The organism is Sporocytophaga myxococcoides DSM 11118, from assembly GCF_000426725.1.
GTDB lineage: Bacteria > Bacteroidota > Bacteroidia > Cytophagales > Cytophagaceae > Sporocytophaga > Sporocytophaga myxococcoides.
Window position 1 is genome coordinate 1 of sequence record NZ_AUFX01000019.1, and the last position, 57,671, is coordinate 57,671.

Annotated in this window: 40 protein-coding genes and 2 tRNA genes; 18 read left to right on the top strand and 24 right to left on the bottom strand. The window is 35.2% G+C overall.

Translation table 11 applies throughout. The features are described from left to right. The first annotated feature begins 84 nt into the window (after positions 1–84). Both K350_RS0117980 and K350_RS0117985 read left to right on the top strand, forming a co-directional pair. Positions 85–155, top strand: a tRNA-His gene (locus K350_RS0117980). 31 nt (positions 156–186) lie between these two features. After that, positions 187–262 (top strand) — tRNA-Pro (locus tag K350_RS0117985). A 111-nt stretch (positions 263–373) separates the two neighbouring features. On the opposite strand, the gene K350_RS29430 is transcribed toward K350_RS0117985, so the two are convergent. Next, complete coding sequence (locus K350_RS29430) at positions 374–3,208, bottom strand: DUF6055 domain-containing protein (protein ID WP_081671058.1); 2,835 nt, start codon at positions 3,206–3,208, stop codon at positions 374–376. Between the two features lie 322 nt (positions 3,209–3,530). Between K350_RS29430 and K350_RS0117995 the strand changes: the two genes are divergently transcribed. From K350_RS0117995 to K350_RS0118015, 5 genes are all read left to right on the top strand, one after another. Continuing rightward, positions 3,531–3,986 (top strand): SMI1/KNR4 family protein, encoded by a 456-nt coding sequence (locus tag K350_RS0117995; protein WP_028981091.1) that lies wholly within the window; start codon positions 3,531–3,533, stop codon positions 3,984–3,986. Between the two features lie 237 nt (positions 3,987–4,223). Then, positions 4,224–4,796 (top strand): Crp/Fnr family transcriptional regulator, encoded by a 573-nt coding sequence (locus K350_RS0118000; protein ID WP_028981092.1) that lies wholly within the window; start codon positions 4,224–4,226, stop codon positions 4,794–4,796. Between the two features lie 97 nt (positions 4,797–4,893). Next, a complete protein-coding gene (locus tag K350_RS0118005; protein ID WP_028981093.1) occupies positions 4,894–5,418 on the top strand; it encodes a YceI family protein in 525 nt (174 codons plus the stop codon). A 112-nt stretch (positions 5,419–5,530) separates the two neighbouring features. Further along, on the top strand, positions 5,531–6,601 hold the full coding sequence (locus K350_RS0118010) for an NAD(P)H-dependent flavin oxidoreductase (protein ID WP_028981094.1): 1,071 nt from the start codon (positions 5,531–5,533) through the stop codon (positions 6,599–6,601). A gap of 320 nt (positions 6,602–6,921) precedes the next feature. Beyond that, positions 6,922–7,128: a tautomerase family protein gene (locus K350_RS0118015; protein WP_028981095.1), complete on the top strand. Its 207-nt coding sequence runs from the start codon at positions 6,922–6,924 to the stop codon at positions 7,126–7,128. A gap of 128 nt (positions 7,129–7,256) precedes the next feature. Here the strand turns inward: K350_RS0118015 and rsgA are convergent, their stop codons facing one another. The 4 genes from rsgA to K350_RS0118035 all read right to left on the bottom strand — a co-directional run bounded on the left by rsgA (position 7,257) and on the right by K350_RS0118035 (position 14,768). Further along, positions 7,257–8,321: a ribosome small subunit-dependent GTPase A gene (rsgA, locus tag K350_RS0118020; RefSeq protein ID WP_028981096.1), complete on the bottom strand. Its 1,065-nt coding sequence runs from the start codon at positions 8,319–8,321 to the stop codon at positions 7,257–7,259. Between the two features lie 558 nt (positions 8,322–8,879). Then, positions 8,880–10,865, bottom strand: a complete 1,986-nt coding sequence (locus K350_RS31460) for a PAS domain-containing sensor histidine kinase (RefSeq protein WP_051313301.1) — start codon at positions 10,863–10,865, stop codon at positions 8,880–8,882. Continuing rightward, complete coding sequence (locus tag K350_RS0118030) at positions 10,838–12,142, bottom strand: PAS domain-containing protein (RefSeq protein WP_028981097.1); 1,305 nt, start codon at positions 12,140–12,142, stop codon at positions 10,838–10,840. The genes K350_RS31460 and K350_RS0118030 overlap by 28 nt, the downstream gene beginning before the upstream one ends. Before the next feature lie 754 nt (positions 12,143–12,896). Continuing rightward, the gene (locus tag K350_RS0118035) at positions 12,897–14,768 is read right to left on the bottom strand and encodes a T9SS type A sorting domain-containing protein (RefSeq protein ID WP_028981098.1); all 1,872 of its coding nucleotides are present in this window, start codon (positions 14,766–14,768) and stop codon (positions 12,897–12,899) included. Positions 14,769–15,502: 734 nt separating this feature from the next. On the opposite strand from K350_RS0118035, the gene K350_RS0118040 reads away from it, so the two are divergent. From K350_RS0118040 to K350_RS31465, 3 genes are all read left to right on the top strand, one after another. Next, positions 15,503–16,150 carry a hypothetical protein gene (locus K350_RS0118040; protein WP_028981099.1) on the top strand — a complete coding sequence of 216 codons (648 nt, stop codon included), beginning with the start codon at positions 15,503–15,505 and terminating at the stop codon, positions 16,148–16,150. 18 nt (positions 16,151–16,168) lie between these two features. Then, positions 16,169–16,789, top strand: a complete 621-nt coding sequence (locus K350_RS0118045; RefSeq protein ID WP_156027091.1) for a hypothetical protein — start codon at positions 16,169–16,171, stop codon at positions 16,787–16,789. Between the two features lie 416 nt (positions 16,790–17,205). Further along, positions 17,206–17,691 carry a hypothetical protein gene (locus K350_RS31465; protein ID WP_028981101.1) on the top strand — a complete coding sequence of 162 codons (486 nt, stop codon included), beginning with the start codon at positions 17,206–17,208 and terminating at the stop codon, positions 17,689–17,691. Positions 17,692–17,785: 94 nt separating this feature from the next. Here K350_RS31465 and K350_RS0118060 read toward each other — a convergent pair whose 3' ends face one another. From K350_RS0118060 to K350_RS0118070, 3 genes are read right to left on the bottom strand one after another with little or no spacing between them, the layout of a single operon-like run. Continuing rightward, positions 17,786–19,411: a gliding motility-associated C-terminal domain-containing protein gene (locus tag K350_RS0118060; protein ID WP_028981102.1), complete on the bottom strand. Its 1,626-nt coding sequence runs from the start codon at positions 19,409–19,411 to the stop codon at positions 17,786–17,788. Next, positions 19,408–20,523, bottom strand: a complete 1,116-nt coding sequence (locus K350_RS0118065) for a hypothetical protein (RefSeq protein ID WP_028981103.1) — start codon at positions 20,521–20,523, stop codon at positions 19,408–19,410. The genes K350_RS0118060 and K350_RS0118065 overlap by 4 nt, the downstream gene beginning before the upstream one ends. Continuing rightward, entirely contained in the window at positions 20,510–21,103 is a 594-nt protein-coding gene (locus K350_RS0118070; protein ID WP_028981104.1) for an RNA polymerase sigma factor, read from the bottom strand. Before K350_RS0118070 ends, K350_RS0118065 begins: the two co-directional genes overlap by 14 nt. A gap of 83 nt (positions 21,104–21,186) precedes the next feature. Here K350_RS0118070 and K350_RS0118075 point away from each other — a divergent pair, with 83 nt between their 5' ends. Next, on the top strand, positions 21,187–22,092 hold the full coding sequence (locus K350_RS0118075) for a type IX secretion system membrane protein PorP/SprF (protein ID WP_028981105.1): 906 nt from the start codon (positions 21,187–21,189) through the stop codon (positions 22,090–22,092). A gap of 355 nt (positions 22,093–22,447) precedes the next feature. Here K350_RS0118075 and K350_RS0118085 read toward each other — a convergent pair whose 3' ends face one another. The 11 genes from K350_RS0118085 to K350_RS0118145 form a co-directional block, all read right to left on the bottom strand. Next, positions 22,448–22,876 (bottom strand): VOC family protein, encoded by a 429-nt coding sequence (locus K350_RS0118085; protein WP_028981107.1) that lies wholly within the window; start codon positions 22,874–22,876, stop codon positions 22,448–22,450. A gap of 208 nt (positions 22,877–23,084) precedes the next feature. Then, entirely contained in the window at positions 23,085–23,609 is a 525-nt protein-coding gene (locus K350_RS0118090) for a hypothetical protein (RefSeq protein WP_028981108.1), read from the bottom strand. 390 nt (positions 23,610–23,999) lie between these two features. After that, positions 24,000–25,346, bottom strand: a complete 1,347-nt coding sequence (locus tag K350_RS31470) for a sensor histidine kinase (protein WP_051313303.1) — start codon at positions 25,344–25,346, stop codon at positions 24,000–24,002. Positions 25,347–25,496: 150 nt separating this feature from the next. Continuing rightward, positions 25,497–25,757, bottom strand: coding sequence for a hypothetical protein (locus K350_RS32560; RefSeq protein ID WP_162144192.1), 261 nt, complete (start codon positions 25,755–25,757; stop codon positions 25,497–25,499). A gap of 465 nt (positions 25,758–26,222) precedes the next feature. After that, positions 26,223–28,058: a CARDB domain-containing protein gene (locus K350_RS0118105; protein ID WP_028981110.1), complete on the bottom strand. Its 1,836-nt coding sequence runs from the start codon at positions 28,056–28,058 to the stop codon at positions 26,223–26,225. Between the two features lie 1,095 nt (positions 28,059–29,153). Then, positions 29,154–30,197 (bottom strand): hypothetical protein, encoded by a 1,044-nt coding sequence (locus K350_RS0118115; protein ID WP_028981111.1) that lies wholly within the window; start codon positions 30,195–30,197, stop codon positions 29,154–29,156. Positions 30,198–30,588: 391 nt separating this feature from the next. Then, positions 30,589–31,497 (bottom strand): NAD(P)-dependent alcohol dehydrogenase, encoded by a 909-nt coding sequence (locus tag K350_RS0118120; RefSeq protein WP_028981112.1) that lies wholly within the window; start codon positions 31,495–31,497, stop codon positions 30,589–30,591. A gap of 116 nt (positions 31,498–31,613) precedes the next feature. After that, on the bottom strand, positions 31,614–32,291 hold the full coding sequence (locus K350_RS0118125; RefSeq protein ID WP_037576361.1) for a DUF4386 domain-containing protein: 678 nt from the start codon (positions 32,289–32,291) through the stop codon (positions 31,614–31,616). Positions 32,292–32,417: 126 nt separating this feature from the next. Next, a complete protein-coding gene (locus K350_RS29450; RefSeq protein ID WP_081671062.1) occupies positions 32,418–33,110 on the bottom strand; it encodes a porin family protein in 693 nt (230 codons plus the stop codon). A gap of 118 nt (positions 33,111–33,228) precedes the next feature. After that, entirely contained in the window at positions 33,229–33,924 is a 696-nt protein-coding gene (locus K350_RS0118140; RefSeq protein WP_028981114.1) for a LytR/AlgR family response regulator transcription factor, read from the bottom strand. Then, the gene (locus K350_RS0118145; protein WP_028981115.1) at positions 33,917–34,969 is read right to left on the bottom strand and encodes a sensor histidine kinase; all 1,053 of its coding nucleotides are present in this window, start codon (positions 34,967–34,969) and stop codon (positions 33,917–33,919) included. Before K350_RS0118145 ends, K350_RS0118140 begins: the two co-directional genes overlap by 8 nt. Before the next feature lie 446 nt (positions 34,970–35,415). Here K350_RS0118145 and K350_RS0118150 point away from each other — a divergent pair, with 446 nt between their 5' ends. From K350_RS0118150 to K350_RS0118160, 3 genes are all read left to right on the top strand, one after another. Then, on the top strand, positions 35,416–36,684 hold the full coding sequence (locus K350_RS0118150; RefSeq protein WP_028981116.1) for a hypothetical protein: 1,269 nt from the start codon (positions 35,416–35,418) through the stop codon (positions 36,682–36,684). Then, positions 36,638–37,819 carry a DUF4407 domain-containing protein gene (locus K350_RS0118155; RefSeq protein WP_051313307.1) on the top strand — a complete coding sequence of 394 codons (1,182 nt, stop codon included), beginning with the start codon at positions 36,638–36,640 and terminating at the stop codon, positions 37,817–37,819. The genes K350_RS0118150 and K350_RS0118155 overlap by 47 nt, the downstream gene beginning before the upstream one ends. A 376-nt stretch (positions 37,820–38,195) precedes the next feature. Beyond that, the gene (locus tag K350_RS0118160) at positions 38,196–38,696 is read left to right on the top strand and encodes a VOC family protein (RefSeq protein ID WP_028981118.1); all 501 of its coding nucleotides are present in this window, start codon (positions 38,196–38,198) and stop codon (positions 38,694–38,696) included. A gap of 38 nt (positions 38,697–38,734) precedes the next feature. On the opposite strand, the gene K350_RS29455 is transcribed toward K350_RS0118160, so the two are convergent. The 4 genes from K350_RS29455 to K350_RS0118185 all read right to left on the bottom strand — a co-directional run bounded on the left by K350_RS29455 (position 38,735) and on the right by K350_RS0118185 (position 49,535). Further along, a complete protein-coding gene (locus K350_RS29455; protein ID WP_081671060.1) occupies positions 38,735–39,445 on the bottom strand; it encodes an alpha/beta hydrolase family protein in 711 nt (236 codons plus the stop codon). Positions 39,446–39,941: 496 nt separating this feature from the next. Further along, positions 39,942–42,944 (bottom strand): PAS domain-containing protein, encoded by a 3,003-nt coding sequence (locus tag K350_RS0118175; RefSeq protein WP_028981120.1) that lies wholly within the window; start codon positions 42,942–42,944, stop codon positions 39,942–39,944. 394 nt (positions 42,945–43,338) lie between these two features. After that, the gene (locus K350_RS0118180) at positions 43,339–46,626 is read right to left on the bottom strand and encodes an Ig-like domain-containing protein (RefSeq protein WP_081671061.1); all 3,288 of its coding nucleotides are present in this window, start codon (positions 46,624–46,626) and stop codon (positions 43,339–43,341) included. A 1,439-nt stretch (positions 46,627–48,065) separates the two neighbouring features. Continuing rightward, the gene (locus tag K350_RS0118185) at positions 48,066–49,535 is read right to left on the bottom strand and encodes a T9SS type A sorting domain-containing protein (protein WP_028981122.1); all 1,470 of its coding nucleotides are present in this window, start codon (positions 49,533–49,535) and stop codon (positions 48,066–48,068) included. A gap of 635 nt (positions 49,536–50,170) precedes the next feature. Here K350_RS0118185 and K350_RS0118190 point away from each other — a divergent pair. The 4 genes from K350_RS0118190 to K350_RS0118205 all read left to right on the top strand — a co-directional run bounded on the left by K350_RS0118190 (position 50,171) and on the right by K350_RS0118205 (position 55,828). Further along, entirely contained in the window at positions 50,171–52,519 is a 2,349-nt protein-coding gene (locus K350_RS0118190) for a TonB-dependent receptor (RefSeq protein ID WP_028981123.1), read from the top strand. Positions 52,520–52,596: 77 nt separating this feature from the next. Then, positions 52,597–53,805 carry a DUF4374 domain-containing protein gene (locus tag K350_RS0118195; protein WP_028980907.1) on the top strand — a complete coding sequence of 403 codons (1,209 nt, stop codon included), beginning with the start codon at positions 52,597–52,599 and terminating at the stop codon, positions 53,803–53,805. After that, positions 53,805–54,968 carry a PepSY-associated TM helix domain-containing protein gene (locus tag K350_RS0118200; protein ID WP_028980908.1) on the top strand — a complete coding sequence of 388 codons (1,164 nt, stop codon included), beginning with the start codon at positions 53,805–53,807 and terminating at the stop codon, positions 54,966–54,968. Before K350_RS0118195 ends, K350_RS0118200 begins: the two co-directional genes overlap by 1 nt. Positions 54,969–55,357: 389 nt before the next feature. Beyond that, on the top strand, positions 55,358–55,828 hold the full coding sequence (locus tag K350_RS0118205; RefSeq protein ID WP_028980909.1) for a hypothetical protein: 471 nt from the start codon (positions 55,358–55,360) through the stop codon (positions 55,826–55,828). A 197-nt stretch (positions 55,829–56,025) separates the two neighbouring features. Here the strand turns inward: K350_RS0118205 and K350_RS0118210 are convergent, their stop codons facing one another. After that, positions 56,026–57,405: a T9SS type A sorting domain-containing protein gene (locus K350_RS0118210; protein ID WP_162144187.1), complete on the bottom strand. Its 1,380-nt coding sequence runs from the start codon at positions 57,403–57,405 to the stop codon at positions 56,026–56,028. Positions 57,406–57,671: the final 266 nt, after the last annotated feature.

Here is a 57,671-nt window from a genome sequence, read left to right on the forward strand (position 1 = left end):
CTGACTTTCCCTTCGTCTAACTGGCAGGACATCTCCCTTTGAAGGAGAGCGTTGTGGTTCGAATCCATGAGGGAAAACAATATGGTGGTTTTAGTTTAACAGGTAAAATGCTACACTGTGAATGTAGAGAACAGGGTTCGAGTCCCGAAATCACCCAAGAGTATTAGTAATACATATACATTATATCAGTAGGTATAGGAGTCAGGTTTATCTAGACTCCCTTGGAAGGAGGAGCACGCAGGTTCGAATCCTGCCCTACTGACTTTCCTTTCATCCAAGATTCCTGTGATGTCGGATCGAAATACCAGACACGCAGGAATGCTTTTACTTAAAGTGTTCAGTATCTTCAACAGGATTTCAATAACTAATCCAACTATTCTTTTACAATCTTGTAAAACTTATTTCCAGTCTTCACAAGATAGGTCCCTGCTTTTAATTGATCGCCAAAAACTACTGACCTAACATTTTTATACTCCACAAGCTTTTGTCCATCCAAAGAGTAGACTGAAATGTCTGAAGGTCTAGAAAGCTCAACTTTGAAACTTTCGCTACTTGGATTTGGATAGATAGTACCTCTAACCTCGTCATTGGCTTCATCTAGGCCAGTAATCACAGAGGTAATAGAGATATTGAAGACAAGAGTAATCTGCTTTATATCCGTAGCACTTTTGGTATACACAAGGGCTTGTTTGAATGTATAAGATTCGCCATCCATAACTTTACCAGGATATTGCCCCACATTTGCAACCAGTTTGCTCATGTCCAGTTCAGAATAGATATAGGCATTGGTTCCGTAAGTTGTGATTGCTCCCGTTTTATTATACCAATGACCAGGTGCGTTGGCGGTAGAAACAGAGTCGAGCGTTCCATCAGTATTGACACCAAAATATTTAATAGTTTTATTCGCAAATTCACTGGTGATTTGTGCAGCCGTTAAACCGAATATCTGTCTGATCTGAGATGAGTTCAGAGAAATAACTGTTGGCGTATAATCAGACATAGGCTGCATCTCAGCAGTATAGGTAATGGTTTGAATCGGTATTGCGGTGAAAGTTGCTGTAATGGTTTTATTGGCATCCATTATTACCGAAAGCGGGTTGGTTGTTCCGGAAGCATTACCACTCCAGCCAGTGAACAAATATCCGGAAGCAGGCTTTGCTGACAGTATTACTGTTGTACCTTCATCATATGTGCCGGAAGTTGGAGTGACAGTACCCGAACCAACAACAGAAACTGAAAGCGTATAGGTTTTTAGTGCTACTGTCGTACAAGCCGGAGTTGCAGTAAATGCCATTTGGTTAGCAGTAAAATTTGTAAAGCCTGAATTGATATCAACATTGGAAGCATCTGTTGCTCCTTTGCCATCACACTCGGTACGTCCATTTCTCCAATAAGTCGGTTGTAAATAAACTCCATTAGTAGAACAAGATCCAACCTCTGCATCGCCTCCCACAATCACATTGTTGCCATAAGTAGCAGACCAAACCATTGCATTGCCCTTTACCTGAGCAGTATTCGTCACAGTTCCGCCTTCCATCCATGCGTTACCTGAAATGACTGCGTCTCCTGAGATGGTAGCATTGTAAATAGCTGCGTTATCTTTCACTACTGCATTCCCACTTACATTTCCACCTTCAACAGTAGCAAAGCCTTCTATTCTTGCATTACCTGAAACTGTACTACCTAAAACCATCGCATAAGGGCCAACATATGCTGTAGAGGCTACATTTGCATTGTTTGAGATCCAACCTCCTCCATTTGAGTGAAGCTTCCCATTTGTTTTTCTCCATTTTCTAAAATCTGCTGAAGCCTGATAACCTTCAGGTACAGCATTGGCAATTTTAAGCTCATAAGGATATCTTCTGTATTTTGGATAACCAACATCCATGTTATAGTTGGAATGTATTTTAGGAGCTGAAAATACAACCAGGTAAATGTTTGTTTCACTCGCAGTGTTTAGATTAAATGAAGCCTCACCATCTGCGCTGGAATACATAGGACTATAGCGTGAAACTGTTCCATCTGTCTTAGTGGTCACAAATCCATATCTCCAGCCTGCATATGTTGGATTCACTTCTGTATGTCCTTTGAATTTAACAGAGACTGTTTTATCCGTTCCGGTACATGTAGGATAAAGAGGAATGATATTCATGCCATAATCCTGAGGCGCCCAATTCTCATTCACAAAAAAATGATCTGTTGTTCCTTGTACCTTATCTAACAAGGTGTATTGACGACTGGTATATCTCGGAAGACTATTTTTGATTCCCTGATAGGTTTGTCTCATTACCTTACCAAAGTTACTATTCTGATTTACTGTGCTATTCCACTGAATAGGATAATCAAAGGTCACATCTCTTGATGCATAGCCATACAAATAGTCATTGAGTTGTTCTTGTGTAAATCCCTTCAGGCGTTTTAAGGTTTCCAATGGATGTTCCTGATTTTTAGATTCAGCCCAAAGCCTTCTGGTCATTTCAAAACCATCTGTTTGCTGAACGTAAAACAAAAGATTGTAATTGGTATAATGATGTCTATTGGAAGACCACATAAAGTGTCTGGTCTGTATCCAGCGAGTCAGAGTACCATCAATGTTAGCCCACTTTTGATATACTTGTGCTCGCATATAATTTGCATGACCTTCAAAAAACGGACCTGCCCAATCATATCCTGAAAAGGCGTTTCCATTTCCCGGGTTTTCCTGAATCCTCATCATCATTTGCAAAGCATGAGCATATTCATGACTGATAGCTCCCCCATCTTTAACCGCAGAAGGATGTACGAACATTGCACCTAAGGTATTGCTATAACTGCTGGCATGAGCAAAACCAGTAGTGCGGTCATCGCCACCGGAAAAAGTTCCTAATATAATGACAGGTGTTTTGTATTTGCCAAAATTTGTGGTCGGTGCGTTATTGATGAATTTTAAGTCTGTAATAAATCGATTAAAGATAAATTCAAACGTATCAGCAACGGCAACCGGATTAAACCTCAAGTTCGCATCGGAAGCACTTTGTGGATTGGTACCCACTAAATCACCCCAATAGAGTACAAAGTTCTTAGATTCATACATCCTGCTGGAAGCCATCCTGCCATAGTATTCGTGACCAGGATTGCTCCATTCGGTAGGAGTAAAAACTGTTTTTTGAGCATATAGCAGCTGAAGATTGATGTAAATGAAAAATATACAGAGTAGCGTTTTTTTCATATAAATGAATATTGTTAAAGAAATTTGATTTATCTATTAATTAAAATCATTGGAGCTTTAGAAGAGCAATTTGATTCAAGCAATACTAAATCAGATCATTAATTGCTCATGATTTTTTTACTTAGCAATTGGGAAAAGTTATAAGTAACGAAATTTTGAAAAAAATATAGAAGATGGGTCAAATTCACCTTTTGTCGATTTTGAAATTACTGGTAAATTGTAGTAAGAAATGAAATATAGATACACCCGATGTGCGCATATCCTTCCAAATTGAAGAGATTGTAGTACTTGAGTGCATATTTGAAGAAGTTAGTGGCAATTTATGATACCAACAATCGAACATATTATTTTAAGAATTGAAAGGGATAAAAAAACTTTAGGAATAACCCTTTATAATAAAGCTACCTTGGAAGAGATAGTTTCATTTGAACGAGTGATGAATATTAAACTTCCTGATGATATAAAAACGTTCTATAAATATTGTAACGGATTTGAATCTGAGGAGGACATGTTTAGGATAATACCATTAGATGAAATAATTGACAGAAGAGAAGACGTTGATAGTTATTTAATTAACCCCAAGGATTTTCATATAGCAGAATACATGATTTATTGTGACATGTGGACATTGACTGTTGATGAGATTAACAATAACAAGTATTCAATCTACAATAATGCGGAAACAGCTGTTGATCTAACTAATAATTTTTCAGAATTCATGGATAGATTTTTAAATGGTGGAGTATTTGATGGGCTCTATGATTGGAGAAAGAATTAGAAAATAAAAAATAAAAAACATGCCACTAACAATGTGTACAAAATATGCCGGTAGATGTGCAGAAGTTGAGAGCAGTGCAGCTAAGTTCCGCACATTTTATTAATTTTAAAGGCGTGCGGGTTTCGGTGCTGATAGATAGTGAAGTGGTTCTAAATCCGGCACATTTTATACACTAGACATTAGTGGCAAGTGTAACGGACACCCTACACAATAACAACAAACTAAAATCAAGAGTGAATGAGCGATATTTTACGAAAACAAATAGAAAAAATAACTCTGCTAACAGACACGGAGTTTGACTATATTTTGTCACACTTCACGACAAAGAAATTCAAAAAACATCAATTTGTAATTCAGGAAGGAGAAAATGTGCCAAACGATTTTTTCATTTTGAATGGTTGCTTAAAATCATACTTTACAGACAAAAATGGTAAAGAACATATTTTGCAATTTGGGATGCAAGACTGGTGGATTACTGATTATCAAGGATATTACAACCAATCAAAAGCTACTGTAAATATTTCCTGCATTGAAGACAGCGAATTACTTTGCTTATCATTTGAGAATAGGGAAAAACTTTGTGCAGAAATCCATAAAATAGAACACTTTTTTAGAAAGAAAACTAATAAACGTAACGTTGCATTACAACAACGAATACTTTCTTTATTGAGCAATAACGCCAAAGAAAAATACGACCAATTACTACAATTATATCCACAGCTTTTCCAAAAAGTTCCCAAACAACTTATTGCTTCTTATTTAGGTGTTACAAGAGAAACACTTAGCAGACTTAACTCTTCTTCAAAATAATGTGAGGTATATCACCCAAAAGTTGTGATGTATGTCCTATTGCTTCCATTGTTTTCAATAGAAATTTGTGCCATAAATTTTAAACAAAAAAAATAAAATGGCAAAATTTCAAATTCAACAAGCAAGTAGCACCGTAAACTGGACTGGCAAGAAAGTTTTAGGGTTACATACAGGAAGTATCAATATCGCTAATGGCTTTATTGAAATTACAGACAACATTATTGTAGGCGGAGAAATCCAAATAGATATGACCTCAATTGTGATTACCGACATTGAAGACCAAAAAACTAACCAAGATTTTTTAGCACACTTATTAAACGATGATTTTTTCTCAGTTGATAAATTCAAAATTGCTAAACTAACCATAAATGGTTCAAGTAAAACTGAAACCAATAAATTTAAAATTGATGGAAATCTCAATATCAAAGACATTTCACACCCAATCAGTTTTATATCTTCTATTGAAATATTTACGGACACCTTGCATTCACTTGGCGAAATGGTAATTGACAGAACATTGTACAATATTCGTTATGGTTCGGGTAAATTTATTGACAACTTGGGCGACAAACTAATTTATGATGATTTTGTGTTGCAATTCAAACTTGTAGGTCAAGCATAGACCAAACTAATACGAAAAGGCGAAGTGCGGAAAAGCAATTGTTTTAGCAGGTCTTTCAAGCACTTCGCTTTCATCATTTGCAAATCAGTCAACATTTAATAGTGAAAAGACAATGTGGAATAACACAAAATTTACTAAACTCTTGGAAATAGATTACCCAATAGTGCAAGGTCCATTTGGTGGTGGGCTATCATCTGTAAAACTTACAAGCACCGTTTCAAACGCAGGTGGATTAGGTTCTTTTGGAGGACAACCCTTTTCTTCAGAAGAAATTATTAAAACCTGTAATGAAATAAGAAAATTTACCAATAAGCCTTTTAATATCAATTTGTGGGTGAACGACAGAGATGCCCGTTTAGCAATTTTTGGCGAAAATGATTACAAAAAACTCACAGAATTATTTAAGCCATATTTTAATGAATTAGGTTTGCCAATGCCAGAAAGACCTACTAATCTTGGGGCTAAATTTGAAGAACAAATCGAAGCAATTTATGAAGCAAAACCAGCAATATTTAGCTTTGTTTATGGCATACCTTCATCAAACATTTTAGAAAATTGTAGAAGACTTGGTATAAAAACAGTTGGTGCGGCAACAACTTTAGATGAAGCTATTGCATTGGAAAATGCAGGAGTTGATGCAATAGTTGCCACAGGTTTTGAAGCAGGTGGGCACAGGGTTTCGTTTTTGAGGTCGGCAGAAGATTCTTTGACAGGAACATTTTCACTGATTCCACAAGTTGCAGACAACGTGAAAATTCCCATTATAGCGGCAGGAGGAATTGCAGATTCAAGAGGAATAAAAGCGGCATTTGCATTAGGTGCTGATGCCGTACAAATGGGTACTGCTTTTTTGGCAACTTCACAATCCAATGCTTCACAAGACCATAAAGACAAGTTGTTTACATCAGATGCGAAATACACAACACTTACAAAAGTATTTACTGGCAGGTTATCAAGAGGAATAAAAAACAGGCTTACAGAGGAATTAAAAAATCACGAAGACTTATTTGCACCATATCCTTTACAAAGTAAGTTTATGGGCTTATTAAAAGCATATCCAGCAACCGAAAACTCAAATCCAGACTTTAAATCTTACTGGACTGGACAATCAGCTTCTTTATTAAAACATCGGGACGCTAAAATATTTATAGAAACATTGGTAAAAGAAATGAATAGAAAGTAAAATGTAGACTGAAAAAACGACAGCTGCATCCAATAGTCCTCGATTGCAACAAGGATTTCCGGGAATAGCGATTGTATCGCTATTCTGCACCTTGCCCTGTCTCCTGAAAAACCACAACTCTCCTTCCACTAACCTTTCCATATAATGAGTTAATATTCCAATATATCTATGCTATTTTCGAAAAAGTTAGCTGACGACCATTTATGATCTTCTGATTTTTTTACCAGATTCCATATATACGGAGTGGTTTGTCATGGGGCAGGCCACGGATGAGACTTTATAAGTATATTTAAACTAATATTAAAATAACTTTCTGACATATGCCAATAATCGAATTTACAGCAGGAAAACTATCAAGAGAAGTAAAAGATAAACTTATAACACAACTTACAGACATATCTGTTGAAATTACAGGAATACCAAGACATTTGTTTTTTATAACAATTAATGAAAAACCTGACGAAGATATTGCTGTTGGAGGTGTTAGTGTGCAAAAACTAAAAGAAGAATTAAACAAACAGAAATAACAAGGAACTTCTACACTGTGACCTAGATTTTATATACAAGATACAAGAAGTGGTTATAATTATATCAAAAAAAGTTTTACTTAAAATAGCCGCTCTTCGCGGCTATTTTTATAATTTAATTCAGAAGGTCACGACTTATATTTTTTCCGAAAATTATTAGCCTCCCGTACTATTTTTCCCATCTGCTTATCCATACGCTTTTTATCTGCGGCGCTGACTTCAAAACGGTTCTGTTCTTTCAACAGTTTTAGATAACTTTCATAAACATGTTTATCAAGCGTTCCGTTTACGATAGCAGCTGTAACCGCACATCCCTTTTCATGGATGTGTTTGCAATCAGCGTAAAGACATTGAGATGCAAGTTTATGAATTACCGGAAATAACTCTGATTCATCTTTCCCTTCTTTAGAAGTAACCCCAAACTCACGCATTCCTGGTGTATCAATTACCAGGCTATCGTTAGATAACCGATACAAACTACGAGCAGTGGTTGTATGTTTGCCTTTTTGAGTTGATTGGCTGGTTTCCTGAGTAATTTGTATAGATCTATCAGAAAATGAATTCAACAAGGAGCTTTTACCCGTTCCGGATGATCCTATCAGAATATACGTTTTGAAAGGTTTCAGCACTTCATGCTTAATTACTTCCAGTCCGTATCCGGTATAGGTGCTGCAGAGATAAACCGGAGAATCTCTTTGAAGCTTCTCTGTTTCTGCCATAAACTCTTCAGGACGATCAACCAGATCCGTTTTGTTGAGAATCACAACTGCTTTGATTCCACACGCTGTAATCTGAACCAGATACCTTTCCAGCCGCATCATATTAAAGTCCCGGTCAAGCCCTTGCACGATCAATGCATAATCGATATTGCTTGCAAGGATCTGTTTTTCAGTTTTTGTTCCTGGAGTTTTTCTGAATAAAGCATTGACTCTCTTAAAAACTTCTATAATATATCCTGTGGGATCATAATCCATATAAAATACCCAGTCACCTACTTTGGGTAACTCATCCTGGGTGTTCGAGTATAACAGTTTTCCGGATAGTTCAGCCTCAGTTTCACCTTTTTCTGTTATAAGATAGTATTTGAATCCCTGAATGGAAATAACACGCCCTACGGACAAATCTTTTTTATTATGCTGATCAACATATTGTTGTTGAAAATTAGTCCAGCCATATTTTTTTAGCATTGCCATAATAATAATGAGTTTCAGGTGTGGAATAAATCATACCACACGACTTTGATAAGAATTTGGAATTTGATAGAAACGATTATTTACAGACCCAGGCAGGAAATTAAATTCAGTGGGTCTGCAATCAGGCAATTGCTACGGCTGATGAAGGACGATATGTAACTTGTAAAGTTGTCATATTGATTGAGTCAAAATTAGAAAAAAAATCACTAGCCAACAATATGAAAACATTTTATTTTTAGATGCAGATATTAAAACTGGATAGAATCTCCTCTCCAGCCATTGCCTCAGCGGCTTTCCAAATGTTCTGCATTAAATGATACTGGGTTACTTTTTTTATTTGTCATTCTTCCTACACAGTGGCCTCTCCCCTGCCAGCCCACAGTTTTCCGTCCATTAAAACCTTTCCATATAATGAGTTAAGATTCCAAGTTCATCTATTCCATTTTGGGAAAAGTTAGCTGACGTCCATTGGTGATCTGCAAAGAGGCCTGTGAGAGGGCGGGTCACGGGGTAAAGGTACGCTCGAATTTGGTGCTGATGTTTAATGTCATTTTTGAATCATGATTTAAAGTAAACCTTAAATGACGATCCTTTTCCCTTTTCACTTTCTAATTCAATTTTTCCACCCGCATTGTTTATTATCTTCTTTACAATAAACAATCCAACACCAGATCCTTCAATATCTTTATGATATCTCTTGAACTCCGAAAATACGTTGGCTACTTGATTTTTATCAAATCCTAAACCATTATCTTGAATGGTTAAGAGTATGTAAGATTGATTCAATCTTTTGGTAGTAATATTTATAACAGGTTTTCTATCAGGAGAACGGTATTTAATTGCATTATTAATAAGATTATAAATAATACTACGAAGTGAACTGACTGGGAATTTTATTATAGGCACTTCGCTAAAGTCTGAAATAATTTTTGCATCTGTGTTCTTAATCTGTGCTGCTAATACTCCTTCAGTAAATTCAAGAATTTCTATCATTCTATTATTAATAAATTCCTCTTCACTGCTTTTTTGAGCTTTTGTAATTTCAATTAAGTCATATAAGGTACTTTTAAATTTTTCAATCGAACTATTCATCATCTCCAAAATTTCTTTCGTTTCCTTATCCTTTTTACAATCTTCACTCATATTATCTTTCAGGTTACCTAATAAGCCCTCGATATTTAAAACAGGAGCTTTTAAGTCATGTGAAACAGTGTAAGTAAAATTATCCAAATCTTCGTTTCTTCTTTTCAATTGTTCAGACAACTTCTTTTGCTCATCGATATCAATAAGGATTCCAAGCCAATATAAAATTTTGCCCGTTTTATCTTTATAAGAGATTCCTCTTGCCATATGCCAAAGATAAGCTCCATCAAATCTTCTCAATCTATATTCTGCTTCATATCTTTTTCCGGTTTTGAGATGTTCTTCCCATATTTTTAAAATTCTTTCTTGATCATCTGGATGAACTAAATTTTTCCAGTTCCAATCACTGTTCATTTCTTTTGTAGTACCAGTATAATCGTAATATTTCTGATTAAAATAAGTTACATTACCATTTGGTAGGGTTGTCCATACTATATTAGGTATTTCTTCAGTCAGCATTTTGTAACGTTCTTCACTCTCTTTTAAAGCTGCCTGTGCTTCTCGCTTTAAAGTAATATCCTGCACTATTCCCCATCCTCTTAAAACTTTGTGATTTTCTATAATACCGACTAAGTTAATTCTAAAATGTCTTTTCTTTCCCAAAAAATCATTTTCGCATATCTCTAAATCAGATAACTTATAGCCATTTTCAATAAATTTTTGCAATAACTCTCTTACTCTTTCATCTGAAAAATTTATTAAATCTTTTAACCGTTTCCCTACTAATTCATCGCTAGAAGAATATCCAAACATGTATGACATATAATTGCTGGCTTCTGCCATTTGTATATATTCTATAATTAAATCAATCTGGAAATTGATAGGTAAATTTGTATCTATGAAGGGAATTTTTTTAAATTCAAAACGAATCACTCCTATGTGTATTTGATTAATAAAAGAAGTATAACGTTCCTGACTCAAAATTAACTCTTTTGATCTTCTTTCAATTACTTCTTCCAGTTTCAAATTATTTTTTATTAGTTCACTTTGAGCTTTTTCTAAGTTCTCTTTAATTCTCAAGTTCTCCTCATTCATTTGCAATAAATCATGTTCGAAATTTTTAAAATTTGTTATATCTATTGCTGTACCAATATGTTTTATTGGCTTTCCTTCCTGATTAAGGAATGTTTTTCCTCTCTTAAGAATATACCTTACTTTATTATTTTTAAGTATTAATTTAATTTCTGCTTCAAAAGTTGAATTGTCGGAAAATGAGTTAAACCAGGGAATAGAATATTTTTTAATATCATTTTCATCCCAGGAATTAATTAGATTGGGTATTTTCAACTCCTTTTCTGGATCCAGATCAAAAATCTTATAGAATTCATCAGTAGCGCGAACCTTATCATTTGTGAGATCCCATTCGTAGCTACCTATATTGGCGATTTCCTGAGCTTGCAATATTGAGCTTCTTTAAGAAAAATAATCTCTTGTAATTTCTTAAATGAGGTTATCTCAGTTGCATTGATTAAAATCTGCTTTACATTATTATTTATACTATTGAAGACTATTGTCTTCGAATGAAACCAATGCACCTCTTTATTTGAGTCAATTACTCTGAATTCAATAGACTCAACCTCATTCATACTTATATCAGAATAGCTTTTAATTCTTTTTTTTACCAAGACAATATCATCCTCATGAATGAAAGTACTTATAGAATCCTTTATATTTAGATCCAATATACTTTTAACAGAATAACCCAAAAGTTGATGAACTACTTCATTTACAAATACAATTTTACCTTCTTCAATATCATAAATAAGAATTAAGGTAGGAGAATATTGTATAATTCTATCTATTAAGTTGTCCTTGGCTTTTAATTCACTATCAATCTCCTTTAAATCTGTAATATCCTGAATGATGATTTTTGAACCGACAATGTTGCCGCTATCGTCAACAACTGGGAATTCATTGGACATACATTGAATATCTGGTTGATCCGGTCTTTTTATTTTAAATTCATGAATACTTGTCTTATCTTCTTTATAGGAGGGAATACTTTCTTTAAGGAAAGGATCAAAATCATTTTCATTATTGATCAAATTTTTAAGAAACGGTATTTCCAGCTTAAAATCCAGATTAACTCCTAAAATTTTATAAAATTCTTCAGAACATTTAACTTTTCCACTTACATAGTCTAATTCACAATGACCAATGTGAGAGCTGGATTCTGCCTGGTTTAATAAATTTTCTGTAGATGTTATTTTTACCTTCAATTCTTGTAAGTTTCTCTTTTGAAGGTCCTCAATAATTTTGATAAGCGCATTCACTTGACCCGAAAAAAAATGATCCATTTCATTGTTCAATTCTATAGCATCTGCCACTTGGGTTACATAAGTAGATAAAAAAAAATTCAAACTTTTTTTTCTGTTATTGAAAATTGAGATAACCTGAGAGACTTCCCATTCTGTATATTCTGGAAAATATAATCCTTCTGTTTTAAAAGAATTATTCCATTCGTTAAGTCCATTGATTATCTTATTGTCTTTTAGTAGAGCAATAAAATTCTGTATTTCAAATTTTACTAATTTTTCACGGTCTTCCTTATTGATGTTATAAATTGGAATTATATTTAAACTTTCACTTTCTATCTCCGACAAATAGAAATTATAAATATCATCACTATAATTCTTATTAAGGAAGTCCGCATAATCCTTTAATGATTTTTCACCCATTTTATATGAATTTTATCAGTTAAAAATCTTTAAAAATCACTTATAACTTTTGAAGATTTTATAAGTTAAATCTTTAATACAGGGTATTTGTTTAAAATCACTATTAGTGGATTTTTACTTAAGTTATGTCAAGTACTTGTTAGTTGTATCGGAGGAACTTTCCTTCTTGGTGGCCTCCCCTGACAGGATACAATTCTTTTTCATTAAAACCTTTCCATAGAATAAGTTAATATTCCAAATTCATCTATACCATTTTCGGAAAAGTTAACTGACGCCCCATTTATGATCTTCTGGATTTTTTACAAGATTCCATCTATTCAGAGTGGCTTGTCAGGAACAGGCCATGGACTAGGACTAAAGTATCTCCAATATCTTTAAAATGAATGTGCAATGTCAAAATAAAATGTGTAGATACTTTAAGTCAGGAGACAGGCCACGGATGAAGATGAATTATCCTTTGTTATTAAATCTTACTACACATTGTAAAAAATCGGGAGACTTTCTGACAAATAGCCTAGGCAAAGGACTGAAGCATCTTATAAAAGATGAACACGTTAACAGGTATTGAAAAATAACGCTGACAGGGTTTCAAACCTGTCAGCGTTAAACTATATAATGCAAGTCTAATACTTCACAAAAGTTCTGACTTTATATTTAGGATTTTGCTTGTATCAAAGTTAATAGTCAAAAACCCTTATCGTACTGGTTTTAGGTAAAAAAAGCTGAAGTTGACCAACTATAATAAGCCCCATTATCAATCTTTAATGAACTTGGTATTACTCTCACCAATTCTTAAGATATACTGTCCTACTGGCAATTTATCTACACTTAAGTGATTGTCATTAATGAAGCCTTTTTGCACGATGATCCCCATCATATTCAGGATAACATACGATCCATTGTCAGATACGTTTAGGCTGGATGAAGTGGGAACTGGTGCAATAGTAAGAGTTTTAGTTGCATTCACCTTCTTTTCTATAGATGATACAATGATGGATTCATTTCTGAATTCGTAGAATGTACCGTCTGATCTTCCCACTATCAAATCCTGATCTCCATCCTTGTCTAAATCAACAAAGGCAGGGGCTGCTCCATAATCGTGGTTGCTTTGGTTATAAAACTCAAAAGGGTTATCTATGCCTGACAAGAGCGTAAACCCGGTTTGGTCATTTCTATAGTAGTATAATTTGCCAAAAAAATCTCCCATAAGAATATCCATATCACCGTCCTTGTCAAGATCGGAGACCGCGACTGCACTTGAGTGGCTCCCTACTTTAAGCCCGTTAAAAGGATTGTCTACTCCGGTTTTCTTTGTGAAAGTCATATTATCATTTTCCAGATAAATGATATCTCCCTGTAAGTTACCACAGAGTACGTCCATGTCATTATCGTTGTCCCAATCGATAAACAAAGGTTTTGTTGCTTTGTCTAAAAATATACCATCAAAAGGGTTAGCATTGTCGGCTTGTTCTATAAACACACCATTTTCATTTTTAAAATACCTTGAAGTATAATCGTCATCTCCAGTCATCATATCTAAATCATCATCTCCATCCAAGTCGGCAAATGTTGCAGAACCGTTATTCGCCACAGTTATAGTACCAAAGGGATTGTTTTTACCTAGCATTTCGTAGTATACTCCGTCAATATTTTGGTAGTATTTAAAAGCTCCGTTCAGACTACCACTGATCATGTCTAAATCATTATCACCATCAATATCCGCAAAAGTCGGGGTTGACGTATTTATTGCATCAAAACCGTACAGTGGGTTTTCTCGAATGACGTGAACAAAGGTGCCGTTATCATTACGGAATAGTTCAAAATGGTTTGTTCCATTACCACTTATCAAGTCCATGTCTGAATCTCCATCGATGTCAAAAAAGAAAGGCGTAGAGAATGAGTTTACACTAAGATTAGAGAAAGGGTTTGCAGCATTCTCTGCTTTCTCGTAGGTTCCATTATTATTTAAAAATACATTAAACTTACCATCTTTATCACCACTGACTAAATCAAGATCTTTATCTCCGTCTACATCGTAAAATTCAGGAGAAGAGTATCCACTTACATAAATGTTTTCGAGAGGATTCTGTCCACTAATTGCTTTTTGAAAAAATACTCCATCTTCATTTTCAGCATATTCAAAGGAACCTGACGGCTCACCTGTGACCATATCCAGATCACCATCTCCATCCAAATCTACGAATTCGGGATGATACATTGAACCAAAGAAAAAAGGCCTTTCATCACCTGTTCTATAGTAGTAAGCATTACCTATTCGTTCGTAATATTTTAGAGTATTTGAACTCGAAGATCCAAAGCCAAGAACCATATCCATGTCGTTATCATTGTCTGCATCAACGAAAGCCGGGGATGTAAATATGCCGGCATCGATTGTATCCAGTATATTTTCTTCGCCAATAACTTCAGTAAAATAACCTTCAGTATTTTTAAAAAAGTGTAGATTACCTTCGACGTCACCGCTGACAAAGTCTGTGTCTCCGTCTTCGTCTAAATCTACAGCCACCAATCTTCCTATTCTATCCACTGCAATTGGTAATGGTATTATTCTGTCTTTGCGTGACACTTCTTTGAATAGGATCTGACCGAAAGAACTATTGGAGGCCATAAGCCATAAAAAAATTAATATCGGTGTTTTAAAAAGGCTAATTTTTTTCGACGTATTAGTGTTTTGAAATATATTCATATTGGTTTTAGGTGTTATAGTACTATAAAAACTATCTTACAAAAGTTGCTTACAAAAGTTGCTATCAAAAGTAGCAAAATACTATTATCATTGCAAACACCCGTCAGTGGAGAAAATTTACTAAACGAATTACCCAAAATACCTGCTGAAATTTAAATTAAGTTTTGGGTCACCAGAATTCCGCAGGAATTTGGTGGACTTTGCTAGAGATTAATTCCTGCCGAACAATCCACTCGCTAAAAATTTATATGCCATCCTGCACTATACCACTAGCGCAGTAGAGGTTCCTATAAACTAATTAATGTCTGCCTAAAAACTCAGACTACACCGTGGCCAATCCCTTACAAGCCACAATTTTCTTTCCACTAAAACCTTTTCATATATGAGTTAATATTCCAATTCATATATTCCATTTTCATAAAAGTCAGCTGAAGACCATTTATATTTTTCTGGATTATTCACAAGATTCCATCTATCACAGAATAGTATGTCAGGAAATGCAATGGATGAGTAATTGGAAAAAGTTAGAAGTAACAAATTTTTTAAAAAAACTCTGTGTTGGGCAAATTCGATTTTGAAATTACTTGTAATTTGTTTTGAGGAATGAAATTATACATTCCATTGGGTATATGTATTGACTAATTAGCTGCAATATTATGAAAACATCTCTTGTTATATTTTTCACCATATTTATATCGCAATCCGTATCGGGACAATTCTGTGATTGCAAAAAGAAGGAAGTACTGAAACAAATAATCAGCTGTGAACCTAAGGTATTAGATAACAATTCTTTTAATTGCGATTCTTCTTGGTTGACATTTGAAAATTCAAAACTGACGACAAGAATTGGACAAGTTTATTTTAAGGAATTCAAGAACACTTACCTTTATACCAATAAAGTAAATTCCGGATGTTGTGACCCTGTGGATTATTACTTATATGACAAGACAACTGGAAATCTAATCAAATATTTAGGAGGAGCCCTCTATGTAAGTGACAGTATAAGTTCACCATTTATAGTTACTATAACAAACAGCAATTATGATAAATACTCAATGCTGGACTTTAATTCATTGACAATTTACAACCTTGATACTAGAAAAGAGTATAAAATTGAATTTGATAAAGGTCAAATCGAGAAAGGAATAGATAACAACAACTATATGTTTCCTGAGTATATATTTGATGAAACAGAAATTATTAATGACACATTAATTCTAAAATATCATATTGACAAGTATATTAAGGGGAAAGAAATTAAGGAGATGGTATTTAAAATTGACTTAAAAAAATACAGCAGCTAATAGTAATTTAGAATGAACATGAAATACAAAATAATTTTAGGAATAGTAATTTTTACCATATCAGGATTCATGTACTTTAAAAAGAACTTTTACATTGATGCAGTCGATAATGAATGGCTAATATTAAATCCATTGGCACCTAAACAATCAGATTATGATTATTATTGCTTGAATGCTGATATCTATTTTAAAAGAGGTGATTCAAGAAATTATAAGTATTTCTCAAGTAAAATATTGGAGTTTAAAGATACCCACAATGAAGTTCAGTATGAAAGGCTTTTTTCTTGCGGAAATGGTTATTGGGAATACAAGCAAAAAAAACTTTTAAATTATTCTAGGTCATATGAGGCAATTGGTAATATTGATAGTGCCATAAGTTGCTTAAAAGATGGACTATTCCATTTTGAAAAATATAAAAATGAAATAGATCGCAGATTTTTTCAACTTCAGATTAAAAAACAAGGAAAGGATAGGGTAATAGAGGAAATTAGCAGAGGAGTGAATAATATTGACAAGCTAGACTGTTTTATGTGCAACAACTATTATTTCAAATTTGAAGATTATAAAATAGGAATTGATCTTAATAACAATGACAATGATAAATTACTATCGGATTTGCTTATGCAATATGGAATATAAACATGGTTTAAAGTACATGCACATCTAGACAAGTCGCACCATGACCTGCCTGTGGACATGCCACGGACGAGGCCGAACACACCTCTTATTCCTTCAATTTGAGATTTTTTTCAATCCCAAACAAGCACACTACATCTTAGCTTGTCGCCTGACAGGCCACAACGCCAATAGTCCTCGTTTCCAAAGAGGATTTCCGAGAATAGCGATTATATCTCTATTCTCAATCAACATCACCCTTACCAAATCCTTTCCTACTGCCATAATCCCACACACTACTATATAAATTATATTCAGGGCAATCTACCAACCATCTTTTGTCGATTTTGAAATTACTGGTAAATTGTAGTTAGAAATGAAATTATACATACAATTGGGTGTATGTATTAACTATTAGGCATAGGCACAATATAACCAAAATGACTATTAAAGAAATCGAAGACAATTTTTCAATTTCATCTGATATTGATGATGATCAGGTCACTCAAATGTTGAATAATGAAAGTCTGAGAAAAGAAGCAATTGAATATTTTATAACAAACCCGAATAGAGAATTCGCCAGAACACTTTTGGATAAAATAATAAGCAAAAGAAAAATAGCTGACACTAAAATTGGAGCCGAAGAAAATATTATGTATGCCTGTTATCTGCTTGGACTAAACGAAAAGATTGAAGATTCCCTTTTAATTTGGAAGGCTAAAAACATAGACTTTGATACTTATTGCGGAATTGATGTTCAACTTATGGTATTTGCAGGTGTTGACAAAACTTTAAATTATCTTAACTTATTGAATACAGAAGAATCATTGAAAGCAGTAAGTTACCTAAAAGAATGTAACGAGGCTGGAGATTTTGATAATATTGAAAAATATTATTCAAGAGAACACCTTCCTTGGTGGATATGAAGAAGATTGTGATGTGCTATAAATTGTAATGAATTAGCTTAACAATGATTTTGCATGAGGAAAGTATTTCCTGAAAATTCTATCTAACAACAATTCAATAAACCACCGACAAATGAAATTTCTCTTCCCCATTATTGATTTCGATGGTATAATAACCTGTTTGAATAATTGAATTATCCTTTAATCGACCATCCCATTCGACAGGAACTGATAGTTCCTGAATAACCTGACCCCATTTATTAAATACCTTTGCCTTGCCTTGTTGGGTGAAGAAATAAATATCACTGATACCGTCATTATTGGGAGAAAAAAAGGCTTCCTTACAGGCTTCTATTGGAAGTATAATCTTATCGTCTATCAGCTTTATGCATCGATCACCGGCTTTGGCATATAAGCGGTATTCAGGATTATTGAGATTATTAAAATTCCCATCCTTTGAGGTTACTTGTATTTTGGTTGATTTACTTTCAAGTATATAAGACAGATTATTCTTAGGCTGCAGGCCCGGAGATACTTTTATAGAACCAGGTTTTACACAAGTAGCACCGGTGACTTCCTTGCTTATGTGAGAAGGAATGAGACACTCAGATATAGTTACATTCTTTACCGCAGAAGTGATGGGCAGATCCGGAAAATCGGGATGATTAAGGGTGAAATAATAATCTCCACTTTGGCTTATGCTTGAATTGGGAAAGGATAATGTATCTGCATTTCCAGTCCAGATTCGGTTATTGTTGTAATACCAGGAGTAATTGACGCCTGCTATCTGATTGGCTATTCCTGTTTTTAGATTGATGGTATCGTATTCCAGATAATTGGAAAATAAAGGATTTGGGAAAGTTTTTTGAGGTGCGATTTTATAGATGTCTCTAAATGTTGGAATATTCAACAAAGGTATGAAATCTTCATAACTCAGATAATTATTTAACAATCCTACCTTTTCAAGATTCGGCAGACTATTCATACTTGCAAATGATTCAAGCATGTTATCATTGGCAAATATGCTTTTCAATTGTTGGTTTGCACTAAAGTCCGGTAATGTTTTGAGATAATTAAAGCCTAAGTTTAAAATTTTCAGATTAGAGAGATTGCTTATTACTGGTGCCTCATTTAATCCGCAGTAATAAAGATGTAACTCTTCCAGTTTTATTAATACAGGTAGTTTTGGAACAACCTTAATATTGATATTACCTGCCAGATTTAAATAAGTTAAATTCAGTTGATTGCTCAGATCAGGGAAAGAAGGAAGATTGTTCTGACTCAGGTTCAAATACATTAAAGAGCTTGGTACTGGCAGGTTTGGAGCATTAGACAAAGCATTATTACTTGCATCTATTGATTTCAGATTATTGAAATTACTCAGGTTTGGAAGTTGAGTGATTGTATTTTCATTGATAGTGATCTCCTCCAGTTTGGTTAATCCTGATATTTCTTCCAGCGATGAGAGTTGGTTATGAGTAAGACTCAGACGTTTTGTATTGATGAAATATTGTATTCCGTCTACATTGCTCATTTTATAATTGATACAAATAATATCATGTGTAAAATTTGCTGCCGCATTAATATCTAACTCCTTCTGGCTGTTTACCAAAGTCGGCTCCAGATCAGTGAGACATTGTCTGAACCCATCATCTTTGATATAGTAGGTCTGAGCTAAGCCTGTTAGGGGAGCTATCAGTATCAATAAACAATAAGCAATATGTTTTTTTATAGAACTCATAATGTAATTGTCACACTTCCTTTTAAAACTTCTCCATCTTCGTACTCGATCACAAATATAAAATATCCTGCTTCCAATCGCTCATATTTATCTATTCCATTCCAGGTAGCAACTGTATTACGTTTCAAATCCATTTGATAAATGGGTGTTCCTGACTTTGTATAGATAGTCAATTTTCCTGCTTTATCAGTCACCGGAATATTCCAGACTTCACCAAAAGACGGATTAAAATAATCATTGATCGGGCAGCTTATTTCGCTTACCTGCGCAGTAAAACGCTGTTGACAGTTTTTGCTATCTGTTATCAGCAACTCATAATTTCCAGCTTTAAGTCCTGAATTGCTATAAACCTCTCTCCCATTTAAAAACAGATTCTGAGTATATGGCACAGTGCCTCCTGAAATGTTTATAGCTTCAATTTTACCATTTGTCTTACCAATACATGCAGGTGTGGTATTGATTTGGGCCTTCCACTGTATCAGGTCACATGGTTGGATATTTTCATCTTTGGCCTTTGTGCCAGATATGCTTATATATTTTGTATCCTCGTATTTAGAAACCTCTGGTTTGATATCGGCATTGTCAGCAGGTGTTTTAGGCAGTATCGTATCTACTATAACACTATAACTTTCGGATGGTGGAATCCCGGCATTATTGCTTTTTAGCATTTTATTATTTTCGGAATGAACAATCGGTGATTCCAGATTGGGTTTCTTTTCTACATATGATTTCTCAATAGCACTGCTCCCTCCTACTTTCTGCTCATTCCCAGAATTTTCTATAGATTGTTTTGCAGCTGTGTCTTCTTTTTTATTGTATTGTAGTATGCCTATTGTCACTAAGATCAAAGTAAGGAGCGCACCTCCAACCATACCCTTTTTAATGTACTTATTTTTATTTCCTAACTTTACTTCTTCCTGTTTAGCTAAATCTTTGATAGTAAGCAATCTATTCTTAAAAACCAGTTTTTGAAGAAAGCGCGCATTTTCAACCTTCTCTGCGAGTTCAGGATCATGCAGCAATGCCGCTTCAAATTCCTGAAGTTCTGCACCTTGCAGATTTCCTTTCAGAAAAGCATCAAGATTATTATATATGTCTTTAGGATAACTCATTAAGCAATCGGCTTTTTATTTCCGGTTTTTGTTCCAACTCAAGATCCAATTTGTCTTTACATCGTTTCAACTGCATTTTCGCTGCACTTACAGTTGAAAATCCCATTCTCAGGGCTATATCTTCCATCAGCATATTGTAGAATATGTCGTAGGTCAGCAGTTCTATGCATTTTTCGCCTAATCCTGAAAAGATAGATCTGATCAGACTTTCGCCTTTATTAATCTCATCAACAATCTGAAAATCCGGATCAGAAATGGATTCAGCAAGCGTTTCATCGTGGTTTTCTACAGATGTAAATCGTTTGTTTCTCTTTAATTTATTCAACCATCTGTTTTTTGAAAGGGTGAATAAATATCCGTTTATGGTGTACTTTTCTTCATCGTACTTCCCGCTCATAATCTGGGAATAGAGGTACATAATGGAGTCCTGAAAGACATCTGAAGCATCATCACCAATTCCACCGTGCGACACCACATATTTTTTTACTTTCGGGAAAATTGTTTTATATAGCAGGGAAATTACCTGTTGATCCTGACCGGCCCTAATCAAATGAGGTATCTCTTTTTCTGTTATTTTCATCTGCAATATTGAAACATCTCAGGCTTTGAATTAGTAACGAAAGTCAGAAAAAATAATGTGTAATTTAATTTTTGCATCAGTAAATGGCTCGTAGTCTATGGGTTTGGGGGATTTTATTTGTGAAATTTGTAACATGCAAAGCACAGATAGCTCCTTTATATCCTGATATCCCAGCTACTTACTCTTTTAACATGCCTTTGGTTACACCTGCTTATATACCTCTCGAAGGTAAATATATACTGGGTAGCATTTATAAATTTAAACTTAAAGAATCCAACCTAGCCATATTTGACATGAATGCCGCCATAGTCTTTGACGGTAAAGGTCAGAACAAACAATTGGTTCGGTTAAATTTTTCCAACGAAAAAGAAGGCCCATATATCAGTACCTCCCGGGCTTCTGCAAACTATGCCTATAAATTGGCGCTTACCCATGATCTCAATATGTCTGCCGGATTGTCTCTAGGGTTTGTGAACAGGATCTATATGACACCTTCTTCATCAAATCAGGGCAGTTTTTTTCTTCCCGATGGAAATATTGGATTAACTATAAACTATAAAGAATTGGAAATTGGAAGTGCATTGATGCAGTTTCCCAATTCTAAAGAAACTCCATTACAGTCGACGCAACAGGCGAAACGTTTCTATCATATGTATGGTATGTACAAACATGATATCAGCCCTTACTGGTCACTCAAAGAATATATGTTGGTAAGGGTATTGCCAGAAATAACCACTCAGCTTATTGGCGGCTTCAACATCATATATCAGGATATGTATGAGGCAGGCTTTGTATATTATCAAAGACGAGGCATCACGTTTCAATTGGTCTATGGGCTTCCCGGTGAAAAATATCCTCTTGCACTCAGTATGGCTTATAACTCTTCTTTATTGACTCAAAGTCCACTCTGGGTAGATTCTTTTGAACTTGGTTTGAAGGTACGAATCAATAAGAAGAAGGAAAGTGGATTGACAATTGGGAAATTGTAAAGGTTTTATTCTTATATACGATTATGATTTTAAAATACAACATAATCATAGCCCATCATTTAATCACAAAAATCAAAGTTCAGACAATTTTTACTCTTCGGTTGGTGTTTGAAAATAATCAGCTTAAGGGTTCTATACTTTGTCATACTGAGCCTGCGAAATATCTGAGCTTTCAAAAAAATCAAAACTTACCTATCTGGCAGATTGTAATTGTTCTTGCTAGTTATTTTGTTATTATAAGATTCTTCGCAGGCTCAGTATGACAGTATAAATGCTTGAGATTATGGTGTCTGCACCGGCCGAATCTATTGCGTCAAGCCTATGTTAGGCATTTATTATCCTCCATACTTTTTCATTAATTTTTTGGCTCAAACTCCACCATCCATTCAATGCCATATTTGTCTCTGAACATACCAAAATATGAACCTCCAGGGTTTTCGGTAAAAGGTACTTCTATTGCTCCACCTGCCGAAAGACCATTGAATAATTTATCAGCTTCGTCTTTGCTTTCTGTACTTATCGAAATTTTACTTCTATTCTCATTCTCATTTACTTTCCCCATAAATTCAGGGACATCATTACCCAATAACTTATTGATTTTACCGATTGGCAAAGCAATATGCATAAGTTTATTTTCTTCTTTTTCCGGTATGGGAAATTCGGTGCTTGCTATATCTTTGAATCGAATAATCTTTGTAAATTCTCCTCCAAATACAGATTTATAAAATGTAAATGCTTCTTCTGCATTTCCGTTGAAGTTAATGTGTGGATTGATAACTGCCATGATTTTTATTTTTTACTTTTAAATGTATCACTTAACTACAAAATGAATAGGGTATAAAAACGACAAAAAAGAGGTCTTCTGCGTCAAAACATTCCTTTACAATGATGCCTGACAATCTCTTACACTTCCACTCCTCGCTCTGTATCTGCACTGGACGAAAATCTTTGATAATTATCTACCTTCTACAACCCAATGTTAGATGCTGAATTCATTTATACTCTTTTACATCATCAATAAGAAGTTTATTCTCTTTAATGACCACAGTAATGTCCATCACATAATCAGTTTTCCAACGAAGGTCTCGAACTACTGTATGGAAAGTTTTCGCAGTGTCTCCCAAAGACTTTAAGTGCTTGCAAATAGAGACCTCTACATATCCATTATCCTTAACTGAAGTAAAGAAACCGCCACTGCCTACATACCTCGTATCATACTTTGCTTTCCACTTCTGATAAAATTCTTCTTCAGTCATTTCACTATATTCTAAAGTAATTGCCTCTTGCTTATAATTATAGTAGTCTTCAGTCAACGCTGTCCGCAAATTCTCATGAGCCAGATTTAAGTCATCAGTGTTAACATAGCCAGTAATAACTTTTGTAAGCCATTTTTTTATATATACAGTATCCTGGATGACACTAGTATTGATGTTAGTTTCAGGAGGCTTTCTTGAGAAATCAGTTCTGCAGCTAATCAATGACAACACAACTGTCGCAATACTTGAAAATTTTATCATAATGTTAGAGGATCTCCTACATTTAAATTGATATAAAGTTAAGCAAAAATGTTTAACCTAAAGAAACAGGTCAAAATCCAGACTGAGCATTAGTGAAGGGCATGTAATGCTGTATGTATGAGCTTGAATCGTTCTTGATTTCGTAACACATATAATTTTTATGGATAAAAATACTTGTCTCTTCACAAAACTTCCTTACCTTTACAGTTCACCATAGCTGGTTGATAATAAAAACATCCCATGTTTTTGAGCCTTTTCAGATGGATAAGGCTTTTTTCATTTTAAGCCAGTAGCAGTTAAAAGAAAAAAATAATTCCCTCCTTTATCCCAACCTAATTAATAATACAGGTAAAAATTAAAGTAAACAAAACAATCAAGAAAGCCTTACCACTATTTTCTTGATGGCAATGTAAAACAAAATGAACTACCATTGCCTACAACACTGGTTGCCCAAATTTTGCCTCCCTGTTTCTCAACAAACTCCTTACAAATGATCAGGCCTAAACCCGAACCGGATTCCTGCTTTGTCCCTTTTGTTGTTTGTCTTACATCTAACCGGAACAATTTGTTTCTTGCATCTTCATTCATCCCGATCCCCTCATCAGTAACCTTAACTTCCAGAAGGCCATTTTCCAAAAGCTGGCCAGAAACATGTATGCTTTTATTTTCCATTGAAAACTTTATTGCATTTGTTAGTAAGTTCCGGATTATGGTTGAAGTCATATAATGATCTCCATAAGCCTTACAATTATTTATTTTATTAGTAATAATAATTCCTTTATCCTTTATCATACCATTAAGGCTTTCTATAACTTCGTCAACGATTTCACATAGATCGATCACTTGCGGATTAAAATCGATTTTATTCATTTGAAGCCTCGCCCACTCCAGGAGCTCATCCAGTAAAGTAGCCACTTTTTTAATCGAATGCCGGAGCATCTCAGCCATTTTTACCCTATCGATCTCATTGGTGTCACCATTTAAAAACTCAGCTAATTTATGTGCAGAATTTATCGGCCCTCTCAGATCATGACTTATAATAGAAAAAAAAAGATTTTTATTTCTATCTAAACTCCTCAATCCTTCCTGAATTTTTCTCTTTTGCCTTAAGTCCCTCCTTACTTCAAAAAGAAAAATCAACCCAATAACAAATGTACCAATAGCAATTGCAATAAATAGATATTGTATCTGAGTTACTTTTACGGTCGCTTTGGCTTCTCTTTCAGTTAACAGAGAGCCCTCCAACCCTTTCATATGTTTTAGAAGGTTAATAATGGCCACATTAGTGCTATCTGACCTTATTTTTTCTGCTTCTTTTTCTATTGTCTCCTTATTAATCCCGTGGTGCTTCCGATATTGAATAAAAGTAACCAGTTCACTGATCCTTTGAGCTAATAAAGAATCTAACTGATCTAAGTTGCCTTGCTGAGTGGGATTATCCTTTGTAATGGTGTGAATTTTTGATACTGTATTGTATATAGCAATTGTATCTTGAATAAAGGAATTGTGGAACGGTGGAGAGTTTGTCTGATAGAAAGCCAATGTGTTTGTTTCCATATCGGAAATGCGGCTCTCAGTAAGCTCCAGACTGTTAAGAACAGTATAGGTGTGAGATACCCACTTGAAATTGCCCAATAACTCTTTAGATTCCTTATAAAACTTGGAAATAACCAGAATGAAAATGATAAAGACTATTACATGAACGAAAGTAAAAGTATTTAAATAAGATATTCTCATGCCGAAGAATACATTTTACTTAACATTAAGTTATTATTCAGAAAAATGTTTTCCCTTACTAAACAAATGGCAAGACTTTGGGATTTTCATAAAAAAATATTGTCTGAACTAGGATTTATGGGATTATGAGATAAACAGGATTATCTCTGATTACTTATATAATTTCTCTGAAATAATAATACCATCTAAAATTTCTTTCTTAGCAGTTATTCTTTTAAAATGAAGATTGATATTAAATTCCTTACCCTTATCCATTCTGCTGATAAATAAATTTAATATAACTTCTTTCTCACTTTCTCTTACAACATCTATCATATGAAATAATGCTTTAGTTCGCATTTCAAAGTAAATGGACCTCATCCCTAACCCTTCTCCTGAAGGGAGAAGGGAACAGATCATCGAAAAAGTCATATGATTTTAAAACAGGTAGAGCTAATAACATACACATTATAGTCCCCCCTCTGGCTGAAGTCTTCTGACTTCTTCCAACAAATGAGAGCAAGTTTATAACTTTCGGATTGTAACGCAGACATACGGAATAAAGAGTACAAAACTATTTCAAATCCTCCTTCTGTTGTAGGCACCGGCCGGGAGTAGTTACAAAATATATTCCTTTAAGATCATTGATGGTATATTTGGAGGACATAGCTGATTATTTTATTATTCTCCAAATAATATAAAAATAGCCCCAATAAATATCGGCGCTATTTTTGAAAACTACCTTGAATTTTTAATTTGTCTGTCTTTATAACCACAAGTCAATAGACTTGCTCTCATTTGTTGGCTTAAGTTATAAAACCTAAGCCAGAGATAACCAGACTTCGTCCAGAGGGGGTATTTACCAGACAGCCTTTCTCAAATCATTGAAACAATCATCTATTCTTTATATACTTTTATTGTTTGAGCAGAATCTCCATAGCTTACTTTTAATAAATAAATGCCCTGAGAAAGGTCATATGCAGGTATGGTAAATTTACCACCATTAACAGCTGATTCAGCTGATTTGAATTTGCTGCCATAGCTATCATATATTTCATAACTTACCAAATCCAGAGAAGCTGTTGCATTGATCTCAACATTTATATATTCTCCTGCAGGATTTGGTACTACTGCAATTTCTCCAGTGTTTACAGGGAAAATCAGTGATGTTGCAATATTAGGAGCAGTTGTTACGAAATTCTTAATTTTCACAAATGCATCATTATTGTTTTCATTGGTCTCATCATTGGTCTTATATCCGTCTGCACGAGCGATGATGTAGTTGTCGTCTGACCAGGATTGAGGTAAATTCAAAGTCGCTTGATTGCTTTTGTTCTGACCTGGAAGTATTTCCTCATCTTGTGTATAGCCCAGATATTGATCATCTGCACTGTATGTACTGTCTTTAGAGATGTAAAAGTAAGTAAAGGTATATTTTGACGAAATTGTGTTTCCGGAATTGTAAACATTGTATTCAATTTTAATTTTGTTGCCATTATACAATGAGACTATTTTAATATTGCTGATGCGCAGATCCATATATAAACGTTTACCTTTGATATATACATAGGTAATGTTGTTAGCCTCATTTGTTTCATGATTCTGGTTTTTAGAATCAGTTTGTATAATTAGATAGTATGAATCCTCAGATATAGGAAAATTAAATTTAAATGGAAGTTTTCCCTGGGGTTGAATTCTACCCAGATAGTCCATACCTAAAAGTTTATCTGAAGAATCAAGCACAGTGTCATTCGAGATATAAAAATTCAAATCAGTACCGTAAGAAATATTTTCTCCAATATTGATAGTATGCCCTTCAATCGTATAAAACCCATTTTCTGCAATGATAGTATCATGAAGAGAGACAGGAATCAGGTCTACTATAAAATCAGAAATATGGACACGCTGTATATTAACATTATTATCTTCATTGGATTCTGTAACAATGGAGTCACCGTCCACTTTCGAAATGAGGTAATAATAACCTGAATCAACCTGAGGAAGTTTGAATTGATCAATAGATGAAATAGTATCTCCAGGATTTAATTGATATATTGGGGATTTATGCAGAAGAACATCTTTTGAATCAATTACATTATCCTTGGAAAGGTAATAGTTAATGTAATTACCTCCTGCAATAGATATCCCATTGTTTTTGACTTTTGCCGTAGCTTCAATATCTGCACCTGGAGTATATTCTGCAGTCTGATATGATGTATTTTCAAACAATAAATCTGAATCTTTGCCATAAATTTCAATGGCAGTTAATGTGATATTATTATTCTCATTGTATTCATCTATCACATTATTAAAGTCTGACACTATGAGGATATGATATACTCCTTCTTCCAGTTTTAATTTTTGAAGATTAAAATTCTTTGAAATATATCTTTCCTTTGTTGGGGCTTGAGCCTGAGCAAAAGCGGTATCTAAAAATATATCCTTCGTCAGATCAAGAACAGAGTCTTTAGATAAATAGTAAGCTATAGTGTAATTCTTAGTATTCACATCTCCCGCATTAGATTCAGTATGAGCGACAAATAAATTAGGATAGGCAAATGAACTTGCACCTGTTGGAAATATATCTATTGTTGATTGCTTTTCGGAAGTAAGACTAGATATATGTGAAAGATTGTTAATCTTATCAGCCTTAGCATAATCAGTCATGGAGGCTCCTACGTGGATAAATCCCAGAAACAGAAATTTCAGTAATAATGATCTATTTTTTTTCATTTTGTTACTTGTTTTGTTGGATTATTAATTAGTCATTTGAACCCGTCTACAATCACAAAAAGCATATGTAACCCAATATGACATTCACTGTTTCTTGTTGAAGTCTGGTTATGTATAGAAGTATTAATGTTCTGATATTATTCATTTTTCTTTCAGTAATTTGCTATTACATCAAGAGAATCAGGCTTCTAGGACCTGCGTAATCGTTTAGAAATTTAATCGACAAGAAAAGTAAATTAACTAACAGGTGTCCAAGTACAGGACTAATTTTAAAGCTTATTAAAATTTACTTCTTTAATTGAAAACTATCATTCAAGTCTGTTTATCGTACGATTGTAAATCAAAAGGCTTCTTTTGTTAATTTATCCTCTGTTATAAAGGATACAGTATATTTAATAATATTGAAGGTAATTCTCTTTTGAGCAGTTGTAATATGAATACAGGGCTAGATTGAAAAATATAATAAGCCTCTTCATCAATTGAAGACCATCATTCAAGCCTGTTAATCATACGATTGTAAATTAAAAGACTTGTTTTAATGATTTGTCTTCTGTCATAAAAGTATACTGTATAATTTATAATACTGAAGCTAATTCTGCTCCGTGGCCTGTCAGGGGACAGGCCACGGTGGAGGCATCTGCATCATTTTACATGGAATGTGATAAAAGATATTCTTTTATCACAGATTACAGAGAATACTTTGGTTAAGCTGTGATTGAAAGATTCCGTCCAATGCAGACACCAGCCGGGGACTATCAAGAATTTTAATTTTGGCTGCCTCTATGGGCTTGAGTTAAAAACTTAAGCCAGATAAACGGTTAACCAGACTTATCCCAGAGGGGCACGATAAACAGAGTGGCCTATTGGGGGACAGGCCACGGTAGGGATTTCCTTTGTTTTTTTGATTGAAATATTTTTTTAGCTTCAATCACTATTTATTTGCCCCCCTTCTCAATTTTTGACGAGCGTTCTATGGTTTCTTGTATATCATTCAAAATATTTAATGTATAAGTGATTTTATACTTGCAGCTAACGCTCTTTTGCTAAATCTTACATACAGAGTATCTTCCTGTTATTTCTGATACTCTATACACTTCATACAATAGATTCTATTACCGATTTTTCAATGTATTTTAAATAAGGTTGTGACGAATAATTGAGAATAGAATAATAAAAGCAACTATATTTTTTTACTAAATCCATTCGTGCTTCTGGAAATATAATTTCAATAGAACCATCATCTTGCTTTTTTTTCAATATCTGATAAATGAATTGTTTTTGGTTAGAAGTTATTTTATCCAAATTATCAAAATCAATATTATATGATTTGATAAAAAAACGTTCTATAGGCATTGAACATGAATAAAAAAATGGATTTCCCAAAATACCTAAATTATATATGCTATCTTTTTCTAGCTTCTTACTTAAAGGATCCATTTTAGCAACAAATAAGTTTAAATAGGTAGGCAAGTAAAATTCTCCATGTTTCATTACTTTGATGGCTTTTTTAAAATCCAATTCAAATCCAAATAAAACATTTTCCTTTACCTGTCTCGTATATCTCTTACAATGTTTGGTAGAATTTTTAGAATCAAAAGTAAATTCAACAAAAATATCTTTAACCAATTTCTCATAAAAGACGATTATGTTTTCAATATTAAATGCAGATCCTATTGTAAGAAATTTATCAGCTTCAGAGACATTTATCTTCTCGTAAAAATTTAAATGAGGCGCTGTATTGAATGCATGTTTATCAAAGAATTTTTGAATGCATTTTGCCAACAATATATTTTCATCATGATTGTATTTATTAAGAACAGCCGCAGGATAATAAGGTAGTTTTCCAAATAAGCTATTAATAAAACAGATTTCATTTTGAAAAAAAACATTTAAATCATCTACACGTAATCCTAAAGTGCCACTCTTAGGATTACGCAACATATCTTCCATCACTTCAATGCACTGGCTTTTATCAAAAAGAGTAACATTATTAAAATCGGGATTTATATAAAGCAACATAATTTCAAAATATGTATCCAAACATTCTTCAAGTAATTTTATGGAATCTTCATATAATTCTTTCTTATTCTTAGTAAGAGCTACTTCTATTGCTTTGATATCTAAATAATCCGGATTCATTTTTTTAAATAGTTTTTGCAAGTTACATATTTAAGCCGTTGAGAAATAATAAAATCTTCTTGAACTTTTGATCACCTTTGTTTTTATGCCTGAAGGATTTGGTAACTTGAAGAATTGATTGACCCGCTATAAATAAAATGTAACATTATCATAGCCATCATTTAATCACAAAAATCACAGTTCAGACAAAAAGATAGTCGGGAGCAATAGTTGATAAGGCAACTTGCTGCTCCATTGCCAGTCCCCCCCGACAGGTCACAATTTCCCTTCTGCTACCTTTCTATATATTGAGTTAAATTTTCTTCATCATATCTTTTATCCTATTTGTCAGTGATAAGATTAATTGCTACAGAAAGAGTGTCCTGTCAGGGGACAGGCCACGATGGAGCTGCTACAGCTCCTGACCAGGTATAATATTGATAACAACATTTCCCTTTTTACGGAATGATTCTACATAAGCATGTGCTTCTCTGATTTGCTCGAGTGTATATCTTCTGTCAATTACCGTGATAAGATTTCCGGTTTCAATCATTTCTTTTAAGGTCGACAGATCATCAGGCCTTGATTTCGGAGAATCCATGACAGTAGTAAACCTACCTCCCGGTTTTAATAAATGTCTGCATTCAGATTTAGAGGTTTTTCCTACCGCATCAAAAACAATATCGAAACGCGTTTCTGTTTTTAAAAAATCAGTTTGGGTATAATCAATAATGTGATGTGCACCAAGCTGCGAAACCAGACGGGTGTTTGCATTACTACATACTGCAGTAACCTCAGCCTTAAACGATTTTGCGATCTGCACAGCAAAAGTTCCCACACTTCCGGATGCGCCATATATCAGCACCTTATCATTGGCCTTGACATTGTTCTGTCGCAAGAAACGCAATGCAGTAAGTCCGCCAATCGGAACCGTAGCGGCCTCTTCAAATCTCATATTCGAAGGCATTAATGAAATCAATTCATTGGCCGGAAGGCATGCATACTCTGCATAGCCCCCAAATCTTAAACCACACGATGCAAAAACAGCATCGCCTCGCTTAAGCGATTGAACTTTTTTTCCGACCTCCTCCACAACTCCTGCCAATTCAAACCCGAGCACTTTCACTCTTCTGGGTTTGAACAATCCATTAAATACTCTTGCAAGAAACGGATCTGCCTTTCGCAAGCGCCAATCGCCTGCTGATACTGAAGTAGCATAAACTCTTATTAATACTTCATTTCCTTTAGGAATAGGTTTGTTAATGTCTTTTAACTCGAGAACATCAGGCGCTCCGTATTTTTCGTAAACAACCGCTTTCATTGTTAAAGTCTTATTAGTTTTTTATCAGTATTTTGAAGGAAAGAAGCATATAGAGCAATATATACACACTTCTAATCCTAATGTTGCCTCCCGTAAGTCATATAGAGGAGTTTCTATTATTTGCTTTGAGTGTCGGGTGTGGGTTTAAAGCCCTTTACAATGAGATATACGCCCAGTGAGAGCTCAAATACTGCTACAGGAACAGCAGTGAGCGCAATCAATGGGGCACGCTGTCCGATAAAATCAAACAATATAAGGAAGTCACCTGCTAAAAGTACCGGTCCTCCGATTATTCCGATAAGCGAAAGACTGCGCGGTACCAACCTCGACTGATATAGCAAGATGCCAAGCAATATGTCGTTTATGGCTGGCATGAGACTCTGCCCGATAAGAAAAATACGGTCATACATAATAACCAGTGTGCGGCTGGTGACCAATGCTTCAGTACCTGCTGACCTTTGGTGCAACGTCACCACCGTCAGAAGGAACATTACTCCAATGAAGATGGTCGTTGCTTCCAGTATGCGGAAGCTTACCAGACACAGTGCCATTCCTTCATTTTTCTTTCTGAGCACAGGGTAAAGTGCAACGGCAGAGCCGATACATGTGAACCCGACAATTAGTTCAAGGATGTTTCCAATAATCACAGCAGTGTCAGAACCAGAACTAAGTATATAGTTCTGAGCATGAATCTGATCGTAAAGAGCAAGCGTCGGAATCGAAACAAAAGTGAGCAGATAAAGGATGCCTGCAGTAAGTGAAGTTTTTCGAAGAGAACTTACCGGGGCTGGCATTGTCTGTTTAATCATGACTCCTGCTGCATTTAAATTCGCATTCATTTTTTTGTGGTTAAGATTTATTGAATTTCTTAATGTATTATGGTTGATAAAACCTTCACTGCTGTGAGGAGCCGAGACTTTTTAGTTTATTGCGAGCGGGTTTCTTTTCCACGGTTTTAAACCATACAGACTAAGGGTGAGGTATCTGTTATACATCTCTTTGTCGTGGGAGATATTAGTTAATCCGTAAGAATATCTCACATCCACGACATACTGCTTTTGTTTTATACGAAATGTATATCCTCCACCTACCTGAACACCTGCATCCAGGCGTTTAAAACCTCCATTTGAATTGCTAAAAGATAGTTTTTCGGCCGAATCATCTCTTTTTATTTTACCCGCAACATTGTAGGCAATAGAAGGGCCTGCATTCACATGGAATTTTCCAAAGTGAATTCGCGCCAGTACCGGGGATTCAATGGTGTATAATCTCAGGGTTTGTTCCTCGGTGGTCAAAGGATTATTGGATTTCAGTTTGCCGCCTTTCATTACAAAGTAAACTTCCGACACGACCGACAAGCGCGGAGTGATACCTGCCTGAAATGACGCACCTACCTGTGCCCCTGAAACAGATTTCTTGTAATCTGCTATAGCTCTGTTTGACTTACCATAGTTGAAGTTTGAACCGACGATATTTAATATAAAGTGGAAAGACGTTTGGGGACTCTTTGCCTCCTGGGCTTTTTCAGGTGTTACTTCAGTTGTCTGACTAAATAATTTTCCGGATAAGAAAATCAGACCTAGTACTATTCCCTTTGTTGCATTTTTATTCATATTTCCCTGTTTTTTGAACAAAGAAATAGAAATGGTTCTGGCCCAGAAATTTAATTATGCAAAAGCTGGAAGGATGTCTGCATGTTGCCGTTTTTGTTCTGCGAAATAAATGGCCAGATTATGCTCCGGTTTGGATGTGCTGATAGAAAGTTTCTTTATAGGTGTCAGAAATGGGTATCAATTGGTCGGCAACTTTAATCCGGCCACGTTCTATAGACTCTATTTTATTGAGGGCAACCATATATGATTTATGCACCCGACAAATCAGGCTTGAAGGAATCAGCTTTTCGAATTCACTGAAGTTTTGAAGAGTCATAATTTTCTTGTTGAGCGTATGAATTCTCCGATAATCTCTCATCCCTTCAATATATACGATTTCATTCAGCATAATCTTTTCCAAACGATTTTCGGTTTTCACAAAAATGAATTCCAGAGGAGGTTCTGAGCTACGAAAAGTCAGGTTCTCCTGAGCTTTGTTCACCGCCTGTAAAAAGCGATTGAATGTAAATGGCTTTAAAAGATAGTCGGTTATTTTCAATTCGTATCCTTTCAAAGCATATTCCTGGTAAGCAGTTGTAATAATAACCTGGCTGTTGATTTTTGTACTTTCAAGGAGCTCTATCCCGGAAAGCTCGTCCATATTAATATCAAGAAACAATACATCTGTCTTGTTGTTGTTCAGATAGGCTAGTCCCGTGAGCGCATTGTCGAAGGTGGCACTCAGCTGCAAAAAAGGTACTTTTTCTACAAAGCTTTTTACCTTCTCCAGAGCCAAGGGCTCATCTTCAATTATTACACAGGTATACTTATCCATTTTGAATAATCAGGTTTACTCGGTACAACTCATTGTCATTATTAACCTCTAACGTATGCTTATCCGGATATATAAGACTTAGTCTTTTCTTAATAAGTTCATTACCCAATCCTCCTGATATTTGCAGAACCGATTTTGAATCATATTTATTTTCGCAGGTGAGACGAATAGATTCATCATCAATATTAATCTTAATCGTAATGGCATTTTCCATTTTCTTATTTGTAGTATGCTTGAAGGCATTCTCAATGAATGGAATAAAGATCATGGGGGCTATTAATCTGTCACCAATATTACCTGTTACCGAAAAATAAACATAGGTCTCATTGGCAGTCCTTATCTTTTGAAGTGCGATATATTTTTCCAGATATTCAATTTCCTTCAAAAGCAGGATTTCATTTGCCCGTGTTTCGTAAAGTACGAATCGAATGATATCCGATAGCTTATTTAAATAATCAGAAGCCAAAACGGCATCTCTTAAAATTAATGAGTCAATATTATTAATTGTATTAAACAAGAGATGAGGGTCAAATTGCTTCTTTATCAGCATCATCTCCATTTCGTGGTTCTTTTCCCTCAAAATTTCCTTGAGCTTTATTTCATTATACCAGGTGATGAATCCCTTCATGACGAGTGCAACCCCTCCGCTTAACAAGCCGATAGTGGTCATCACCAATATTGCCTGAGGTGCAGTAGATCTGCCATTTTTACCTCCCTCATCCATATCAATTATTCGGCCTGATTCTATAAAAAAGCGCAGTAAAATATATGCCAGGATGGCTACTACTAGTGAAATAAGTATTCCTATGAATATGGATTGAAATATCTTTTTCTTTTGAAGATATTTTGCAAACAAAAGAAAATAATAAGAATAAAAGGATCCGACAGAAGGAATAAATGCAAATAGCAAAATGGTGTTTAAAGCATTCATCACACGGGATATATCATGGTTGCTTCTATAGTATAAAGCCAAAGCGATAAATACCAGCAGGAAATAGCAAGCCCAGAAGCCTACATGAAGCAAAAAGACGAATGTTTTTTTCACAACTAAATATACCAATTAAAAAGCCCAAAGACAACAAAGTAATTGCGAACATTGGTAATCCTCCTATCTTGTAGAACCTAACTAAAAAAGTGTTTAAAAGACAGATTTTAAATACTTTACCAGTAATACTAATCCTAATCCGTGGCCTGTCCCCTGACAGGCCACAATTTTCCTTCTGCTTAACCTTTCTATATATTGAGTTAATTTTTCTTCATCATATCTTTTATCCTATTTGTCAGAGATAAGATTAATTGCTACAGAAAGAGTGGCCTGTCAGGGGACAGGCCACGGTGTAGATAGACGGGGAATATTTTTGTTTACCACTGCAACACCTATCCAAATTCATCGATTCAACTTTTATTAATGCATATTGAAATGTCAGAAGTTAAGAAGATTTTCGTTACTCTTTTTGTATATTAACAGGGTTTTAGTTTTTGTTTAGGCAAATGAAAGATAAAAATCAGACACTGATAGCGGAGATAAATAAGGCTGAACATGCCTTGATGATTCACCTGGAAAATCTCAACAGCGATATATTAATTTCCTGCATCAACCTGGTTGAAAAACGAATAGCACTGGAGCTGTTCCTGGATATGGAGAATAAATTATTTTTAGAAGAAAATCCCTTCCTATTTAACAAATGCTGCGAACTGATTAATAAGGGTGGAAGCGTATTTTTAATAAAAAACAATACAACTACAAAAAACTGGAAGTGCCTGATCGATTTTAGAGAATTTATTTATTATGCTACTGAAGATGGTCAAACCATTCATGAAACAGATCAAGATACTCTTGTTTTTCAAAATGCTCTAATTGATTTTCAAAGAAAAAGACAAGAAGGAAAACCTTATTTAATAGGAAAAGGAGATATAAAAATAAGGATTAACATATCTGAACCCTTAATCTTGAAAGGTGATACTGTAGAAGTGAATTGGGAAGTTGATGGTGCCTTCAAGGTTATTGTCCAGGGACTTGGAGAGGTAGAAGCTTATGGTAGAAAAAAAATCAAACTTGAACAAGATACTATCATTAAAATTGGCGCTTCCAATAAATATCAATTTCAATTTAAAGCAATACAGGTAAAAGTATCGGAAGCTGATCCGGAAATTACTTATGATATAGGGTACATCAGTGAAGGCACGAGGCAATACAACAGTCTGGTCAATTCGGATCTTCATCCACATGTATATGGCGTATCTAAAGGGAATCAGGTAAAACTGACATGGAATTTACCTAAGGCTTCTCAAGTGAAAATTCTCCCTTTTGATAAATCAGAAACTGTAGGAGAATTTACTTTTATTCCATCCTCCTCGCTTCAAATAGAAATAAAAGCGGTGATCTTTAACAAGACCTTTAACAGGAAAATTCAAATCCTGGTATTTCCCATCCCTCTGCTTAAAGAAAATTTAATATCAGTTACCTCTCTGGAAACAAAAAAATATGCAGTTTCTATTCCGCTTCTGCTTAATGAAAAAACAGAACATTTTCCTGCATTCAAAAAACAAGAGTACCTTAATCTTAGAAAAAAAATATTTAAGGAACATTCCTACTTCAGTGATGAAAAAATCAACTTAAAAACTTTAAAGGAAGGTCTATTTAATTTTTTAAAAGAGAAATATTCTCCTAGAATGGGGATAATTAAAGCTATTCAATCAATACAATCTTATTATGAGCAACCTAAATCAAACAGAAGAAACACCAAAGATTCTCTTTAGTCCATTGCAAAATTTTTTTATATTTTGTTCGGCTGCAGACAAAAACATTCTTCAGCGTTGTCCTGCATCAGAGCATAATAAATATGCAAGCATCGGTGCAACTGTTTTTTTTACCGGAGTGCTGGCTTCTTTATCAGGTGGATATGCCTTGTATACGGTATTTGATAATATTGTTCTCGCTATTGTATTGGGTTTGTTCTGGGGTAGTCTTGTTTTTAACCTCGATAGATTTATTGTTTCTACCATTAAAAAAAGCGAGGGCAAATACGGGCAACTAAAACAAGTTACTCCCAGATTATTGCTGGCTATATTCCTGGCCATTGTCATTTCAAAACCGTTGGAGCTTAAAATTTTTGAGCAGGAGATAAATGAACAAATGCATTATACAGGAATGAAGAAAACCGAAGAAATGGATCTTTTGTATGAGCAAAAAATAAAAGTAAAGTCAGAAGCCATAGAATTATTGAATGCTAAGACGGAGGAACGTTTTCAACAAAGAGAAAAATATTATGCAGATTATAAGTGCGAATGCGAAGGATCTTGCGGTACCGGCGCTAAAGGCGTAGGTTCCGAATGCAAGCGCAAACAGGATAAATACATAAAATCTGACAAAGAATACCAGGAACTGAAAGCTCAGAATGATAGTCGTATCAGTTTAATTAATCAGGAAGTTCAGGCACTGAAAAATGACAAGGTAAAATTCAAGGAAGAACTGAAAACTAATTTTGCAAAAGGATTAATGGCGCGTCTGAATGCGCTGAATGAGCTGCCTTTAGGTCCGTCGCTGGCCATTGTTCTATTGTTAATTGCCATAGAAATTGCACCTATTTTTGCCAAATTATTGTCTCCCTTCGGACCATATGATCATCTCCTGAAAACCATTGAATATGATTATGAAATTGATGAAATTTCTTCTATTAGCTTAAGAAATCAAAAGCTCAACAACCACCTTACTCTGATTGCTAGTATGGAGCAGGAAAAGGTAGGCCAGGAAATTTTAAATAATAAAGAGACGCTTCATCTGATTGAGCTGGCGCACCAGGAATTGATAAAGGAACAACTGGATATATGGGTAGAGCAGGAAAAAATAAAGCTGAGACAAAACGCTTTAAATGATTATAAGGTTAATTTATAAAAGAATAAATAACTGATTTTCATTATTTGCAGTGGTTGATATTCTTTTCATTTTCATGAATTGCCGTGGTTGTACCTTTTCGGCCAACCACCTACCAGTTAACTGATATAATTTATTTGAGTCATTTAAAGTATTTAATTTAAACAAAAATGTAATCTATAGGTTAGGCTGGCACAATTTGGTTTCATTGTTATGTTAACTTTTACTGATAAAGGATTCAATGCGGCCATAATTATCGATAATTTTTAAACCTTTTTAAAAGACTATCAATTCCAATAAAGAAGGTTGAAAATGGTACAACGTTTACTAACATTCTTTAAACAATAATAAGATTATAATATAAGTTAAGTTTAATTAAGGAAAGTAAATCATAATTATGGAAAGCACCTACATCGTTCCGGCGCAGACACGAATAGGACATGTGCATTTAAAAGTTTCAGATTTGCGCCGATCACTTGAGTTTTATTGTGACCTATTAGGATTTCAGGTGACAACAATGTACGGAAAAGAAGCTGCATTCATCTCCGCCGGAGGTTATCATCATCATATAGGATTGAATACATGGTATAGCGAAGGTGCTCCACCTGCACCAATAAATTCTGCAGGGTTATTTCATATTGCAATAATTTATCCATCAAGAAATGACCTTGCTATTATATTCGAGAGACTTCTAAAAGCCGATTACCCTTTAACTGGCGCGAGTGATCATGGCGTATCAGAAGCCTTATATCTCAATGATCCTGATCGCAATGGCCTGGAACTATATTGGGATAGACCGAAAGAGCTATGGCCTCAAAAAGCAGATGGTTCGCTGGATATGTATACAAGGCATCTTGATCTGAATGATTTATTATCTGAAATTATAAAGGCAGGTTAAAAAGACAGTTAAAATCAATGCCATGCATAACCGATTTACTACCTGCTACACCATCTCTTAGATTTACATTTCTTTCTTGTCCAATACATTCTAACTATTATTTGCTTATCAACCCAGGATGTAGTTGAATCTGTAAGTATGGGCATGAGATCTTGTTTTCCTGCCTTGAATGCATGATTTGCTCCTTCAATTGTTATGAGGGTTGCTAAATGAAGGGAAGCGCACACTTTCTCTATCAGTTCATTGGATGCCAATGTATCTTTAGTACCCTGCAAAAAAAGCATTGGTACTACTATACTCTTTAGATGTTCTGCTCTTTCTACAGAAGGCTTTCCAGGTTGATGAAGCGGAAATCCCAAAAAAATAATTCCTTTTACATCAGCTGCCGGCTGCGTTGCCAAATATTGTGAACTCATTCTTCCTCCAAAAGATTTGCCCGAAACAAACACCGGAAGAGATGGGAATAATTCATGGGCTTTTTTTATCGCCACTTCAATCGTTTTGTGAGCTAAAGCAGGAGAATCAGGTCTTCTTTTTTGATTTTCCATAAATGGAAAATTGAATCGAAGTGTCGCAATTTTTTTTTCGGCAAGTGATTTTGAAATCGACACCATGAATTCATGATTCATTCCAGCACCTGCTCCATGCGCCAATGTCATTATACAGATTGGATTATCAGGAGTAATCAGCTCCGCAGAAACTTTTCCAATTTCTGGAGAAACAGCCAATGATAGCGATCTCGTTTTCATAATTAAAATAAAAGTGCAAGTTAGAGATAATTTAACTTCCTAAAAGCACAATTTAAATCAGTCCCGATATTAATTTAAGTTATCGAACAACTGAGATTGTCCACCTACCCAACCTATGCCATTATAGCCGTCAACTCAACAGAATCTTTCCTTTGTCAATCTGAGCCCTCGAAGAAGGCTGACCTTTCAAGATGAATAGAATTAAGCTATCTAAAAGAATGGTGGTTTAAATAACAAATTATTCTGTAATTATCAGATTCTTCGCAGGGCTCAGGATGAACAAAATGGTGTCTGCACCTGCATGGGAATGTCCCAAAGCAAAAAGCCTCCAGAGCCCCAAAGCCAGACAGTCACCCAAAAAAGCCTTAAAGAGCAAAAGCCGGGTCAGTCCCTGCTTCATAAAAACAATCATATAGGCGAATGCTCGATCATATACATCATAGTCTATCATTTAATCAAAAAAATCACAGTTCAGACAATAAATCCTCCCCGGCTCCTATTTGGGTATAGTAAAATAAAAACTACTACCTTTTCCCAATTCGCTTTCTACCCATACTCTTCCCCCATTAGACTCTACAATCTCTTTTACAATAGAAAGCCCGATACCATGACTCTCTATTTTTTCTTTTTTATGAGCAACCTCAAACGGTTCAAATATTTTTAGCAATTTATCTTCTGAGATACCTGAACCATTATCACGGACACTTATCTGATAATAGTTATCCTTTTCAACCGACCCTATTTTAATATCCGGGTTTTCTTTGTCCATATATTTGATCGCATTCCCTATAAGATTCTGAATAATCTGCTTCAGAGATGTCCTGTTATAATTAACTATAGGCAAAGTATATGAAATATGAATATGAAAATAAGAAGGGGGATTTAAGGTAGTTAGGACATCCTGGCAGAGGTTCAAAAGATTGATAGGTTCTTTGATCTGCTTTTGCTTTTTTGCCGTCTTCAAAACATCTTCAATGATGTTTTTCATATCTTTTACCTTTCTGACAACCATATCCAGCATTTTTATTCCTTCCTCACTCAAAGGTCCGGATTGACAATCTTCCTTAATAAAAGGGACTAATCCTTCAATGACAGAAAGGGGTGCTTTAAGATCATGAGAAATGATATAGGCATATTTATCCAGAGAATCATTCAACTTTTTCAGATTATCAATGCTAATTGACAATTCTTTAGTCCTTTCATTTACACGGCTTTCAAGTTTTGCATTGAGATTCTTTAATTGTTCGAGCATCTTTACTCTTTCTGTGATGTCCTGAACAAACCCGGTGACTTTTACGACTCGATTATTTTCATTCTTAATTACCCTGGCTTTTCCATAACTAACTCCAACTGTGGAATCTTTTCTGATAAACTTAAACTGATATTCAAATGCATCCTCCTTAAAGATCCGTTCGTTAAATAATCTTTTAGCATATTCTTTATCATCAGGATGAATTATCTTCAACTGATTCTCCACTGTAAGCTCGAATTCATCGGGTTCGTAACCATAGATCCTGTATAAATTTTCTGACCAGGTGTTTTTTCCATTTTCAATATTGAATTCATAGCTCCCAAGATTAGCCATTTCAGCTGCTATGCTCAAAAGAATTTCTCTTTTCTCGATTTCAAGTTTGCTTCTTTTCCATTCGGAAATATCAAGGATTGTTCCTATCATTTTAATTGGTTCTCCCTTATTGCCATAAAATACCTTTCCTCTCGACCAGACATATTTAATGATATTCTTAGGACATAAAATGGCATATTCTATATTGTAAGGCTTCCGATCAAAAATTGCATTCCTGATAGCTTGGTTAGCCTTATCTCTATCATCCGGATGAATATATTCCTCAAGGGGGTGTCTTTCCAATGCCAAATTTTCTGTGTTTTTGATGGGAATGGAACAAAGTACTTCCGAGATTTCAGGAGTTAAGGTCAATGTCTTGTTCAGAAAATTCCATTCATAACTGCCAATTTTACCCAGGGTCTCCGATTGAAGAAATATTGACTGAAGATTTTCCATTTGAATATTAGACTCCTTTTGTTGAGTAATGTCATCAAATGTAGCGAGCAGTTCATTATCGTTTATTTTTACAACTTTGTTCTTATACCATACATTGAGGCCTTGGAATCCATAATATAAATCAGTGTTAAATGACTCTCCGGTTTCGACTACTTTTACTTGTAAATCGAATAGCCCTACATCTTTTACATAGGGATATTCTTCCGCCCATCTTTTTCCTATAAGATCTGTTCTTGACTTGCCAAGTAAACTTTCAGCCCATCGATTTACAAGGACAAATTCAAAATCTTTAATTTGCTCAGAAGAATCTCTTATTACTTTTAATAATATAATTCCTTGCTCCACCGACTCAAATACTGTAGAAAACATCGTGTCTGATTTTGCGATTTTCTCTTGAAGACTTTTAGCCATCACATTGATCGAATGTGCCAAATTGCCAATCTCACTTTTTGATTTTATTCCGGATAGTTGAGAAAAATCGCATTGGGCAAATTTATCAGCAGTGTAGGTAAGTTCTTCAATAGGTTTCACGATCGAACTTCCTATAAAATAGGCAATGACTATGGCAATAGTGATCACAATCCCATTAAATAAGAGCAAACGATTCCTCAATATAGTAATCGGAACCATTGCCTCCTTATAGTCAAATTCAGTTACCATTCCCCATCTGGTCTCCGGAAAATAGTTTAATGCGGCAAGTACATCATTTCCATTGTAGTCCTTGCAACGAATCAAAGTATCTCTTTTTGCATTTATAATTTCTCCCATGGAGGTGGAAGAATCATTAGCAGGAATAGATTTTTTTAATGCGGCATTTTTATTAAAGCGAAGTGAATTGAGAAATACAATTGAATCCCCATATTGCTTTCCCAGATAGGTTTCACCTGTTTTCCCTAAGCCGGTATAATCATTGGTTAAAGAGAGGATTTCTTCAGCACTTCTCGACATTATCAACACTCCAATAATTCTATTCTCAAAATATATTGGGGAGGATAAAAATATACGCAGTTCATTTTCCTTGTTATAATGTAAGTCATCCAAAAATTTTCTTCCCGAAGCAGGAACTCTAAAGCTTTCATAAGAAGACCAGTTCTTTCCAATTACTGACGGAACCGTGGAAGCAACAACTTGACCATCTTTGGACAATACATAACCTTCTTTAAAACTTTTAATGGACTGCTTATATTTATTTAATACATTAGAAATTTCAAACCTATTCTCATTGCTCGGATCATTAAGATAATTATATAGGCCATTAACTATGAGTGGATTGCTGGCAGGATAACTAATAAGCTCTTTCCTGGATTTAATAATGGATTGTATCCTGATCTTTTTTGTTTTGGAAATTGATCTTAAATGATTTTCAATGTAGGAACGTAAGACTAACTGTTGATTGTGATAAAACAGAAGGCTGATTGTAGAAGAAATTATAATGATTATTAATAAAAATAACAGAATTAACTGATACTTTAACTTCATATATTAATTCTCCTTTAATTCAATTGTCACAAGCGATATCAAATAACTCGCTCAAACTTATGTTGTTATAAATGATTTGCTAAATTTATCCTATAAGGAGAGGCTGTTCATCTAAAATTTAAAAGTACAAAAATGTTCAGCTCCCCTCTCCTGGGAAGCCAGAAAGCCACCTAAAAAGCCTTAAAAAGTAAAAGCCTGGTCAATCCCGCCTTTTTAATCAAAACCATCACATAGGAAAATTCCCTCTCTATGTACATCATAGTCTCTCATTTAATCATGTAAACCAAAGTTCAGACAATGGCGATTGAATTGCTACTTCAAATCTTAATAAAGGACAGATAGATTTTGAATCCATCTGTCCTGCATAGATTGTAAATTTTCAATTTAAAAACCTCTATTGCTTTAAAATTTTACTAACATAAACCTTATCTCCCGTTTTAAGCATAAGCACATAAACACCTCCGGGAAGACGACTTATATCTATAGTTTTACTAAATAAACCAGACAAGTTTTCCTCTTTTATATAAAATACCTCTATGCCATATGAACTTGTAAGAATTATCTCAACACCTGCCGCTTGATCTATACTCTTAGTTATCGTTAAAAAATCTTCTGTAGGATTCGGGTAGACGAAGAATGATTCTACTTCTTCAGGTTCATCTAATGTACTAAATCCTGTTCGTGCAATATTTGTAGAAGGATATAACTGGCTTTGTGAAGATTCATTAATACTAAAAGACTTACTTGTTTTATTATTAACTTCATTACTCTCTTTTATTCTATTAATATCATCTACCCAGGCTTCAACCGTATGGTTTCCACTAGTAGCTAACCAAGTACTGCTTTTTAAAGGACCGCCATTTGCTGTAAGCGTAACAGATGCGCCTGCAGCCATTGAACTGATATGCGTATCACTCCAGTTCACAACCTTGCCATCTACAGTAAATCTTACCCCATGAATAACTCCGGCATTTGTAGATACTATGCCTTGATTTTTTATTGTTGCTTTAAATGCAATTTGATCACCGGGTAACGGAGAAACTGGTAGCCACGAAATATCAGTAACTATCAAATCAGGATAAGCAGATGTTATAGTTATCTTGGAAGAAATACTCGAAGCCCCCTGATTGTCTGTTGCCTTAGCTGTAATATCATATATGCCGGAAGCGACATTGCTCCAAACATAATTGTAAGGAGAGGTGGTATCTGAACCCAACAAAGTACTACCGTTGTAAAATTCTACCTTGGAAATTATTCCATCTATATCGCTGGCAAAAGCGGTAATAGTAAAGGTGGCAGGTGCGCTAAATGCAGCATTATTTGTAGGTGAGGCAATATTAACAGATGGAGCCTGATTAACATTTATATTTATAGCAGTTGAAGTTGTTACAGAGCCATAGTTGTCTATAGCTTTAACAGTAATGGAATATTTCCCCGCTGCAACATTTGTCCATGAATAATTGTAAGGAGCAATAACAGAAGACCCAAGCAAAGTACTCCCGTTAAAAAATTCCACTTTTGATATACTACCATCAGAATCAGTGGCATCAGCTGAAATTACAATACTTGCCGGAGCATTATAAGTAGTATTATTTGAAGGGTTGGTAATTGAAACTACGGGAGCCCTGTTTATATTTAAAGATTCATTGTATTTATTATTGTTTTCATTACTTTCCTTTATTTTGTTATTATCATCCACCCAGGCTTCAACTGTATAGTTACCGCTTGTAGCTAACCAGGTACTCTTATTCAAAGGCCCACCGTTAGCCGAAAGAGTAATGGAAGCGCCTGGAGCAATGGATTTGGTATAAGTATCACTCCAATTAACGGTAGTACCATTAACTGAAAATTTTACACCATGAATAATGCCACTACTGGTTCCAACAATACCTTGATTTTTAATAGTAGCTTTTAAATTGACCTCCTGTCCAGGCAAAGGATTGGAAGGTGACCAGGAAATATCTGTGACCACTAAATCGGGAGCAGCAGCAGGCAGGGAACTGACAGCACGATAGGAATAATCCTGACTTACCTGTTTAAGTTTCACCTGTCGTTCCTTTGCCGCTGGAATGCTTGCTATTGTCAGATCACCACGTTTTGCGGTGAGGCCGATTAAACCAGTTCCGATTGGAACCAGTTTTGCCAGACTATCCTCAAGAATAGTCATGCCAGCTGGAACATTATTATATGTAACAATTCGGCCACCTATGTCAAGCGTTACTGTATTATTAGGTTCAGTAAAAAAACAAACGACCCCTACAGTATTTTTTTCTGGTGTTCCTCCATCCAGTTTCATGAATTTAGTTTGTCCGGAGCTGTATGTAACAGTTGTGGTCGGTTCATTATCCGTAGGCTGTATCCTATGTGTTAAATAAACTGCATCTCTGACGATTTTGGGATATGCTCCCGTTTTATATCTAATCATGAAATAAAGGTTAAGATCTAGCCAAACCCAACCATGATTTTGTGAGGGAGCGACATGAGCTCCTTCAGCAAAGTCTGACCATGTTGGAATTTGAACAATATCTGCTGTAGGGTGCAAAGGGATATTGTTGGCATCCACAGCGTTATCGCCAATAGCATTGATCCAAGATTCTTTTAACTGACGTATATGATGACGTTCCCAAAACCTTCCATCATTAGGTCTTTCATCCCCTACCGATACAGGAGCCATGTATTTTTGGGTCGACCATTTAGCTGTGGTCTTAATTTTGTAATACATACGGCGGTTCGATGATGTTTCTCCTGAAGTGTTGGTTGGATCACGGTCTCCCCAACGAGATGCTGCTGCAGAGATTGAGCCTAAGGAAGGATGCGTTTCAGAACCTAACCAGTCTCTTGTATAGCATGGCCAGAATTCTGTTGGAATTCCATGTCCTGTTCTAAGTCTATCCAAAACCGCTGTCCAGAATTGTAGGGGAGAAACAGGGTCTGTCCCTGCAATCTTATTACGATATGCAGGAGCAACTTCCGGAGCAAAGGGGGCTAGCACCAGCTTCCCTTCTCGTTTGTATATAGTTGCCGGATATTTATCATTAAGATATTTTATAGCATCAGCCAATGTTGTTGAATTTGTTGTTGCTGATGTAGATCCATCTGGCATAATCATGATCTTAAAGTCAACATTATCCTGCCTTATAACTTCTTCAACAGCCTCCATTAATTCTAGCATTTGAGCCCATCTCTGAGGCATATCAGTAACACTTTGAGGAACCTGCAGGATATCTGGTACAAATCCATCAAGGCCTGCAGTAATAGCATCCCGAACCTCCCCCATCTTATATTGTATGGCATAAGTTAAAGTCAAACCCTCTTTCGTTGGACTTGGAATATTGGCCAAAACACCATAACGTTTTAGATGCCTGTCCCGAACCAGGCCGCCATAAATGTTATGATTAGTTGTACCTTCCATTCCTCCAGGTGGCAGCCACTTTTGGTACCAATATTCAGTAGGATCAACCGGAGTACCATCATCGTTTAATTCTGATGATTTATTACTTGCACTAATTGGAAAAGTAAAGAAATAATGCGCGAATACTGCACGAGATCCTGAAGTAAGTGTCGCACGTGTCGGCATATCAAATGGTAAATTTGGTGTGACAATGAGTGGTTCATTTACCTGTGCACATAACTTCGTGACGGTAATTGCCAACATAAAATACATTACGTAGATTTTTTTCATACTAATTAGATTAAAATTTTAAAGCGTTAAAATTATTATCCTATGATTATTGTTTCACTATTTTACTAACATAAACCTTGTCTTGATAGCTCTCTTATATAATCAATATAAGAATATTTTTATTATATAATTTATGTTTTAATTCCCTTCATTAAGTTAATGACTAGATAAGTTTATAATATATCTCATTATTTTAGTTTTGTCAATTTTCTATTTGATGAGAATAGTAACAAAAGAATTAAGGGCTGTGAGGAAATTTTAGTAATTTCCTCACAGCCCCATCCTATAAGCCACGGAGAGCTAAAGCATTAATCTATTTTATTATTAACCACTTCCCCTGCCTTTAAGTCTGTGACTTAGACTGCTGCCCAAAATGAGAGCTTCTTTATTAACTTTCGGTTTGTATAATGAACATATACATGAGTGTTATATGAGCCTTATAAGACATTACATAAGTAGTAGTTACAACATATATAACTGACTTAACGACTTCCCCTCACGGTGTCTAACACTTTTGAAAGTTACCAGTGACCTTATATCTCAGTATCAATTGAACGAAGTGTCGGATCGAAAGATCCGACACCACGGAAATTTTTACTTGCAATAAATTTCACTTAGCTTTAGTTCTACACTCTTTTTGAACCATCCTCTACATTCCCCGCAGATATTGAGAAGTAGCCAGTTCAGGTATATCTCTCATATACCCTCACGTATAGCTTCCGTATAGTTCACGCATACATTAGCCATATACAGCCATGCCTGACATTACTGATATCCTCTTCTCGGCCGGTGTCTGTACCGGACGGAAGCTTTCCATAACCACTTAATGTTCTCTGCAACCTTTTCTTTCTTTTTACAGAAGAATGATTAAAACAAATTTTCGAACTTCAATATTCAATTCTGAAGGGATTGAATATTTATAGGAAAATGGTGTAGAGCTGATGCGACCCCGATTGGGGTCGTATTATAGTTACCGAATATTATCTATAAACATTTGACCTCTTCGAGGTCTTACCTCCTAAGCTATCCCGAGAATGCTTATTCTGAAGGCTGGCGTGCTTTTGCAATGTGTGCAATTTATGTTAGAGGGATTAATTAATACAGTTTAAAAACATATAGATAATGCGTATTCGCATTTGTAATGCAAAAGTAAAGCTGCAAACAAGAATTTCCATTACTTGGAAGGTGATCAAAATATTCTTTCATCACAGATTACAGAGAATATTTTGAATAAGCAGTGATTGAAAGATTCCGTCCGGAGCAGACAACGGCCGGGGAATCAGATAATAAATGAGATTGTAGGATTACCGTCAGTCCTTTCAATAGAGAAAGGTCTTTTAAAAAATATCAGGATACCTCAAAAGGTACTTTATGACCTTATAAAAAATAAAAAGGGGAAGCTGCTTTTATAAAGAGAACCTCCCCTATTTATATATTATTTATTCTTTAACAAGTTTCTCAACTTTTACACCAGATGCAGTCTTTATTTTCAATGCATAGACACCATTTTCAAGAGCACTAACATCAACCATATTTTCTGAAACTCCAAGAGATTTGACAGCTCCTGCTGCAGAAACAGCTTCTACTGACACAATCGTTTCAGATGATTTTACGTTAACCACCTCTCCATTGACAGGATTAGGATATAACGATATTGAAGAAGTGCTGGCATCCATTCCGTCTTCAGCTTCTGTCAAAGTTCTCCAGCTACCAGACTGGTAAACATAATAGAAAGGCAGTCTGAAAACAGCTCCTTCACTAGGAACATTTGTGCTCACATTATTGGTGTATGGAGCTCCACCAAGAACATTGTCGCTGTCTATCGCTACACTATATCCCAGGCCAGAAACGCTTAGAGAAGCATTATTTCCTATATACAAGTGTCCTTTGAACTGATAACCGTCAGTATACAGATATACTTTACCTTCATTTGGTCTCACGCCTCCCTGAGCTGGATAAGGTGCACCTACTACCGCTCTGTTAAACTGAATAGCCACAGAATATCCAAACTGATCTGAGTTATAAGGACCAGCCGAAGCAGGTGGATTTAGGGTGTTTGTCAATTGCCAAACGCTTCCGTTTCTGGTTAAAATGGCAGCTTTTCTAGCCTCCGGGTCTCCGACTATAAGCAGGCCATCTGTAATATCTACATCATATCCGAATCTGGAAAGATATACAGTGTTTCCCCAGGCATCAGTGGCGGGCTGACCCCAGGCAGGTAAATTAGGTTGATAAATCTGCTCCTGTACCCAGACATCATTTACCTGTTTATAAATATAAACTTTCTTAATCCCCGGAGCACCTACTACCATGCGGTCACCTCTTATAGCAACAGAATATCCGAAATCTGCATCAGCAGGAAGTCCTGAAGGTGTGATTTTTTGACTTCTCACCCATGAGCTACCTGATTCTTTCCAGACTTCAATATACCCTCCATGTGATGTGTTGTAAGTGTTAGGAGCACCAATTACCAACCAGTTATTGTGCACATCAAGAGCTCTCCCGAATTCATCATACTGACCGGGAGTATGAGCGGTAAGAATGGTGTTGAAATTGTTTTGATACTGTCCGTTTACACTTTTTGCCAGATAGACTGTTCCGGTGTAGCTGTTGATCTTTGGTGCACCTACTACGATCCAGTTACTGCTCATAGAATGAGCATATCCAAATCCGCTGTATTGAGGACCAACCGCCTCAAATTTGTGAGTGGCATTTTGAAATAAATGTATCCTGTCCCTGAATTCGGTACCAATAATTGAATGACCGTTAAACTCAGTAACTGAAGATCCGAAATAAACGTGCTGATTCGGATTGGGGAATTGTAAACGAGTAGCTACCTGAGCTTCAGTAAATAAGGTTGCAAAAAGCATTGTCACAACCAATAGCGGTTTTCTTAAAATTTTTTTCATAGTTGTTGATAGATTTTTCTGCAAAAAATAAAATATAACATTCAGTTATTCAGCAGATTAACAAACAAGCCTTATCAATTTAGGAATGACAGTAAATTTCAAACGAACGGTAACTCTAATGGAGGAAAAATCTAAAAATCAGCAATTTATGATTGATGAAAGGGCTAAGATATTAAAAATAGATTTGTATACAGCATAATTGTATTTTTTAAATGAGGTTTTCCCATATCTCTTCCAGTAGCTTATATATCTCTTGCTCAAACTGTTGCTCCTCCAGATACCGGTCTAGAAAAAGAACTTATCAAGCTTATTTTCAATTACTTACAACTTTGTTTAAAATTAATCTAAATAAAAATTGACTTAAGTTAACCTGGATTGTAGTTTTGCAGGCAATTAGGAATAGTATTAAAAACAGACATATGCCTGTTTCTTTATAGTAAAGCTTTCTTATGTACTGTTTTACAAATTATTCTTACAAAACTTATGTCTTTTCAAAGATTTGAAGACTTAAGAAATCATTATTAAATACTGCTAAGATGTACATCGTATCAATAATAGAGGGATTGACGAGGTATCGTTAACACAACATTTTTAGCAGCAATTTTTCAATTTGAATAGTTTCTGATTAAATCAATATGAATTACAAGTTAATTGTAACACTATCATTACTGTTGTTGGTTTCAAAAGGACTTATAGCACAAGTGGAGGGTTTGCATACTATCACTGGGACAGTTAAAGACGAATCAGGAACACCATTACCATATATACAGATATCAATTGACTCCATCAACAAAGCAGCCTTCACCGATATTGATGGTGCCTTTGAATTTAAGGATATCCCTTCCGGTACTTATAAAATAACAGCCCAATTACTAGGCTATGTGACAATTACAAAAACAGTAGAGGTTCCGTCCAAGAAACTGGTTTTTATATTAAAAGAAGACTCGCACGAACTAAAAGAAGTAACTATCTCTGGCAAATCACAAGCAAGGCAAATCGAAGAGTCTGCTCAGGCTGCAAAGGTAATTGAAACCAAAGAAGACAAACAAAAAACTGCAGATCTGGGAGAAGTATTGGCACGTGCAGAAGGTGTAAGTGTTCAAAGAGCTGGTGGACTAGGTTCTAATATGCGTTTCTCACTCAATGGCCTCACAGATGATCAGGTTCGGTTTTTCTTAAATGGAATCCCAATGGAATTTTCTCCATATTCTCTGGGACTGGCAAACATTCCTGTAAACTTAGTCAGTGGAATAGTAATCTATAAAGGAGTACTACCCATTCAATTTGGTGCAGATGCTTTAGGTGGTGGTGTCAATGTAGTTACCAATCCTGTAAAACTAGGATTGCATGGTGATCTGTCTTATCAATATGGATCATTCAAAACCCATAGAACTACCATGTCAATATCCCATGGGCATAAAAACTTTTTTGTTATTGCTAACGGATTCTACGATTATTCTGCAAATAATTATAAAGTGGATGTACAAGTGCCCAAACAATCCGGGAAATTGGAAAATGCTACAGTCAGACGTTTTCATGACGATTATAAGGCACATGGATCCAATGTAACTTTTGGCATCAGGAATAAAAAAATTATCGAAGAACTTTCTGCTACTTTATTTTACAACAACTTATATAAAGAAGTACAACATAACAATGTTATGAGTGGGGCTCCTTTCGGACATGTGTACAGACAAAGTAAAAACATCGGGGCCTATTTAACCTCTGACCTAAAACTAAATCACAAATTAAATACAAAAAACGCTTTGGGTTATTGCAAGGTTGAAAGGGAATTTACAGATACATCAGCTTACATTTATAATTGGTATGGAGAGGTGGTAACCAGAAGAAACAATTCTAATTCAGGTGAAATCGGAGGCAACCGAAAAAGCCGGATATTTTTGTGGGACAATAACTTTTTCTGGCGAAGTATTACCTCCTATCAATTGAATGATGCAGCGTTGCTGGCTCTAAGTATAGCTCCGACTTATAGCAACCGCACGGGAGATGAAAAATATTCAGGAACATGGGATCCGGCAACTTCAAGAAGTAAACTGCTTACCTTGGTCAATAGTCTTGCGCTCACCTATACAAAACCAAAATGGGAAAACTACATATTTATAAAACATTACTTACAACAAGGACAGTCTGAAGAGCCATTACCAGCCAATCTGGGAACTAAAAAAAACGATCGGTCTTTCAAAAGCTGGGGTGCTGGAAATGTGCTGGTATTTAACCTGACTTCCAATTTAAAGATCAAACCTTCCTATGAATATGCATACAGATTGCCCCGTCCTGATGAAATCTTTGGTGATGGAGCCTTCGTTGCAGACAATGTAAATTTAAAGCCGGAAAACAGTCACAATTTCAATCTTCAGATTGATTATCTTAAAAAGAAGTCTAATACTATATGGGCTTTTCAATCTAATTTTTTCGGAAGAATGATTAAAGATCTTATCCTGTTCATACCCAACAATGATCGATCTGCTGTATACGAAAATGTATTTTCGGCAAATTCTTTTGGCATTGAGCTTGGAGGTAAAACGAATATGTTTGATGATAAACTTCGTCTAAACATCAATACCACCTGGCAGCATTTTTACAACAACTCTGAGAAAGGCCATTTTGCGCGCTTTAAAGGAGACAGAATTCCCAACCGCCCATATTATTTTGCCAATGCAGGGGCTGATTACTGTTTTAAAAATATAATAAGCAAAGACGATAAAATTTTACTTTACTGGCATCTCAGATACACACATCAATATTTTCTTAGCTGGGAAAGTCTCGGTGACAGGTCATCTAAACAGGTGATTCCTGATCAGACACTACAGAACATAGGTATAAGTTACAGTATGCCTATCAAAGATAAACCCTCAACGCTGAGTGTAGAAATACAAAACTTTACCAATAAAAAAGCTTATGATTTTTTTGGAGTACAACGTCCCGGACGCGCAGTATTTATGAAGGTCATTACACAATTTTAATGTAGCCAAAATTCAATACTATACAAGCATATTTAAATCTCTTTACTAAACATTATTAAACATCATATATTATTCAAATGAAAAAGTTACAGTTTTCCAGTACTATGTTTTTTCTGCTCGGGCTATTCATATGTTTGAGCTTCAGTTCATGTAAAAAGAAGGATGATCCTTCACCAAGTGGAAGTAGTGAAACTGCCTATTTGTACACAGGAAGATATACTACACCCGACGGAAGAAAATTTTTAATGGGAGCCTTCCCTGCTGTCCCAACTTCCAATCCTGATATGTCCAAACTTACTGAACTTACAGGTACAAGTGTAGCGACATTTACCTATAATGGCTTTGTATATAGCTGGGATGGTGAAGCTTCTACAATGACAAAATGGAAGGTGGAAGATAATTTGCAATTAACCAAATTAGATATCCTGAGCTTTGTAAACACAGGGATATCCGGAAATAATTTCGGAGCAGCATTTTTCTCAGAGACTGAAGCATATCTACCTGGCTTAAGACAAAATATAATGGTAAAATGGAATCCTGCTGATATGACCATTACTGAATCAATCAATGTACAATCTCCCAATACAACCTATGAAGCATGGAACTGGAGAACCTATATTTCAGGTGATAATCTGGTAATTCCTCTGGAGCTAAATGATTTTGATAAACTTACCGTAGAATCTAAAGTGATTGTGGCAATATTTAATACAAAAAATAAAACAATCACTTATGCGGAAGATAATAGAGTCCCTGGGAATAGCATGATGTTTCCTGATGAGAACGGAAATCTCTATTCATATCCATCGGCTACTACACCTTTTATGGAACATTATGGTCCTGACAACAACTATCCTGCACAAGGTGGTATGATCAGAATCAATAAAGGAGAAAGTAGTTTTGATCCAAACTTCTATGTAAATGTTATGGAAGTAACTGGTGGTGCTGCAATAATGGGAATGTTTTATGCAGGCAATAATAACTGGCTTGTAAAGCAATATAAGAGTGAGTCTGATTTTCCTGCAACTGAGGATTTATGGGATTTCTGGAATAAAGAATTAGAATTCAAATTAATGAATCATGATGCTAAAACTTCTGTGGCATTTCCCGGCAAAAGCAATGGTTATTCAGGGAACAATAGCTGGTTTATTGTAGATGGTAAATATTATCATCAAAACCCAAATAAGGTTACTGGCAATACAGAAATTGGTACTATCAGTGCAAATGGATGGGAGAAAATTTATGAAATTCAAGGTGGCGATTTGAGTGACCTTGCGAGAATCAGATAATGTCAATTAAGAAAAACATAAAAATTATACATCGCTGGCTCGGATTTATATCCGGGCTGGTGGTGTTTATTGTGGCGCTTACAGGTGCGATATATGCTTTTGAAGAGGAAATCTCAGATTTGATATATCCATATCAGACTATTCCGATTCAAAAAGCTCCGGAAATATCTATTGAAACTATTAAAGAAGCTTGTTCTCCTTACTTAGATCATATTAATGCAATTTATTTTGAAGGAAAGGGCAGGCCTATAGCCGTAAGAGAAATAGGAAAAAATTCCAACGGTCAGCGCTATAACAAATATTTATATCTCAATCCATATACTGCAGAGGTAGTTCATAAAAAATTTGATAACTCTAAATCCTTTTTTGATATAGTTATTGGTTTGCACATAAATTTATTATTGGGAGATGTAGGTTCTTACATAGTAAAATATGGGACACTTATCTTTTTAATAATACTTTTATCCGGAATTTACCTGTGGTGGCCTAAAAATAAAAAGGGAGTAAAGCAGCGATTTACTTTGGATTGGAAAAATTCTACCAAGTGGAAACGCAAGAACTTTGACCTGCATACAGTTCTTGGTTTTTATGCTTCTGTATTTGTATTGTTTGCTGCCATAACCGGATTAGCCTGGACTTTTGACTGGATGGACAAGGCAATATATGCTACAGCTACATTTGGAAAACCTTATAAAACCTGGGAAGAAACACTTTCAGTATCGGATACTTTACTACACCCCATCTCATCTATTGAAGATCTTGTAATGGATAAAGCTATTAAGGATTTAAATGGAGCTTATATAAGTAAACGATTTTACATTCCATCATCTACAACAGAAGCTTTCAGAATTTACTTCACTCCCGAAAAAGGAACCAATTATAAAGATATCTTATATTATTATGACCAGCGCACAGGTCGTTTATTGAAAAAAGAAACTCCGGAAGATAAAAACAATGGAGAATATTTAAGAGACATGTATTATGATATCCATGTGGGGCAATTGCTTGGATTTCCTGGAAGGGTAGCCATGTTTTTCGCATGCCTGATTACAGCCAGCCTTCCTGTTACCGGATTTATAATTTGGTGGGGACGGCGAAATAAGAAAAATAGAACCTCCAATAAATCATCTTCAAAATCCAGGCCTTCATTACAACACAATTAAGATAAAGAGGAACAGCTATCCAGCGAATGCCTGCTCAGAAGGCTGCGCGCTTTTATAAAGCGTGCAATTTATGTTAGAGGGATTTATTATTACAATTAAGAATCATGTTGATAGTGCGTATTCTCATTTGTAATGAAAGAAGATGAGAGAGGATTTTAATCTCATGGCATATTGCAAATGCCCTCAACACCAAAGCCGCAATAGATTGCAAAGCTATTGCATATCTCAAAAAAGAGAAACTACCTATATCTCCTGCTGTTGCTCATACTGTTGCTCCTCTCCTCCAAGTCCAATGCAAATACCTTCCGGGGAGTCAATTGGAAAATTCAATTTTAGGTATAAATTAGCAGAGGAACTTAGATATTATTTTTTCATTAATCAGTAAGCATATGACTTCAGCAATAAAATTCATTAAAGGAAACCTGGCGGCTACTTTAATAGGGCTTTTATTCCTGCTGGTATCCTGTAAAAAAGAGAAGCAAGATATCCCGGCATGGGATATAGTAACTGGAGATTATAAAGGACTTTTATATATTTCAAAGCCCAAAGATTCTTTAGGTGTGGCGCAACCATATTATGATCAAACTGTCCAAATTCATAAGGTGGGAACTGATGAATATAGATTTACCCCCTCAAATTCAAGTATACCTTCTTTTAACTTTAAGTATGACAGCAAAACCTCAATGAGCTCAGGAGTTATTTATAATGAATATTATTATAATATATACACGCAAACCAATAATGGAGTAACGGTAACTTCAAATAGTCTGGTATATGATAAAACAAACCCTAAGATAGGCTTTTCTATTTTTAACGGGACTGGTGATACTCTCTGGTTGTATACTGGTAATAAACAATAGCCGCAATCGTTATTTCAAATTTTTAGAAGAGATTCTCCTATACCTCTTGATGTTGCTTATACTCTTGCTCCTGTCCCCTATAGTCATCGTTTGATTTGCCTTATACTTGGCTTATTAGAATAAGATTAAGGAGGATTCTCGAGAATAGCAATTGCATTGTTACTACATCTATTCTCTCGAATGCCTGCTCAGTTTAATCAGTATTTTACAAAACGTTTGTTCAACTTCACATTGTTGGAAAGGATCCGAAGAAAGTAAAGACCAGGTTTAAAATTGCTGATATCCAAATTATAATTATTCTCTCCTGATATTAGGTTTTCCTGGTACACTACTTCTCCATTAACATCGATTATATCAAAGTTGGTTACTCCATATAAATCGATTTCAAAGCTTAAGTCTATATAATCAGAGGCAGGATTTGGGTAAAGAACAATTCCGTTATTTTTATAAAACTCATTTTGCAATGCTGTTAATCCCTGGAAAGTACAAGAAAAATTCTCAGCAAATGCATAAACTCCTTCACATATATTCCTGTCTTTATTGATCGACCAGGTCATAAGCCCTGCCAGATCTGGATATGAAGAAGTAAGTGTATAGGTGAAATCCGAAGGTTTTGATATTTTCCCTTGTATATACTTCACAGCTCTGCATACATCTTCAGGGCTATTATAACCACTGCCTGTTCCCAGATTACAACTGTTTGATTTGGCTGGAAGGCCAATCGCTACCTTAGATGATGGAAAACCATTATAAACACCTTTGTTCTTCAACAAAGGAAAACCTTTAATAATACTTTCTGTCATGGAAGTGATATAATCCGGATCACTATCATCGTAATAGATTATTCCGTCAATTGCAAAAGTACCTCCACCTGCTCCACCTGCATTGTAATACTGGCAATGAAGCAAGTCTATATCGTCTTTTAATTGCTCGATAATAGGTAACATGGCACCTCCGTTAAGATTATTAATCTGATAAGAACTCAATGCTCCCATCAGGTAAACTGTCTCAGGCGCCATTGTCAATAACATCTTTTTACCAGTAGCATTTTGGTAATCAATCATCAGTGTCTTTATTGCCTCTATAAGGTTTGTCTGAGCAGGTGCAGGATCATCCATAGTCCACGAATTTCCAAAAGCCATTGAGCTTGATTCAAAATCTATATCGATACCATCGAATTTATAATTATAACTTTGAAGAATATAGATCACAGAATTTATAAATTCCTGTTTCGCTTCCTCATTATCCAGCCTGATGGGATCATTGCCTCCCCCCAGGCTTAATATTACAACCTTTCCTTTTGAATGGAGTGCATCAATATCTGTCATAAATGAATTCTTTTCATAATCCCATGGCAGACTGAATGTGATCTTGGATAACGAAGAACCTTCAGTAGTGCCAAAGGCTAGCTGTATCACATTGTAAGCATCATGAACATCAGTTAGTTTAAGGCCTGTTGACCAGTTCTGCCAATAGCCCACCAATGCAGGTTTAGGAATCTGAGAGAATGCCCTGAAGTTAAAACTAAATGAGAGCACGAAAAGAACTTTATAAAACAGCAGTTTTCTGTAATTCATATCAATCCTTAATATCATCCATTACGGATATTCAATCTAATTAGATTTTCAACCATTTTAAAGAAAAATTAAATTAATAGAGGAAATTAAATCATTGTGAATGAGTTACAAGATCCCAATAATTATTCAGGCTGAAGAAATACAGTGTCCTATAGTCCTCGTTTGATTTACCTCACGCTTGGCTATTTAAAATATGATTAACAAGGATTCAAGAGAATAGCGATTGCAATGCTACTTTAAATCTTAAAAAATAGAACCTACCTCTA

Coding starts and splice junctions, on each gene's coding strand:
- K350_RS0117995 (WP_028981091.1), top strand. CDS start 3,531: ATGATACCAACAATCGAACATATTATTTTAAGAATTGAAAGGGATAAA.
- K350_RS0118005 (WP_028981093.1), top strand. CDS start 4,894: ATGGCAAAATTTCAAATTCAACAAGCAAGTAGCACCGTAAACTGGACT.
- K350_RS0118010 (WP_028981094.1), top strand. CDS start 5,531: ATGTGGAATAACACAAAATTTACTAAACTCTTGGAAATAGATTACCCA.
- K350_RS0118160 (WP_028981118.1), top strand. CDS start 38,196: ATGGAAAGCACCTACATCGTTCCGGCGCAGACACGAATAGGACATGTG.
- K350_RS0118090 (WP_028981108.1), bottom strand. CDS start 23,609: ATGATAAAATTTTCAAGTATTGCGACAGTTGTGTTGTCATTGATTAGC.
- K350_RS29430 (WP_081671058.1), bottom strand. CDS start 3,208: ATGAAAAAAACGCTACTCTGTATATTTTTCATTTACATCAATCTTCAG.
- K350_RS0118180 (WP_081671061.1), bottom strand. CDS start 46,626: ATGAAAAAAATCTACGTAATGTATTTTATGTTGGCAATTACCGTCACG.
- K350_RS0118200 (WP_028980908.1), top strand. CDS start 53,805: ATGTCAATTAAGAAAAACATAAAAATTATACATCGCTGGCTCGGATTT.
- K350_RS0118085 (WP_028981107.1), bottom strand. CDS start 22,876: ATGGCAGTTATCAATCCACACATTAACTTCAACGGAAATGCAGAAGAA.
- K350_RS0118065 (WP_028981103.1), bottom strand. CDS start 20,523: ATGAGTTATCCTAAAGACATATATAATAATCTTGATGCTTTTCTGAAA.
- K350_RS31470 (WP_051313303.1), bottom strand. CDS start 25,346: ATGAGAATATCTTATTTAAATACTTTTACTTTCGTTCATGTAATAGTC.
- K350_RS0118115 (WP_028981111.1), bottom strand. CDS start 30,197: ATGAATCCGGATTATTTAGATATCAAAGCAATAGAAGTAGCTCTTACT.
- K350_RS0118120 (WP_028981112.1), bottom strand. CDS start 31,497: ATGAAAGCGGTTGTTTACGAAAAATACGGAGCGCCTGATGTTCTCGAG.
- K350_RS0118105 (WP_028981110.1), bottom strand. CDS start 28,058: ATGAAAAAAAATAGATCATTATTACTGAAATTTCTGTTTCTGGGATTT.
- K350_RS0118070 (WP_028981104.1), bottom strand. CDS start 21,103: ATGAAAATAACAGAAAAAGAGATACCTCATTTGATTAGGGCCGGTCAG.
- K350_RS0118185 (WP_028981122.1), bottom strand. CDS start 49,535: ATGAAAAAAATTTTAAGAAAACCGCTATTGGTTGTGACAATGCTTTTT.
- K350_RS0118015 (WP_028981095.1), top strand. CDS start 6,922: ATGCCAATAATCGAATTTACAGCAGGAAAACTATCAAGAGAAGTAAAA.
- K350_RS31465 (WP_028981101.1), top strand. CDS start 17,206: ATGACTATTAAAGAAATCGAAGACAATTTTTCAATTTCATCTGATATT.
- K350_RS0118190 (WP_028981123.1), top strand. CDS start 50,171: ATGAATTACAAGTTAATTGTAACACTATCATTACTGTTGTTGGTTTCA.
- K350_RS0118040 (WP_028981099.1), top strand. CDS start 15,503: ATGAAAACATCTCTTGTTATATTTTTCACCATATTTATATCGCAATCC.
- K350_RS0118060 (WP_028981102.1), bottom strand. CDS start 19,411: ATGAGTTCTATAAAAAAACATATTGCTTATTGTTTATTGATACTGATA.
- K350_RS0118035 (WP_028981098.1), bottom strand. CDS start 14,768: ATGGCCTCCAATAGTTCTTTCGGTCAGATCCTATTCAAAGAAGTGTCA.
- K350_RS0118075 (WP_028981105.1), top strand. CDS start 21,187: ATGGCTCGTAGTCTATGGGTTTGGGGGATTTTATTTGTGAAATTTGTA.
- K350_RS0118000 (WP_028981092.1), top strand. CDS start 4,224: ATGAGCGATATTTTACGAAAACAAATAGAAAAAATAACTCTGCTAACA.
- K350_RS32560 (WP_162144192.1), bottom strand. CDS start 25,757: ATGACTTTTTCGATGATCTGTTCCCTTCTCCCTTCAGGAGAAGGGTTA.
- K350_RS0118210 (WP_162144187.1), bottom strand. CDS start 57,405: ATGAATTACAGAAAACTGCTGTTTTATAAAGTTCTTTTCGTGCTCTCA.
- K350_RS0118045 (WP_156027091.1), top strand. CDS start 16,169: ATGAAATACAAAATAATTTTAGGAATAGTAATTTTTACCATATCAGGA.
- rsgA (WP_028981096.1), bottom strand. CDS start 8,321: ATGGCAATGCTAAAAAAATATGGCTGGACTAATTTTCAACAACAATAT.
- K350_RS29455 (WP_081671060.1), bottom strand. CDS start 39,445: ATGAAAACGAGATCGCTATCATTGGCTGTTTCTCCAGAAATTGGAAAA.
- K350_RS29450 (WP_081671062.1), bottom strand. CDS start 33,110: ATGAATAAAAATGCAACAAAGGGAATAGTACTAGGTCTGATTTTCTTA.
- K350_RS0118205 (WP_028980909.1), top strand. CDS start 55,358: ATGACTTCAGCAATAAAATTCATTAAAGGAAACCTGGCGGCTACTTTA.
- K350_RS0118125 (WP_037576361.1), bottom strand. CDS start 32,291: ATGCCAGCCCCGGTAAGTTCTCTTCGAAAAACTTCACTTACTGCAGGC.
- K350_RS0118030 (WP_028981097.1), bottom strand. CDS start 12,142: ATGGGTGAAAAATCATTAAAGGATTATGCGGACTTCCTTAATAAGAAT.
- K350_RS0118155 (WP_051313307.1), top strand. CDS start 36,638: ATGAGCAACCTAAATCAAACAGAAGAAACACCAAAGATTCTCTTTAGT.
- K350_RS0118140 (WP_028981114.1), bottom strand. CDS start 33,924: ATGGATAAGTATACCTGTGTAATAATTGAAGATGAGCCCTTGGCTCTG.
- K350_RS0118150 (WP_028981116.1), top strand. CDS start 35,416: ATGAAAGATAAAAATCAGACACTGATAGCGGAGATAAATAAGGCTGAA.
- K350_RS0118195 (WP_028980907.1), top strand. CDS start 52,597: ATGAAAAAGTTACAGTTTTCCAGTACTATGTTTTTTCTGCTCGGGCTA.
- K350_RS0118175 (WP_028981120.1), bottom strand. CDS start 42,944: ATGAAGTTAAAGTATCAGTTAATTCTGTTATTTTTATTAATAATCATT.